This window comes from Vibrio sp. Vb0349, from assembly GCF_033338975.1.
This window is the reverse complement of record NZ_JAWOTS010000020.1, coordinates 1-57,671: the sequence shown is the minus strand read 5'-3', so window position 1 is coordinate 57,671 and position 57,671 is coordinate 1. Positions and strand designations below refer to the sequence as shown.

General features: G+C 45.6%; 42 protein-coding genes and 1 other RNA gene (1 of these 43 running past the window's edge). 17 read left to right on the top strand and 26 right to left on the bottom strand.

The window, feature by feature from the left end; genetic code table 11:
- From R7Q47_RS18125 to R7Q47_RS18110, 4 genes are all read right to left on the bottom strand, one after another.
- Positions 1 to 52, bottom strand: the 5' end (the start) of a protein-coding gene (locus tag R7Q47_RS18125; RefSeq protein ID WP_193837552.1) for a hypothetical protein. The gene continues 398 nt to the left of window position 1, outside the view; 52 of the gene's 450 nt are visible here — the first part of the coding sequence; its start codon is at positions 50 to 52; its stop codon lies beyond the left edge, outside the window.
- Position 53: 1 nt separating this feature from the next.
- Complete coding sequence (gene arcB / locus R7Q47_RS18120) at positions 54 to 2,408, bottom strand: aerobic respiration two-component sensor histidine kinase ArcB (RefSeq protein WP_005381826.1); 2,355 nt, start codon at positions 2,406 to 2,408, stop codon at positions 54 to 56.
- A gap of 237 nt (positions 2,409 to 2,645) precedes the next feature.
- Positions 2,646 to 4,391: a GGDEF domain-containing protein gene (locus tag R7Q47_RS18115; RefSeq protein WP_005381828.1), complete on the bottom strand. Its 1,746-nt coding sequence runs from the start codon at positions 4,389 to 4,391 to the stop codon at positions 2,646 to 2,648.
- A gap of 35 nt (positions 4,392 to 4,426) precedes the next feature.
- Positions 4,427 to 5,386 carry a TIGR01212 family radical SAM protein gene (locus R7Q47_RS18110; RefSeq protein WP_213963282.1) on the bottom strand — a complete coding sequence of 320 codons (960 nt, stop codon included), beginning with the start codon at positions 5,384 to 5,386 and terminating at the stop codon, positions 4,427 to 4,429.
- Between the two features lie 551 nt (positions 5,387 to 5,937).
- Between R7Q47_RS18110 and gltB (R7Q47_RS18105) the strand changes: the two genes are divergently transcribed.
- The 10 genes from gltB (R7Q47_RS18105) (at position 5,938) to R7Q47_RS18060 (ending at position 23,040) form a co-directional block, all read left to right on the top strand.
- Positions 5,938 to 10,488: a glutamate synthase large subunit gene (gene gltB, locus R7Q47_RS18105; RefSeq protein ID WP_248487355.1), complete on the top strand. Its 4,551-nt coding sequence runs from the start codon at positions 5,938 to 5,940 to the stop codon at positions 10,486 to 10,488.
- Entirely contained in the window at positions 10,488 to 11,957 is a 1,470-nt protein-coding gene (locus R7Q47_RS18100; RefSeq protein WP_064353628.1) for a glutamate synthase subunit beta, read from the top strand. The genes gltB (R7Q47_RS18105) and R7Q47_RS18100 overlap by 1 nt, the downstream gene beginning before the upstream one ends.
- A 448-nt stretch (positions 11,958 to 12,405) precedes the next feature.
- Positions 12,406 to 16,869 (top strand): glutamate synthase large subunit, encoded by a 4,464-nt coding sequence (gene gltB, locus R7Q47_RS18095; protein ID WP_248487353.1) that lies wholly within the window; start codon positions 12,406 to 12,408, stop codon positions 16,867 to 16,869.
- Between the two features lie 20 nt (positions 16,870 to 16,889).
- Complete coding sequence (locus R7Q47_RS18090) at positions 16,890 to 18,302, top strand: FAD-dependent oxidoreductase (RefSeq protein ID WP_005381833.1); 1,413 nt, start codon at positions 16,890 to 16,892, stop codon at positions 18,300 to 18,302.
- Between the two features lie 91 nt (positions 18,303 to 18,393).
- Positions 18,394 to 18,822, top strand: coding sequence for a DUF1499 domain-containing protein (locus tag R7Q47_RS18085; protein WP_025768418.1), 429 nt, complete (start codon positions 18,394 to 18,396; stop codon positions 18,820 to 18,822).
- A 63-nt stretch (positions 18,823 to 18,885) separates the two neighbouring features.
- The gene (mtnN, locus tag R7Q47_RS18080) at positions 18,886 to 19,581 is read left to right on the top strand and encodes a 5'-methylthioadenosine/S-adenosylhomocysteine nucleosidase (RefSeq protein WP_005381837.1); all 696 of its coding nucleotides are present in this window, start codon (positions 18,886 to 18,888) and stop codon (positions 19,579 to 19,581) included.
- An 11-nt stretch (positions 19,582 to 19,592) separates the two neighbouring features.
- On the top strand, positions 19,593 to 20,546 hold the full coding sequence (locus R7Q47_RS18075; protein ID WP_167415015.1) for a cobalamin biosynthesis family protein: 954 nt from the start codon (positions 19,593 to 19,595) through the stop codon (positions 20,544 to 20,546).
- Complete coding sequence (gene btuF / locus R7Q47_RS18070) at positions 20,546 to 21,367, top strand: vitamin B12 ABC transporter substrate-binding protein BtuF (RefSeq protein WP_017633625.1); 822 nt, start codon at positions 20,546 to 20,548, stop codon at positions 21,365 to 21,367. The genes R7Q47_RS18075 and btuF overlap by 1 nt, the downstream gene beginning before the upstream one ends.
- 69 nt (positions 21,368 to 21,436) lie before the next feature.
- Complete coding sequence (locus R7Q47_RS18065; RefSeq protein WP_005387377.1) at positions 21,437 to 22,057, top strand: TRIC cation channel family protein; 621 nt, start codon at positions 21,437 to 21,439, stop codon at positions 22,055 to 22,057.
- A gap of 128 nt (positions 22,058 to 22,185) precedes the next feature.
- Complete coding sequence (locus R7Q47_RS18060; protein ID WP_064353625.1) at positions 22,186 to 23,040, top strand: LysR family transcriptional regulator; 855 nt, start codon at positions 22,186 to 22,188, stop codon at positions 23,038 to 23,040.
- Here R7Q47_RS18060 and R7Q47_RS18055 read toward each other — a convergent pair.
- Positions 22,982 to 23,761 carry a TSUP family transporter gene (locus R7Q47_RS18055; protein ID WP_017821480.1) on the bottom strand — a complete coding sequence of 260 codons (780 nt, stop codon included), beginning with the start codon at positions 23,759 to 23,761 and terminating at the stop codon, positions 22,982 to 22,984. The genes R7Q47_RS18060 and R7Q47_RS18055 overlap by 59 nt on opposite strands.
- 304 nt (positions 23,762 to 24,065) lie before the next feature.
- Here R7Q47_RS18055 and R7Q47_RS18050 point away from each other — a divergent pair, with 304 nt between their 5' ends.
- Both R7Q47_RS18050 and R7Q47_RS18045 read left to right on the top strand, forming a co-directional pair.
- Positions 24,066 to 24,935, top strand: coding sequence for a hypothetical protein (locus tag R7Q47_RS18050; protein ID WP_017633622.1), 870 nt, complete (start codon positions 24,066 to 24,068; stop codon positions 24,933 to 24,935).
- Positions 24,932 to 25,357: a hypothetical protein gene (locus tag R7Q47_RS18045; protein ID WP_017633621.1), complete on the top strand. Its 426-nt coding sequence runs from the start codon at positions 24,932 to 24,934 to the stop codon at positions 25,355 to 25,357. Before R7Q47_RS18050 ends, R7Q47_RS18045 begins: the two co-directional genes overlap by 4 nt.
- A gap of 323 nt (positions 25,358 to 25,680) precedes the next feature.
- Here the strand turns inward: R7Q47_RS18045 and carB are convergent, their stop codons facing one another.
- The 5 genes from carB to secA form a co-directional block, all read right to left on the bottom strand.
- On the bottom strand, positions 25,681 to 28,914 hold the full coding sequence (gene carB, locus R7Q47_RS18040; protein ID WP_005381854.1) for a carbamoyl-phosphate synthase large subunit: 3,234 nt from the start codon (positions 28,912 to 28,914) through the stop codon (positions 25,681 to 25,683).
- Between the two features lie 16 nt (positions 28,915 to 28,930).
- On the bottom strand, positions 28,931 to 30,070 hold the full coding sequence (gene carA / locus R7Q47_RS18035; protein WP_017821483.1) for a glutamine-hydrolyzing carbamoyl-phosphate synthase small subunit: 1,140 nt from the start codon (positions 30,068 to 30,070) through the stop codon (positions 28,931 to 28,933).
- A gap of 481 nt (positions 30,071 to 30,551) precedes the next feature.
- Positions 30,552 to 31,361, bottom strand: a complete 810-nt coding sequence (dapB, locus tag R7Q47_RS18030; RefSeq protein WP_170890660.1) for a 4-hydroxy-tetrahydrodipicolinate reductase — start codon at positions 31,359 to 31,361, stop codon at positions 30,552 to 30,554.
- 110 nt (positions 31,362 to 31,471) lie between these two features.
- On the bottom strand, positions 31,472 to 31,870 hold the full coding sequence (mutT, locus tag R7Q47_RS18025; RefSeq protein WP_005387387.1) for an 8-oxo-dGTP diphosphatase MutT: 399 nt from the start codon (positions 31,868 to 31,870) through the stop codon (positions 31,472 to 31,474).
- Positions 31,871 to 32,025: 155 nt separating this feature from the next.
- On the bottom strand, positions 32,026 to 34,755 hold the full coding sequence (secA, locus tag R7Q47_RS18020; RefSeq protein ID WP_005387389.1) for a preprotein translocase subunit SecA: 2,730 nt from the start codon (positions 34,753 to 34,755) through the stop codon (positions 32,026 to 32,028).
- Between the two features lie 407 nt (positions 34,756 to 35,162).
- Between secA and R7Q47_RS18015 the strand changes: the two genes are divergently transcribed.
- The gene (locus R7Q47_RS18015; protein WP_137281709.1) at positions 35,163 to 35,621 is read left to right on the top strand and encodes a DUF721 domain-containing protein; all 459 of its coding nucleotides are present in this window, start codon (positions 35,163 to 35,165) and stop codon (positions 35,619 to 35,621) included.
- Positions 35,622 to 35,734: 113 nt separating this feature from the next.
- Here the strand turns inward: R7Q47_RS18015 and lpxC are convergent, their stop codons facing one another.
- The 16 genes from lpxC to rsmI all read right to left on the bottom strand — a co-directional run bounded on the left by lpxC (position 35,735) and on the right by rsmI (position 54,043).
- A complete protein-coding gene (gene lpxC / locus R7Q47_RS18010) occupies positions 35,735 to 36,652 on the bottom strand; it encodes a UDP-3-O-acyl-N-acetylglucosamine deacetylase (protein ID WP_005381871.1) in 918 nt (305 codons plus the stop codon).
- A 101-nt stretch (positions 36,653 to 36,753) separates the two neighbouring features.
- Positions 36,754 to 37,992 carry a cell division protein FtsZ gene (ftsZ, locus tag R7Q47_RS18005; protein WP_017633617.1) on the bottom strand — a complete coding sequence of 413 codons (1,239 nt, stop codon included), beginning with the start codon at positions 37,990 to 37,992 and terminating at the stop codon, positions 36,754 to 36,756.
- A gap of 30 nt (positions 37,993 to 38,022) precedes the next feature.
- Complete coding sequence (gene ftsA, locus R7Q47_RS18000; RefSeq protein WP_005372946.1) at positions 38,023 to 39,285, bottom strand: cell division protein FtsA; 1,263 nt, start codon at positions 39,283 to 39,285, stop codon at positions 38,023 to 38,025.
- Entirely contained in the window at positions 39,278 to 40,060 is a 783-nt protein-coding gene (locus R7Q47_RS17995) for a cell division protein FtsQ/DivIB (protein WP_318089297.1), read from the bottom strand. Before R7Q47_RS17995 ends, ftsA begins: the two co-directional genes overlap by 8 nt.
- A 192-nt stretch (positions 40,061 to 40,252) precedes the next feature.
- Entirely contained in the window at positions 40,253 to 41,710 is a 1,458-nt protein-coding gene (gene murC / locus R7Q47_RS17990; RefSeq protein ID WP_318089295.1) for a UDP-N-acetylmuramate--L-alanine ligase, read from the bottom strand.
- A 23-nt stretch (positions 41,711 to 41,733) separates the two neighbouring features.
- The gene (gene murG / locus R7Q47_RS17985; protein ID WP_248487351.1) at positions 41,734 to 42,801 is read right to left on the bottom strand and encodes an undecaprenyldiphospho-muramoylpentapeptide beta-N-acetylglucosaminyltransferase; all 1,068 of its coding nucleotides are present in this window, start codon (positions 42,799 to 42,801) and stop codon (positions 41,734 to 41,736) included.
- Positions 42,788 to 43,984, bottom strand: coding sequence for a cell division protein FtsW (ftsW, locus tag R7Q47_RS17980; protein ID WP_005372933.1), 1,197 nt, complete (start codon positions 43,982 to 43,984; stop codon positions 42,788 to 42,790). Before ftsW ends, murG begins: the two co-directional genes overlap by 14 nt.
- A gap of 18 nt (positions 43,985 to 44,002) precedes the next feature.
- Complete coding sequence (gene murD / locus R7Q47_RS17975) at positions 44,003 to 45,316, bottom strand: UDP-N-acetylmuramoyl-L-alanine--D-glutamate ligase (protein ID WP_248487349.1); 1,314 nt, start codon at positions 45,314 to 45,316, stop codon at positions 44,003 to 44,005.
- A gap of 39 nt (positions 45,317 to 45,355) precedes the next feature.
- On the bottom strand, positions 45,356 to 46,438 hold the full coding sequence (mraY, locus tag R7Q47_RS17970) for a phospho-N-acetylmuramoyl-pentapeptide-transferase (RefSeq protein ID WP_005372931.1): 1,083 nt from the start codon (positions 46,436 to 46,438) through the stop codon (positions 45,356 to 45,358).
- On the bottom strand, positions 46,438 to 47,802 hold the full coding sequence (locus tag R7Q47_RS17965; RefSeq protein WP_213867228.1) for a UDP-N-acetylmuramoyl-tripeptide--D-alanyl-D-alanine ligase: 1,365 nt from the start codon (positions 47,800 to 47,802) through the stop codon (positions 46,438 to 46,440). The genes mraY and R7Q47_RS17965 overlap by 1 nt, the downstream gene beginning before the upstream one ends.
- Positions 47,799 to 49,280: a UDP-N-acetylmuramoyl-L-alanyl-D-glutamate--2,6-diaminopimelate ligase gene (murE, locus tag R7Q47_RS17960; protein ID WP_213917034.1), complete on the bottom strand. Its 1,482-nt coding sequence runs from the start codon at positions 49,278 to 49,280 to the stop codon at positions 47,799 to 47,801. Before murE ends, R7Q47_RS17965 begins: the two co-directional genes overlap by 4 nt.
- A gap of 62 nt (positions 49,281 to 49,342) precedes the next feature.
- Entirely contained in the window at positions 49,343 to 51,136 is a 1,794-nt protein-coding gene (locus R7Q47_RS17955) for a penicillin-binding transpeptidase domain-containing protein (RefSeq protein WP_086046525.1), read from the bottom strand.
- Positions 51,133 to 51,450, bottom strand: a complete 318-nt coding sequence (gene ftsL / locus R7Q47_RS17950) for a cell division protein FtsL (RefSeq protein WP_005372920.1) — start codon at positions 51,448 to 51,450, stop codon at positions 51,133 to 51,135. The genes R7Q47_RS17955 and ftsL overlap by 4 nt, the downstream gene beginning before the upstream one ends.
- 5 nt (positions 51,451 to 51,455) lie before the next feature.
- Positions 51,456 to 52,406: a 16S rRNA (cytosine(1402)-N(4))-methyltransferase RsmH gene (gene rsmH / locus R7Q47_RS17945; protein WP_005372918.1), complete on the bottom strand. Its 951-nt coding sequence runs from the start codon at positions 52,404 to 52,406 to the stop codon at positions 51,456 to 51,458.
- A gap of 175 nt (positions 52,407 to 52,581) precedes the next feature.
- Positions 52,582 to 53,012, bottom strand: an RNA gene (rnpB, locus tag R7Q47_RS17940) — RNase P RNA component class A.
- Between the two features lie 167 nt (positions 53,013 to 53,179).
- On the bottom strand, positions 53,180 to 54,043 hold the full coding sequence (gene rsmI / locus R7Q47_RS17935; protein WP_005372907.1) for a 16S rRNA (cytidine(1402)-2'-O)-methyltransferase: 864 nt from the start codon (positions 54,041 to 54,043) through the stop codon (positions 53,180 to 53,182).
- A gap of 68 nt (positions 54,044 to 54,111) precedes the next feature.
- Here rsmI and R7Q47_RS17930 point away from each other — a divergent pair, with 68 nt between their 5' ends.
- From R7Q47_RS17930 to R7Q47_RS17915, 4 genes are read left to right on the top strand one after another with little or no spacing between them, the layout of a single operon-like run.
- Positions 54,112 to 55,923, top strand: coding sequence for a penicillin-binding protein activator (locus R7Q47_RS17930; protein ID WP_005372905.1), 1,812 nt, complete (start codon positions 54,112 to 54,114; stop codon positions 55,921 to 55,923).
- Positions 55,910 to 56,278, top strand: coding sequence for a YraN family protein (locus R7Q47_RS17925; RefSeq protein WP_005372903.1), 369 nt, complete (start codon positions 55,910 to 55,912; stop codon positions 56,276 to 56,278). The genes R7Q47_RS17930 and R7Q47_RS17925 overlap by 14 nt, the downstream gene beginning before the upstream one ends.
- A gap of 3 nt (positions 56,279 to 56,281) precedes the next feature.
- A complete protein-coding gene (locus R7Q47_RS17920) occupies positions 56,282 to 56,872 on the top strand; it encodes a phosphoheptose isomerase (protein WP_005372901.1) in 591 nt (196 codons plus the stop codon).
- A gap of 21 nt (positions 56,873 to 56,893) precedes the next feature.
- Positions 56,894 to 57,562, top strand: coding sequence for a BON domain-containing protein (locus R7Q47_RS17915; RefSeq protein ID WP_025768401.1), 669 nt, complete (start codon positions 56,894 to 56,896; stop codon positions 57,560 to 57,562).
- Positions 57,563 to 57,671 lie beyond the last annotated feature (109 nt).

Below are 57,671 nucleotides of genomic sequence, written 5' to 3'. Positions count from 1 at the left end.
TACAGCCTGCCATCAATGCCATGGCTAATGCCAATGGTGCGATTCTTTTCATGTTATTTCCTTTGTTCCAACCAACTTTTGAGGACTTGAATATCGTTTTGGTATTCATTTTTGATCTCTTCAACCCAGTCTGAAATGTTTTCCCACCATGCTGGCATATCAGGCGATTGCGCTTTTTGCGCCACACTTTGGATACGTTTCAGGCCAATTGAACCTGCAGCACCTTTGATTTTATGCGCTTCAGAAACAATCCCATCTTGATCTTTCGCTGTCATGTTCGAATCTAAGACATCAATATAGTCTGGCATCATATCTTCAAACATTTTTATGCTGTCGTAGACAGGTTTTGCACCAACAATGTCGACGTAAGACTCTAACATATCCATATCGAGCAAATGTGTCTCAATCACAGGAGAAGGGACTGGCTCTTCCACTGTTTCGGGACCGCTCACTACTTCCTTAGGTTGTTCTAACTGGTGAGCGAAGAATTTATCAATCACTGACTGAATGGCATTCACTGCCAGCGGCTTACTGATCGCATCATCCATGCCGTTATCTAAGTATTCACGACGATCTTTCATTACATTAGCAGTTAAGGCGACCAATGGAGGAAGATTGTTATAATGCTTGCGGTAATAATTGGCGACATCAAAGCCCGTCATATCAGGCAGTTGGATATCCAACAACGCTAAGTCGTATTTTTCTGGCACAAAGTTCACTAACGCTTCTTGGCCCGTCATTGCCACGGTGACAGAGTGCCCTAGGCTCTCAAGTAACGATTTAGCCACAGTTACGTTAAGCTCGATGTCTTCGACCATAAATATGTTGAGGCGCACATTGTCGCGTTTCGCATCAATGACTGGCTCAGCTAGTTCAACAATCGGAACGTGGATCGATACAGTAAAAGTGCTACCAAAGCCTTCCTCACTGGTAACCGTAATGTCACCATCCATCATATTGATCAGTTGCTTAGATACCGCCAAACCAATACCTGTACCGACCGCATGCAAGTTGTCCTTGCCTGATTTCACTTGGTAATACATCGCAAAGATCTTATCTAGCTCTTCGTCTGGGATACCAATACCTGTGTCTTCCACTTCCATAATAATGGTCGCAAAATCGTCTTCGACATCCGCGCTCACTGTCATCACAACGCCACCTTCTTTGGTGAACTTCATTGCGTTGCTGACCAAGTTCCAAATCACCTGACGTAGACGGGTTGCATCCACTTCAATTGCTTTTGGCAAATCGCTTAAACGTTCTAAGTCAAAGCGTAACCCTTTTTGTTCTGCCATCAGAGCTGAGATACTCTCAATCTCTGCGACGAAGTCTTCGAAGTTAAGTGGCGCAGGTAATAGTTCTAACTTACGGCGATCAAATTTATCCATATCGATAATATCGTTGAAGATGTTACCTAGCGTAATCGCACTCACATTGATGGTCTGCATGTGTTTACGCTGCTCTTCTGTCAACGGACTATCTAGAAGCATACGACTTAAGCCTACAATGCCATTCAGCGGCGTTCGCAGCTCATGACTGATGGTTGAGATGAAGGTAGTTTTGTCGCGGCTTGCTTTCTCTAACGACTCTTCATGGCGCTTACGTTCAGTGATATCACGACCGAACCCAACGAGACCAAGGTGGCGGCCATCTTTGCTGTAAAATGGCACTTTACGCAGCTCAAAGTAATGCTTGCGACCATCTGGGTATTCGAGCCATTGCTCGTAAGTAATTGCTTGATTATCGGCAAAAACCTTTTGGTCAGTATCAACGATATGCTCGGCGATTTCTTTGCTATACACATCCCAAGGGCTTAATCCGACTAACTGGTGCTCTTTCTTGCCCGTTAGCTCTTCCATCGCGCGGTTACAGCCAGAGAAAACACCATCCGCATTGCGGTAGTAAATTAAGTCTGGTGAGGCATCAATAAATGAACGCAGTAATGCGGTACGTTCTGCCAACTCTAATTGAGTACGTTCGCGTTGGAACACCTCATTTTCGAGGTCTTGCATCGCCTCTTCACGTGCTTCTTCCGCTTTAATACGCTCTTCAATTTCTTGGTTAAGCTTTTCAATGTTTTGTTGAAGTTGGTAATTCAGCTCTTGATCTCGCGAACGCATGTCCTTCAGTTTGGACACCAGCTTAGTTAAACGCTGGCGAGACTCTTCTAGTTGATCGACAACCACAGAGAGGAAGTAAACCGCCCAAGGGGTGATCAATAGACCAAAAAACACCGAACGGACAATATCGATATCATCTACTCGCCCTTTGAGAGCTAAAGTAATCCCTACCTGCACCACAACAGCTAATGCCACCAGCGCAAGGGCTAGCAAAATAGAGAAGCGAACAATCCCCAGTTTGACTAGCAAGTCGACATAATACTGGGCGAGGTTTTTCATGGGTTTCATTAACTACTCCATGGTGGTGGCTAGATAGCGCCATTCGATGATGAAAAACAGGTAAATGCACTCGACCTAACGCAATTTAGGTCTGTTTGATTAGTGAAAAACACACGGTGCGATCTGCGCTTGTGACACGAGATAGAAAGATAAACCAACGAGCACACAGGCTTCTGTAATTTTAACGTGTTTAATACGGTGATTTAAACAATCAGCTATCAACTTAGAGCAAGCGGTCACAAAGCGTTAGCAAGAACTGGGGTGAATACAGGTGCGATTACGTCCATCAGCTTTAGCTTGATATAACGCACTGTCAGCCATAGCGATGCCCATTTCGGGTTCATCACCATGCTGAGGAATGTAAGAGACCAGACCGATACTGACGGTAAGGCGTTCAGATGCTTCTGAACTGTCGTGTTCCATATCAAGCTGTAGAATTTTCTCATGAATACGCTGCGCTACGTTGCGCGCACCTTCCGTGGTGGTATTCGGCAATATAAAACCAAACTCCTCGCCACCATAACGCGCAACACAATCCGAAGAACGATTGATGACTTGTGTAAACACGGTAGCGACACTGACTAACGCTTCATCACCTTGTTGGTGACCGTAACAGTCGTTGTAATCTTTGAAAAAGTCGATGTCACATAACATGATGGTGAGCGGCAGCTTTTCTCGAGCGTGGTGGTACCACAATACCTGCAGTTGTTCGTCGAAACGGCGTCGGTTCGATACTTGAGTTAAGCTATCCATAAAGCTCAATTTTTCTAACTCTAGGTTGGCTTTTTCCAACTTTTGTTCTGCAAGATAACGCTCAGAAATATCACGCGCCATGATCAGCACACCATTCGTTCCTGATGCTTTATCTTTAAAAGGCGATTTCACCACATCAAACCACGTACTTTTACCATCACTACTCACGACTTTATCTATGTATCGAACTGGCTCTAACTGGCGTAATGCTTCTAAGTCACTGTCTGCTAAGCGCGCGTACATCTCTTTAGGAATCACGTCTTGGAGGCGCTTACCTATCAAATCAGAAATTTTTGAAATGCCTAACGCCTTAACAAAAGGCTGATTACACGCTTGATAGACCATGTTCTCATTGAAAATACCAATAGAGTCCGGACTGGCATCCAGAATCGTTTGTAAGATAGTATCTCTTTGCGCTAGCGCCACCTCTGTATCTTTGCGACGCTCCATTTCATCTCGCAGATTCTGTTGCATCTTGTGCCATTCAGTCACGTCATGACTAATAGACAGCGTACCGATAAGCTCACCACTCGGCGAAACAAGAGAGTTTTGATTGACTTCCAATAAGCAACTTCGACCTTGTGGATCCGTTGTCCATTTACGTTCGCTTTTTCTAGTCATCTCACCCAAGGCCTTGGATGCGCAAGCTTCTTCCCTTCGCCCTTGCCAGAATTGATCAAATGCTCGATTGGTCGTTAATAGATTGCCTTGGCGGTCTTGGGTACAAATCAGCTCTGAAAGTGAGTCTAATGCCGAACGTGCGATGATTAATTGGGCAAGTTCTTGTTGCTGCTCTTGGTGAGTGGCTTGATATGGCTGAGCATAAAGAATCCAAACTCGATGATTGCGCAATAAACTCTTTCTGCCTGACAGCTCCACTTTAATAGATTCACTATCAGATAGTCGCCAGTCAAAAGCCTGCTGACGAAAATGACGACTAGAGAAGCGATCGAGAAACTGCTCAAGCTCATGAATATCGAATAAAGCAGGATACAAATACCCCGTTCCCAAAGAGCGAATGCCTAACAACTGCATCGCAGCCTGGTTAGATAGCAAGAGCTGAGCATGGCTAGTGTCCACCACTATGACTGGATAGGGAGAATCCGTTACTAGTTGCTTAAGTGATGTCTGAAAGTGCAAATAGATCAGTGCTAACGCGCACACGCCTGCGATTAACAACAAGACGACATAGCCATAACCGCCTTGACCACCCCAAAGCCAATTGAGTAACTGATCCATCGTTTAAACCTTCAAAGAACACTGGTTAAAATATATCAGTTATTTATTGAGCGATCTGCTATTAATTCCGGTTTAGTATAGATAAAGGCATTCCCCGTAAGGCTCCCTTGAGCACCATGAGCACTGAGATCTCGACCAATTTCCGTCATCGCTAGCCAACGGTTTTCACACCACAGAGGCGATAATAACGTGGGCCTCCTGGCTGCTGATGAAACGCGATGATAAATCACATCTGGTGGTGTCATACGAATCATTTCACTGGCGACCGCAACATATTCTTCTAATTCAGGGGCTTCTAGCTTTCCAGCACGCCAAGCTTTCGCCATGGTGCTACCTTCGACAATATGCAAGCCATGTAACTTGATACCATCCGTTCCCACGGCCAACACTTTTTGCAGCGTTTCAATATTTTCGGCGCGGGTTTCTTTGGGTAAACCCACAATTAAGTGAGTACAAACCTTGATTCCGAGTGTTCGCGCACGCTTAGTGATTTCGGCATAACACTCAAAGTCATGACCACGATTGATACGTTTTAGGGTGTCATTGTTGGCGGTTTGAAGGCCTAGTTCTAGCCAAATTTCATAACCTTGCTGTACATAGCCCGACAGTAAATCCAATACCGCATCAGGGACGCAATCAGGACGCGTCCCCACACAAAGACCAACCATGTCTGCAGCCTTTAGTGCTTCCTCATACATGTTTTTGAGAACTTGTACTTCGGCATAGGTACTGGTGTAGGCCTGAAAATAAGCGAGATACTTCTTCGCTCTGTGAATTTCACCTGCGCGATCTTTTAACTGTTCGTGAATGCTTTTTATCTGGACTTCTTCATCTGCAAACGAAGCCACATTGCAAAATGTACATCCTCCCCGCCCAATCGTGCCATCGCGGTTAGGGCAACTAAATCCACCGTGCAATGTTAACTTATGAACCTTTTCACCGTATCGACGCTGAAGATCTTGGCCGATTGTATTGACCAACTCATGTAACTGCATAAATTCTCACCAACAATAAATCGTAATCAATCTCACTACGATCTGTGTAAATAAATTACATCCCTGCAAGAAAAAACACACAATATTAATCAATTCAAACACCCATCATGCGGGTCAAAATCAATAAACTTGCATAATTAAAGACAAAAATCGTTCATGTTGCGTAAATGTTAAACTAAAAATGCATAACTAAACGAAAAAATTGGGTCACAACGCCGACTTTTTCATTGCATTCTGAAGTGACAAAATTGTAGGATACTTACACAACCCCGTTATTTTTGTGACTTTTATTACAAAGCACACTGCGGGATTTGTCGGTGTTATCCCACTCCTACCTATATAAATCACTAGATAGTGATAATAAATAAAGGGATACCACCAAGGATTGTTTTTCTCGCAAAACTTTTCCTGCGAGATACGGAAAGGAATCAAGACCGGTCAACCTAGATCGGTGGCGATAATAAATATAAAGGACAAGACGTAATCAATAGTCTAGGTAGTATTTGCTGCCCGGTACTTTTGCGTCGACATTGAACTGGAAGGATGTATCTATGGTAGATAGAGAGCAAAATCCACAGGGTCTGTACACTCCGGAACTGGAGCATGACGCTTGCGGTATCGGTTTTGTTGCTCACCTTAAAAACCGTAAATCTCATGAAGTAGTGACTCAAGCATTGGATATGCTGGCTCGCATGGAACACCGTGGTGGTCAAGGTTGTGACCCATGCAGCGGTGACGGTGCGGGTATCTTGCTACAAAAACCTCATGAATTCCTATTAGAAGAAGCCGTTAAGCAAGGCATTAAACTGCCTTCGTTTGAAAAGTATGGTGTTGGTGTCGTTCTTTTCCCGAAAGACGAATACAAACGCGAGCAATGCCGTGACATTCTAGAACGTAATGCACAGCGTCTAGATCTTGAAGTTATCGGCTACCGCGTTTTACCAACCGATAACTCAATGATCGGTGCAGACCCACTAAGCACAGAGCCTCAGTTTGAGCATGTGTTTATCTCTGGTGGCCCTGGCATCACACCTGAAGAACTAGAACGCAAACTGTACGTTCTTCGTAACTACACTGTACGTGTTTGCCTAGAAAGCGTTTCGAACATTGGTGACGACTTCTACATTAACTCCATGTCTTACAAGACATTGGTATACAAAGGTCAGTTAACGACCGAGCAAGTACCTCAGTACTTCCTTGATCTGCAAAACCCGACCATGGTGACTGCACTAGCACTGGTACACTCTCGTTTCTCTACCAACACCTTCCCGAAATGGCGTCTTGCACAACCTTTCCGTTACATTGCCCACAACGGTGAAATCAATACAGTTCGCGGTAACTTGAACTGGATGAAAGCCCGTGAAGCAATTCTAGAATCAGACCTGTTCACTCAGGCTGAAATCGACATGCTTCTTCCAATCTGTCAGGAAGGCAGCTCGGATTCATCTAACTTTGACATGGCACTTGAGCTCCTAGTTCTTTCTGGTCGCAGCCTGCCACACGCATTAATGATGATGATCCCGGAAGCATGGCAAGAAAACAAAAACATGGATCCTAAGCGTCGCGCGTTCTATCAGTACCATGCGAACATCATGGAACCATGGGATGGCCCGGCTTCCGTATGTTTTACTGATGGTGTTCAAGTTGGTGCGACACTAGACCGTAACGGTTTGCGCCCTTCTCGCTACACAGTGACCAAAGATAACTTCCTAGTGATGGCATCTGAATCTGGTGTTGTGGATATAGAACCAGAAAACGTTGAGTTCCGTGGTCGCCTACAGCCAGGTCGTATCTTCGTTGCAGACCTAGAACAAGGTCGAATCATCTCTGATGAAGAAGTGAAAGACACCATCGCAACGGCACAGCCTTACGAGAAGTGGGTAGAAGAAAACCTACTGAGCTTGAAGAAGCTGCCAGATGCGAGCAACCAGTTCAGCCAACCTAAGCCAGAACACCTTCTACACCGCCAACAAGCGTTTGGCGTAAGCACTGAAGAAGTGAACGAAATCATCGTTCCAATGGCGAATGACGCGAAAGAACCATTATCAGCAATGGGTGCCGACTGGCCTCTTGCGGTTCTCTCTCATCAATCTCAGCACCTTTCAAACTACTTCAAGCAGCTGTTTGCACAGGTAACTAACCCACCGATCGACCCGATCCGTGAGCGCATGGTTATGTCGCTGAACACTTACTTGGGTAAAGACCAAAACCTTCTGACTGAAACACCACTTCACTGTCAGAAAGTAGAATTGGAATCGCCTGTTCTAGCCAACTCTGAGCTTGAAAAATTGCGTGCGATCGATAACGAGCACCTACAAGCGAAAACGTTGGATATCGTATTCCAAGCTAGTGAAGATCAAGGCAAACTTGAGCGTGCATTAAAACGTATCTGCCAATACGCAGAAGACGCGGTTATCGATGGTTATTCAATCATCCTACTCACTGACCGCGCAGTGAATTCAAACCACGCGGCGATCCCAGCAATGCTGGCAGTTGGCGCAGTACACCACCACTTGATCCGTAAAGGTCTACGTGCGAAGTGTGACATCGTGGTTGAAACTGGTGACGCGCGTGAAACGCACCACTTTGCAACGCTACTTGGTTACGGTGCGAATGCGGTTAACCCTTACCTAGTGATTGAAACCATCATTGAACTTCAACGTACGAAGAAGTTGGATCCAGAAGCGAACCCTCGCGATCTGTTCAACAACTACCGTAAAGCGATCAATGGCGGTCTTCTGAAGATCTTCTCGAAGATGGGCATCTCTACGCTACAGTCGTACCATGGTGCGCAAATCTTCGAAGCATTGGGTATCCACAAATCCGTGGTCGACAAATACTTCACAGGGACGGTTTCTCGTATCCAAGGTCTAACCCTTGATGATATCGCCAAAGAAGTACTTATCCGTCACCGCATCGGTTACCCACAACGCGAAATCCCAATTCAAATGCTGGATGTTGGTGGTGTTTACCAATGGAAACAGCGTGGTGAGAAGCACCTATTCAACCCAGAAACCATTTCTCTACTGCAAGAGTCTACGCGCAACAAGAACTACGATCAGTTCAAGCAATACGCGACTGCTGTAGATAAGCAAGGTGACAACGCGGTAACCCTGCGTAGCCAACTTGAGTTCATTAAGAACCCCGCTGGTTCTATCTCTATCGACGACGTCGAGCCAATTGAAAGCATCGTGAAACGCTTCGCGACAGGTGCAATGTCATTCGGTTCTATTTCTTACGAAGCACACTCCACACTGGCTGTTGCGATGAACCGTCTTGGCGCGAAATCGAACTCTGGTGAAGGTGGTGAAGACCCAATGCGTTTCGAGCGCAAAGAGAACGGCGATTGGGAACGCTCTGCAATCAAACAGGTGGCTTCAGGTCGTTTCGGCGTAACCTCTTACTACCTAACTAACGCTGAAGAGCTACAAATCAAGATGGCTCAAGGCGCGAAGCCAGGTGAAGGTGGTCAGCTACCAGGCGATAAAGTAGATGACTGGATCGGTGCTACACGTCACTCAACTCCAGGCGTTGGCCTTATCTCGCCACCGCCACACCACGATATCTACTCAATCGAGGATTTGGCTCAGCTTATCTATGACTTGAAGAACGCGAACCGCGCGGGCCGTGTAAACGTGAAGCTGGTATCGGAAGCTGGCGTAGGTACGATCGCTTCTGGTGTAGCGAAAGCGAAAGCGGACGTTGTACTTATCGCTGGTTTCGACGGTGGTACAGGTGCATCACCAATGTCTTCAATCCGTCATACCGGTCTTCCTTGGGAACTTGGCTTGGCAGAAACGCACCAAACGCTACTAAAGAACGGTCTACGTAACCGTATCGTGGTTCAAGCGGATGGTCAGATGAAGACACCTCGCGACCTTGCAGTGGCAACACTACTTGGTGCAGAAGAATGGGGCGTGGCAACCGCAGCATTGGTGGTTGAAGGTTGTATCATGATGCGTAAGTGTCATAAGAACACCTGTCCTGTTGGTATCGCGACTCAAAACAAAACACTTCGCGAGCGCTTTGATGGTCGCGTAGAAGACGTCGTAACCTTCTTCCAATACATGGCACAAGGTCTACGTGAAATCATGGCTGAACTTGGCTTCCGCACTATCGATGAAATGGTCGGTCAAGGTCAGAAGCTGAAGATTCGCCAAGACATTTCTCACTGGAAATACAAGAACCTAGATCTGTCTCCTGTTCTCCACGTTGAGCAACCACGTGAAGCTGATGGTGTATTCAACCAAGCTCAACAGAACCACAACCTAGAAGAAGTGCTAGACCGTAAGCTGATTCAAGCAGCGATTCCTGCACTAGAGAAAGGCGAAGCGGTGAATGCCGAGTTCCCTATCGTCAACACGGACCGCTCTGCAGGTACCATGTTGTCGAACGAAATCTCGAAAGTGTACAAAGATGCAGGTCTACCTCAGCCAATGAACGTGAAGTTCAAAGGTTCTGCAGGTCAGTCATTCGGCGCATTCCTAGCTAAGGGCGTGAAGTTCGAAGTGGAAGGCGACGCGAACGACTACTGGGGTAAAGGCTTATCTGGCGGTACCTTAGTACTTTACCCAGATGCGAAATCAAGCATTGTCGCGGAAGACAACATCGTGGTTGGTAACGTGTGTTTCTACGGTGCAACTTCGGGTGAGTCTTTCATTCGCGGTATGGCTGGTGAACGTTTCTGTGTTCGTAACTCAGGCGCGAAAGTAGTAGTAGAAGGCGTCGGCGACCACGGTTGTGAATACATGACTGGCGGTGCAGCCATCATCCTTGGTTCAACAGGTCGTAACTTTGCCGCTGGTATGAGTGGCGGCGTGGCTTACGTATGGGATAAATCAGGTGACTTTGAGTCAAAACTGAACCCAGAGCTAGTAGACCTAGATCCAATCGAGCAAGAAGACAGAGATCTATTACTCGACATGCTAACTAAGCATGTTCAATTCACAGGAAGTGAAGTCGCTCAGTCTTTCCTAGACAACTTTGAAGCAAGCCTAGCCTCTATGGTTAAGGTAATGCCGCGTGACTACAAAGCGGTTCTTCAAAAGCGTAAAGCTGAAGCACAGTCTCAAGGAAACGAAACTCAAGTGGAGGCCGTATAATGGGTAAGCCTACTGGATTTTTAGAGCATGGTCGTGAACTACCACAGAAGATCGACCCAGCTGAACGCATCAAGAACAACAAAGAGTTCGTCCTGAACGAGGAGTTTGGTGACAAAATCAATACTCAAGCTTCTCGTTGTATGGATTGTGGTGTGCCGTTTTGTCATAACGGCTGCCCTATCGGTAACATCATCCCAGAGTTTAACGATGCAGTTTATCGTGATAGCTGGGAAGAAGCATGGAACATTCTAAGCTCAACCAATAACTTCCCAGAGTTCACTGGTCGTGTTTGCCCTGCTCCATGTGAAAGTGCTTGTGTACTTGGTATCAACCAAGATCCAATTACTATCTGTAATATCGAGAAAACCATCGTGGAAACGGCGTATCGTGAAGGGTACGCCAAACCAAAAACACCACGCTCTCGAACTGGCAAAACCGTTGCGATCATCGGTTCGGGCCCTGCTGGCCTTGCGGCTGCTGAGCAGTTAAACAGCGCTGGTCATACTGTGACGGTATTCGAGCGAGACGAGAAAGTGGGCGGTCTGCTACGTTTTGGTATCCCAGACTTTAAACTGAGCATGGAAGTCATTGATCGCAAGATCAATCTAATGGCAGAAGCTGGCATTGAGTTTAAAGTAAACCAACACGTCGGTGTTGATGTAAATGCTCAACAATTGCGTCAAGAGTTCGATGTGGTTCTACTAACCGGTGGCTCAACGGTTCCACGTGATTTGCCCGTTCCGGGTCGTGAACTAAAAGGCGTTCACTTCGCGATGGAATTCCTAGGTCAAAACAACCGTCGCGCCAATAACATGGACCTGAAAACGGAAGAAATTCACGCTGCGGGTAAACATGTTGTGGTTATCGGTGGTGGTGATACGGGTTCAGACTGTGTGGGAACATCAAACCGTCACGGCGCAGCAAGTGTAACTCAAGTGGAAATCATGCCGATTCCACCAGAAAAGCGTCCTGCCAATATGCCTTGGCCACAGTACCCGATGATCCTACGTACTTCGACATCTCATGAAGAAGGCGTTGATCGTCACTGGAACATCCTGACCAAAGAGTTCATCGGAAATGACAAAGGTGAAGTCACAGGTCTTCGTCTTGCTGATATCGTTTGGGAAGAGGCGAAACCTGGCGAGCGTCCAGGCTTTAAAGAAGTTGAAGGCAGCGAGCGGGTGATTCCATGTGATATGGCATTCCTAGCGATGGGCTTCCTTCATCCTGAACCAACGGGCGTACTTGCTCAACTGGATATCGCGCTAGATGATCGTGGTAACGTAGCAACTCAAGGTTTTGCTACAAACCAAGAAGGTGTATTTGCTGCTGGTGATATGCGAACAGGCCAATCTTTGGTGGTTCGTTGTATCAACGAAGGCCGTGAGTGTGCCCGTGCTATCGATGATTACTTAATGGGTGGCACAAACCTAGAAGCAAAAGCAGATTCACTGATGCTTTCTGCTTAACGAAGCAGTCATGCTTCTCTCTTTCAATTGCCTAATAGCCATCAGCAATATCGATGGCTATCGGTGAAGAAAGAAAACAATTCCTTCCAATCTTTCTATTTTGACCAGCATTTTATGCTGGTCTTTTTTATCTCCCACAGAATCAAATGTTACTTTTTTGTAACAATCAATTTTCTATCTATTTGAAATTATTAAACTATTCTAGCTTATTAAATGGTAAATCGTATATTCACGTGATGATCCACTAATAACTTGACCTTTTTTACAATAAGCTATAGCTTGTGAAGTTGATGAAAATAAAACACTCAAAAAATGTTAAATATTTCACAACTTTTACTGAATAATTATACATAAAGCTATAAAGATGACGCATAGTTAGTCATCGATATCAACGTAAGCAGTGTTGATATATCTGTCGGGATGACGGATAAGCAAAGGGAGAATTGCAATGGCTCTTTATGATCCAAGTCTTGAGAAAGACAACTGTGGATTTGGCTTGATCGCGCATATGGAAGGCGAACAAAGCCACAAGCTGGTACGTACAGCAATTTCTGCACTTGACCGCATGACTCACCGTGGTGGTATCGCCGCCGATGGTAAAACTGGTGATGGTTGTGGTCTTCTATTACAAAAGCCCGATTCCTATTTACGTCTTATTGCCGAAGAAAATGGTTTCAACCTTGGCAAGCAATACGCCGTAGGGATGATTTTCTTCAACCAAGATCCAGTCAAAGCTCAACTCGCTAAAGACATCGTCAACAAAGAACTGGCGCAAGAGACGCTAACTGTGGCTGGTTGGCGTGAAGTACCAACTAATTCAGAAGTACTCGGTCCAATTGCGGCCAACTCGCTTCCAAATATTCAGCAAGTCTTTGTCTCTGCACCGGCAGGTTGGCGCGAACGCGACATTGAACGTCGCCTCTACATCGCACGCCGTCGCATCGAGAAACAAATCACCGAAGATCCGGATTTCTACATCTGTAGCTTGTCGACTCAAGTTTTGGTGTACAAAGGCCTATGCATGCCTGCGGACTTACCGCGCTTTTATCTTGATCTTGCCGATCTACGTATGGAATCTGCTATCTGTCTGTTCCACCAGCGTTTTTCTACCAACACTCAACCGCGTTGGCCATTAGCTCAACCGTTCCGCTACCTTGCTCATAATGGTGAGATCAATACCATTGAAGGTAACCGACAATGGGCACGCGCTCGTGCTTACAAGTTCTCGTCACCACTGCTGCCTGACCTACAAACTGCAGCACCGTTTGTGAACGAGACAGGCTCAGACTCGTCTAGCTTAGATAATATGCTAGATCTCTTTTTAGCTGGCGGCATGGATATCTTCCGTGCCATGCGTATGCTCGTACCGCCAGCATGGCAAAACCACCCGGATATGGATCCGGATTTGCGTGCGTTTTACGATTTCAACTCCAAACACATGGAACCATGGGATGGCCCAGCAGGTATCGTACTGTCCGATGGTCGTTATGCTGCTTGTAACCTAGACCGAAACGGTCTACGTCCTGCGCGTTATGTAATTACCAAAGACAAGCTGATCACTCTGGCATCTGAGGTAGGGATTTGGAATTACGCCCCAGATGAAGTTGCCAAAAAAGGTCGTGTAGGTCCGGGGGAATTACTCGTCATCGACACTCGTACAGGTAAGCTTTGGCAGTCTAGCGAGATCGATAATGACCTGAAATCTCGTCACCCTTATCGCGAATGGATGGAGAACAACGTTCGCAAACTAACACCGTTCTCTCAGCTGCCTGAAGATCAAGTAGGTGAGCGCAGCTTTGATGAAGACTTGCTTAAGACTTATCAAAAGCAGTTTGCCATGAGCAATGAAGAAGTCGATCAAGTATTGCGTGTCCTCGGTGATATGGGGCAAGAAGCCGTCGGTTCGATGGGTGATGACACCCCGATGGCGGTTCTTTCTTCGAAAGAGCGCTTGGTGACTGATTACTTCCGTCAGAAGTTCGCGCAGGTCACCAACCCACCAATCGATCCGCTGCGTGAGAAACACGTCATGTCGCTGGCGACCAGCATCGGCCAGGAGATGAACGTCTTCTGTGAAACCGATGGCCACGCGCATCGTGTAACCTTTGATTCTCCAGTACTGCTCTATTCAGACATGCAGCAACTACTAGAGCTGAGTGACGATCATTACCGTAATACCATTCTCGATATCAACTACGACCCACAACAAAAAGATCTTAAACAAGCCATTAATGATCTGTGTGAGCAAGCAGAGCAAGTCGTTCGTGAAGGCACGGTTTTAGTGGTGCTTTCGGACAGAGCCTTGGTCAAAGGTAAGTTGCCAATTCCGGCAGCAATGGCAGTCGGCGCCGTTCAAACTCGTCTGATTGACGCGAACTTGCGTTGCGATGCCAACATTGTTGTCGAAACCGCAACAGCCCGTGATCCACACCAATTTGCCGTCTTGCTTGGTTTTGGTGCCACTGCGGTTTACCCATACCTTGCTTATGAAGCGTTAGGTAAACTGATTGATGATAAAGCACTAGAGAAAGACTACCGCGATGTGATGCAAAACTACCAATACGGCATCAACAAAGGCCTGTACAAGATCATGTCGAAAATGGGGATCTCAACCATCGCCTCTTACCGCTGCTCACAACTGTTTGAAGCAGTTGGCTTGAGCCAAAATGTGGTCGATCTGTGTTTTAAAGGCGTCACAACTCGAATTGAAGGCGCGAATTTTGACGACTTCCAGCAAGATCTTACAAACTTATCTCGTAAAGCATGGGCGAAGCGCAAATCGATTGATCATGGCGGCTTGTTAAAGTACGTCCATGGAGGTGAGTATCATGCTTACAACCCCGATGTTGTCGGCACGCTGCAACAGGCCGTTAAATCTGGCGAAAGTAACGACTATCAGAGCTTTGCTAAGCAGGTAAACCAACGCCCTGTTGCCATGCTGCGTGACTTAATGTCGCTGAAAAAATCAGACTCACCGCTGCCACTTGAGCAAATAGAACCACGCACTGAACTGTTCAAACGCTTTGACTCAGCGGCAATGTCCATTGGCGCACTTAGCCCAGAAGCGCATGAAGCACTTGCAACGGCGATGAACCGTCTTGGTGGTTACTCTAACTCGGGTGAAGGCGGTGAAGATCCTCGCCGCTTCGGTACTGAGCGTAACTCACGTATCAAACAGATTGCTTCTGGCCGATTTGGTGTAACGCCTCATTACCTGACTAATGCGGATGTACTGCAAATCAAGGTGGCACAAGGTGCGAAACCGGGTGAAGGTGGACAGCTACCAGGACACAAAGTCACCGCAGAAATCGCAAAACTGCGTTATTCGGTACAAGGCGTGACTCTGATCTCCCCTCCTCCGCATCACGATATCTATTCGATTGAAGATTTGGCCCAGCTGATCTTCGACCTTAAACAAGTCAACCCGAATGCGCTGGTTTCGGTAAAACTCGTCTCCGAGCCAGGTGTCGGCACCATCGCAACGGGTGTAGCCAAGGCTTACGCTGATCTTATTACCATTTCGGGTTACGACGGTGGTACCGCAGCAAGCCCATTAACTTCGGTAAAATACGCTGGTAGCCCTTGGGAGTTGGGGTTGGCAGAGACACAACAAGCACTGGTTGCTAATGGTCTGCGTCATAAGATCCGCTTACAGGTAGACGGTGGTCTAAAGACTGGTTTAGACGTAGTTAAAGCCGCAATTTTAGGTGCAGAAAGCTTCGGTTTTGGTACTGCGCCAATGGTCGCTATGGGTTGTAAGTTCCTACGAATTTGTCACCTCAACAACTGTGCAACTGGGGTTGCGACTCAAGACGAGACACTGCGTAAAGAATACTTCAAAGGTCTACCAGAAATGGTGATGAATTACTTCATCGGCTTGGCAGACGAAGTGCGCGGATTACTCGCCGAACTTGGCGTTGAAAAGCTGACGGACTTGATTGGTCGTACCGATTTACTTGAGGCAGTAGAGGGATTTACAGCGAAACAGACCAAGCTGGATCTATCCAATATTCTAGAAGCTCCAGTATCACCTGAGGGCCATCCGCTATTTTGGACAGAGCCAAACAAACCGTTTGATAAAGCTGAGCTCAACCAAAAGATCGTTGATGATGCAATGCATGCGGTCGAAAACAGTCAATCGGCAAGTTTCTTCTACAATGTCATCAACACTGATCGATCTGTTGGTGCACGCTTATCTGGCGAAATAGCAAAACGCTATGGCAACCAAGGGTTAGCGGCTTCCCCTATCAAAATCTATCTTGACGGCACCGCAGGTCAGTCCTTTGGTGTTTGGAACGCAGGTGGTGTAGAGCTTTACCTCACGGGCGATGCGAACGACTACGTGGGCAAAGGCATGGCGGGTGGTAAAGTGGTTATCAAACCTCACCTTGGCACTGCATTTAAGTGTAATGAAGCAACCATCATTGGTAACACCTGTCTGTACGGCGCGACCGGCGGTAAACTATTTGCAGCCGGTAAAGCAGGTGAGCGTTTCGGCGTACGAAACTCAGGTACGATAGCCGTCATTGAAGGTGCTGGCGATAACGCTTGTGAGTACATGACTGGCGGTATTGTTGCCATTCTTGGTGCGACAGGTGTGAACTTTGGCGCGGGTATGACTGGAGGCTTTGCCTATGTTCTGGATGAGAACCAAAGCTTTGAAGGTCGAGTTAATACTGAGTCTGTCGAAGCCATCTCATTGTCCGATCTTTACATCCACCAAGAACATTTGCGTGGCCTAATTGCGGAACACCTTGAAGAAACAGGGTCGAGTCATGCTGAAAATATTTTGGCGAACTTTGATGAATGGATTCCAAAGTTTTATTTGGTGAAACCACAAGCGGCAGATCTTCGCACGCTACTTGGTCACCAGAGCCGCAGTGCCGCAGAGCTGCGTGTTCAAGCACAGTAATCATGGAGGATGTTTGAATCATGAGCCAGAACGTTTATCAATTTATCGATGTGCAGCGTGTAGATCCTGCGAAAAAGCCTATAAAAGTTCGTAAGATCGAGTTCGTTGAAATCTATGAACCGTTCACTAAACAACAGGCGACTGCACAAGCGGATCGCTGCTTAGATTGTGGCAACCCATATTGTGAATGGAAATGCCCAGTCCACAACTACATCCCTCAATGGTTAAAACTTGCCAATGAAGGTCGTATTCTTGAAGCGGTTGAACTATCGCATCAAACCAATAGCCTACCGGAAGTATGTGGGCGCGTTTGTCCTCAAGACCGCCTATGTGAAGGTTCATGCACGCTTAATGATGACTTTGGTGCCGTCACCATCGGTAACATAGAAAAGTACATTACCGACAAAGCGTTTGAAATGGGCTGGAAGCCAGATATGTCCAAGGTGGAGTGGACCGATAAAAAGGTTGCAATCATTGGAGCTGGCCCAGCTGGCTTGGCTGCAGCGGATATCCTAGTGCGCAATGGCGTTAAGCCAGTCGTGTTTGACCGCTACCCTGAAATTGGAGGCCTTCTGACCTTCGGTATTCCTTCCTTCAAGCTTGAAAAAGGCGTGATGGAAAACCGCCGCCGTGTGTTCACTGAAATGGGCGTCGAGTTCCGCATGAACATGGAAGTAGGCAAAGATGTCCAAATGCAAGAGCTGCTTGATGAATACGATGCTGTTTTCTTGGGCGTTGGCACCTATAAATACATGCGTGCAGGTCTAGATAATGAAGATGCGCCGGGTGTGTATGACGCGCTGCCATTTTTAGTTTCGAACACCTACAAAGTCATGGATCTTGAGAGTAACCAACCCTTTATCGATATGGCAGGAAAGAAAGTCGTCGTACTGGGTGGTGGTGATACAGCAATGGACTGCGTTCGTACCTCAATTCGCCAAGGTGCCTCCAACGTAGTTTGTGCTTATCGTCGTGATGAGGCCAACATGCCAGGCTCTCGTCGCGAGGTAAAAAACGCAAAGGAAGAAGGCGTGAAGTTCATGTTCAACCTTCAGCCTTTGGGAGTGGAAGTGGATGCGTCAGGCAAAGTATCGGGGGTCAAAGTGGTGAAAACCGCACTTGGTGAACCTGATGAAGCAGGTCGCCGACGTCCAGAGCCCGTTGAAGGCAGCGAGCACGTTCTACCAGCAGACGTTGTTATCATGGCGTTTGGTTTCCAGCCGCACAAAATGGACTGGTTAGCACCGTTTGATGTCGATTTGGATCAATGGGGTCGTATCAAAGCCCCTGCTAAGCAAGAGTTCCAATTCCAGACCAGCAACGAAAAGATCTTCGCGGGTGGCGATGCGGTACGAGGTTCTGATCTTGTTGTAACCGCTATTGATGAAGGACGAAAAGCGGCAGAAGGCATTCTCGATTACCTCGAAGTTTAATCTCAGCTAACCTCACAAAAAGGGTCCTGTTATTGGATCCTTTTTCTTTTGTATCCATATAATTAGAAACAAAATTATAAGAGTAAATACAATGAAAAAAGCCGCTCTCCTTTCCATTACTTTGCTCGGCTTAACCGCTTGTAGCCAAGGAGTCACAACCATGACGGATCGTTCTCAATCACCTTGTGGTGACAAACCAAACTGCGTCTCCACCCAAGACACGCGAGAAAAATACAACCTAACGCCATTTATCTTAGTTGATTCAGCGAACATCGACGCTATTGAGCAAGTTGCGCTTGAACTGCCAGGCGCGAAAACCGCGGTGAAAGAAAGCAACTACCTTCGTATCGAGTGCACATCTAAAATCATGCGCTTCGTGGATGACCTCGAACTAAAAATAGCAGGAGACCAACTGATTGTGCGCTCGGAATCTCGTGTGGGCTACTCTGACTTTGGCGTAAACAGAAAGCGCGCCGATCAATTACGAGAAAAGCTCACTCAAGCGAAGCTCATCAAATAGAAAACTGCCAACGGGGAGTGCTATACTCTCGGCCAACTAAAATATTTACTTAAAGAGAGTGTTATGAAAGTTGGTATCATCGGTGCGATGGAACAAGAAGTGACCATCCTGAAGCAAGCAATTACAAACTGCAAAACTGTAAATAAAGCAGGTTGTACGTTTTTCTCTGGTCAAATTAACGATGTTGAAGTCGTCGTACTACAATCGGGCATCGGTAAAGTTGCAGCGGCAGTGGGCACGACAATCCTTCTTGATGAATACCAACCAGACGTTGTGATTAACACAGGCTCTGCTGGCGGTTTCGATTCAAGCTTAAACCTTGGCGATGTAGTTATCTCTACAGAAGTTCGTCATCACGATGCAGACGTAACCGCTTTTGGCTATGAAATTGGCCAAATGGCCGGTCAACCAGCTGCATTCAAAGCGGATGACAAGCTAATGGACTTAGCAGAAAAAGCCCTAGCACAAATGGAAAACACTCATGCGGTTCGCGGCCTAATTTGTACTGGCGATGCGTTTGTTTGTACCGCTGAGCGTCAAGAGTTTATTCGTAAACACTTCCCGTCAGTTATCGCTGTAGAAATGGAAGCATCTGCTATCGCTCAAACTTGTCACCAATTCAACACACCGTTTGTTGTTGTGCGTGCAATCTCTGATGTCGCTGATAAAGAATCACCAATGAGCTTTGATGAGTTCCTGCCTCTAGCAGCAAAAAGCTCTTCCGAAATGGTATTCAAAATGCTGGAACTCATTAAGTAAACGACTCATTCATGGAAGAAGTTTTTCAGTCATTTTATGCCAACGGTGCGCTCCTCATTATGTGGGGTGCACTGATCTTGCACCTTTTAGTGCCAATCCCCCATTCAGCGCACCCTATCACTTTATGGCGAAAGCTAGCAGAACAGCTAGCCAACAAAGTGAACAATAATCACAATTACTCACAGAGTGTAATCTCAGGCAGTCTTGCATTAGGCTTGATGCTGTTTCCTTGCTTGATATTACTGATTGCAGTAAAGCCATTTGTTTGGCAAATCCCTTTATATGAACTGGTTCTATTGATCCTTGCGCTAGACTGGCGCAACAGCGAAACGTTAACGAAACAGCTCGTCACAAGTATCTCTTCGGAAGACAAAGCCCAATGTCGAGCATTACTGCAACCATATCTTAATCGCGACACTGGTAACCTCTCGATCGTTGGCATAGGTAAAGCTGGCTCAGAAACCCTGATTATGGGATACAGCCGCAACGTGATCGGCGTGCTATTTTGGTACGCACTAACAGGTAGTATTGGTGCGTTAATGTATCGACTCACAACAGAATTAGCGCGAGTGTGGTCCCCTAGCCGACGCCAATATTTGCCCTTTGGTAAACCTGTGATTCAACTGGTTGCTACTCTGGATATTATTCCACTTCGTCTCTTTGCCATACTTTTAGCTGCCGGAAAGAATACAAGTAATGTGCTCTCTGGAATACAACAGCAAGCGAAGTCTTGGCCCTTACCAGGACCTAGCTGGGTGTTATGTACTATCGGACACAAACTACAACTGTCTTTATGCGGCCCTGCTATCTATCAAGGTGTGCGTGCAGAGCGCGCAAAAATCGGTGGGCGCATTGCGCCATCGGCTATTCACCTTTCACAAATACATACGCTGCTCGTTTGGCGCGTCCTGGCTTGGATCGCAATCCAAAGTTTGCTTTTAGGAATAATTTATCAAGGATTATGATGAATAAATTATGCTTCGCATTAACGCTGTTTGTTTCGACAGCGACCTTCGCTCAACCCGCTCAACGCATTATAAGTTTAGCTCCACATGCCACCGAAATTGCCTTTGCAGCAGGGCTAGGAGAGCAGCTTGTTGCTGTCAGCGAAATGAGCGATTATCCAGAACAGGCAAAGCAGCTAGAAAGAGTCTCAAATTATCAAGGAATTAAATTAGAGCGCATTATTGCTCTTCAGCCGGACTTAGTGATTGCTTGGCCAGCCGGAAACCCCGCTAAAGAGTTGGAGAAAATTAAACAGTTCGGTATTCCTATCTATTACTCCACTACAGGTTCATTAGAAGATATCGCCAATAATATCGAGCAACTCAGCCAATACAGCGAAACTCCACAAGTAGGAAAAAAGGCCGCTGAAGATTTTAGAACGCAGCTGAGTACACTAAAAGAACAGTACAACACGAACGAGAAAGTTAGTTACTTTTATCAGTTGAGTGAAAAGCCTATCATCACTGTCGCCGGAAAGAACTGGCCAAGTGAAGTCTTTACTTTTTGCGGTGGTGAGAACATTTTCGCCGCATCTAGCGCGCCTTATCCTCAAGTTAGCATCGAGCAAGTCATTACTCGCCAGCCAGAGGTTATTTTTACTTCTCGTCACGCAATGAGTAACGATGGTATGTGGGCTGAGTGGAGTAATGAGCTTCTTGCTCTTAAAAACAAACACATCTGGTCCCTAAACTCTGATTGGATTAACCGTCCGACACCACGCACATTGAACGCGATCAAGGAAGTGTGTGAGCACTTTAAAAGCGTTCGTCAAAAACGCTAACGATTTCGTGGCAAATACCGTACAATTTCCGCCCATTTTTTCTCACACTATTTAAAGGTACTAAGTAACATGGACTCCATGCTGCTTTATATGATCGATTTGTTCGGTACCGCTGTTTTCGCTATCTCTGGCGTATTACTGGCGGGCCGTTTAAAAATGGATCCATTCGGCGTTATCGTGCTCGGCAGTGTGACTGCTATAGGTGGCGGAACAATCCGAGACATGGCGCTTGGTGCCACTCCCGTATTTTGGATAACAGATACGACTTACTTATGGGTGATATTTGTTACGTGTCTACTAACCATGCTTGTTATTCGAAGACCCAAGCGACTCTCATGGTGGGTATTACCCGTTTGTGATGCCATCGGTCTCGCTGTATTTGTAGGAATAGGAGTAGAAAAGGCACTCGCCTACAATGCATCTGGGATGGTCGCGGTGATAATGGGGGTTATTACTGGCTGTGGCGGTGGCATTATACGAGACGTGCTGGCTCGCGAAGTTCCTATGGTATTAAGAAGTGAAGTCTATGCTACGGCATGTATTATTGGCGGCATCTTCCATACGATGGCGGTAAACATGGGTTATGACCACTCAACGGCTTTACTCGCTGGTGTAATCTCAACGCTCATTATACGTCTCGGTGCGATTCGTTGGCATCTATCCCTGCCAACTTTCGCCATTAACCGTTAAACACCAACAACATCACTCATTATGGAGTCGACCAAGTGTCGGCTCCTCTCATTTATGCTCATTTGATTCGCCAATTCTTGGGCAATTCGCTAAATTATCTCAACCATTCCTAACTTTCATTAATCATTATGTTGCTTGAAGGTATTGAAACGTTACTTGTCCTCAGTAAAGAAAAAACCATGAGCCGCACAGGCAGTCAACTCTATATTAGTCAATCTGCCGTGAGTAAACGTATTTCAAATCTAGAGAAGAAGTTAGGAAAAAAATTGATAGAGCCAAATGGTCGGCACATAAAGCTGACCTCCGATGGCCTTGCCCTCATAAACACAATAGAACCCACGTTCAATGAGTTAAGAGGAAAAATCCACGATCAACAACAAATAGAAGATACTTCTTTAATCAAAATGGACTGCTCTGAAACCTTAGTGGCGGGATACCTCAGCATGATCATGGCAGAACACTTTGCCCATGATCAGTACATACGAATATCGACCAATCATACGCCACGCATTATTGAGAATGTGAAATCAGGCAAAGCAACATTGGGATTTTGCGCTGGCTATCTACCACCTCATCATGGATTAATGAGCCTTCACCTCGCCGATGAACCTTTCTCAATTGTCAGTCGACATTCACTTTCACAACTACCTAAAGCTATTTTGACCAATGACCTAACTAACCCTGCCAACACATATCAACAAGCTATTTTATCCAAACACGGAATCGAACCTTTGATGGAAATGGATTCGTATACTGCGGCAGCACAACTGGCTTTGGGAGGTATGGCTCCCGCTTTAATCCCTAAATCTATCCTAACGACACTTAACATCACATCTAAGTTCTGCTATGACTTTGAAGAGCTAGATCAGTTAGTTCGACCAATACATATCTGCTTACGTCACAGCACATATCGTAGCGAACGAGTTAAAGCACTGACAGAATCCATTGCTGATGTTGTTGCCAAAGAAGTTTCGTTGCCATAAGCATCGACATCACTATAACTAGAGGACGAATCCATTTTTGTCCTTTACTTACCACGACCTTCGCTCCTAACTGAGCACCAAGAAAACCGCCAACAGCCATGGTTAAGCCAAGCTTCCACACGGGCAACCCAGCTAAGATAAAAAAGAGTAGTGCCGCAATGTTTGACGTGAAATTGAGGATTTTGGTTCTAGCTGTGGCTTCGACCAAAGAAAAGTGACCTAGTGCAACAAAACAAACAGTAAAAATAGATCCAGTCCCAGGGCCAAAAAAGCCATCATAGAAACCGATCCCGCCACCAATGCATAGCGCAAACATCGCTTCAGATAACTTTGGTTCTCCATCGATTTTTCGCGTACTTGGCGCGAGTAAAAAATAGAGGGAAATGGCTATCAAAAGAACAGGGATCAAACTGGTGAGTACGCTAGCATCAATAAACTGCACAGCCTCGGCACCGATTGCAGCGCCTATAAAAGTGCAGAGTATCGCAAAACGCATTTCCTTTAAGCTAACAATACCGTTACGCACGAAATACCAGCTAGCAGAGAAACTGCCAAACGAACTTTGTAACTTATTGGTTGCTAGAGCTTGAGTCGGACTCAACCCCGCAGCCAAAAGCGCAGGGAGCGTAATGAGCCCTCCCCCACCAGCCATCGCATCAATAAAGCCTGCGGCAGTCGCAACCAAAAATAAGGCCAACAAAATCTCAACCGTGATTTCCACTACACTTCCTTTTTGAAGAGGTATCAAAGAGGAAGAAACGGTAGCACTTATTCACAAAACTACCAATGGAAAGTCAAGACACCAATCTATTCCTAATTTTCATAGAATTAATGCTTAAACTTGACTCCAAACTTTTATATAAAATTTAGTTGTCAGAAAGAATTGAATCACTGTCACAAATCTATTCCTGATAATGAGATCAAACGCTTACCTTTAAATATAAAACTAGACGAGTATGAAAGATCTGTTCAGCATGTAGAGTTTACATTGTCAGCGCTCAAGGCCCGATATCTGAGGAAAATACATGACTAGCAACTACCCTTTATCACGACATCAATCCTCAAAAAATAGTGGTAGTATAAGCACCTACCCTCTTTATAAATCAAATCATCAACATCGAAATCAAGAAACCATTATCTTATCTATCGAGAGCTTCGATATCGTTGTCAAGAACAATGTAAAAGATAAAGCGAAATTAGAACGTTGGGAAAAGATAAAGGGAATGTTTGAAAATACAGCAAACTATTATGCTACAGGACAGGACTTAGTTTTTATAACCAACTTATCAAACTATTTGTACGGAAATAATAGCTCTGTTATCGTTAAAAATTATTCTGGAGCTCCACATATCATACTCACAGGCTCCCCTGCTATGCACTCAAAGCTTTCTGGATTAGGAAAATTTCTTCCCACTCCAACTGTGGCAAAGTTCGCTGTTGGACCAGAAGGGGCATTACAATCCATTAGAAGTGGGGGCATAATAACAATTATCTTAATATCCACATACAGAGTGATTGACTTTTTCCTCAATGACCGTCAAACCTTAGCCAAACTATTTGGTACTTTAGCTAGTGATATAATCACTATCGGGTTATCGTCAGCTGCAGCAGCTATATTTGTAAACTTTGCCGCAGCAGTGGGTGGCAGTGTTGTAACTTTAAGTGCTGGCCCATTATTAGGGGCTATTCTGATAAGCTCGGCTGTAGGTCTTTTATTGAATAGAGAAAATGATAAACGAGGTTTAACACAGAAGTTAATAGCCTCTATAGATATTTACTTAAAGCAAAGAGATATAGAAGCAAAGAGAAGAGCAAAAGAAGAATATAATGAGATTCAACGTAAAACTCAAAGTATGATTTTCTCGCAAGAAATACAGCGAGGTTTGTTACGATGAAAAAAGGGAGTTACGACCGAACGCAAGTGTTTTTTTATTTAATAATTTTATTAGCATCAGCAATATCACTGTTAATATATGGTTTTGATGGATTGTCAGACTTTTATCTTAACATCTATAATAATGAAAGTTATTCATCTTTTGATCAGGCTGATATTTTGATTATAGGCTCTAGTTTGATCTTATTTGAATGCTCTAGAATGTCCGTAAAAACATTAAAATCAAATAATTTCCTAACTAAAAGTGAGTTTAAAAGCTCTAGTAAGATATTCCTAACTATATCGGTAACTAGTTTTTTTCTTCTTTATCCCTCGCTACTAGCAGCAGATGTTTTTGCAAAAAGTAACGGATACTCTCTTGATACTGAAGAATCAACTTATAACTTAGTCTTAGAAAAAAGAACCTACCGAAGCACTCCATAGTTAGTATGTTTTTAAGCTCGACACTGCTTATTTTAACTTTTTCTAATTACCTATCTGCTTAAAGAGTTATGGTCGGCTTAATACCTCAGTCCTACAGCATTAATTTTGTTGCAGCAAGTGGTAGTACTATTTATTCATCTTTGGGTACATCGCTTGCCATCATTAGCTTGATGATCTTCAAAAGCGAAGCATACCAATCGTTCCTAGCACACTTTAATGCTCTTCATTTTAGAAAAACCTCGATATAAAAAAGCCCGCTCAAATGAGCGGGCAATGAGGTTGTCATGTAAGCTCTGATTAATGAGCTTACTGATTTTTATCTGTTACGCGTCTAGACTCGCTTTCACTTTAGCGTGTAACTCTTGAACCGAAGTTACTGACGCTTTTGCGTCTGCAGTATGAGACATACATGTAGCGAACGCTGCATTCAGTGTCGTTGTGTAGTTCACTTTTTCTGCCAGTGCACCACGGCGTAGAACTTTCGAATCTTCAATCGCTTGACGACCAGCAGCCGTGTTTACGATGTAGGTGTATTCGTTGTTCTTGATGCGGTCAAGAATGTGTGGACGACCTTCGTGTACTTTGTTTACCAAACGTGGGTTAATACCCGCTTCGCCCAGAATTACAGCAGTACCGTGTGTCGCATCCAACTGGTAACCCAGTTTCACTAACTTAGAAGCTAGGTCAACAACACGCTCTTTATCACCTTCACGTACAGACAGTAGCGCACGACCACCTTCAGGATAAACCGCCCCACAACCTAGCTCTGCTTTCGCGTAAGCTTCTGCGAACGTTGCACCCACACCCATTACTTCACCTGTTGAGCGCATTTCAGGGCCCAATAGAGGGTCAACACCAGGGAATTTGTTGAACGGCAGAACCACTTCTTTCACTGAGTAGTAAGGAGGGATAATCTCTTTAGTAAAGCCTTGTGACTCTAGAGATTGACCCGCCATTACACGTGCAGCGATTTTCGCTAGAGGAGCGCCTGTCGCTTTCGATACGAATGGTACCGTACGAGCAGCACGAGGGTTCACTTCAATTAGATAAACGTCGTTATCTTTCACAGCAAACTGCGTGTTCATCAAACCGCGCACACCGAGTTCGAATGCTAACTTCTCAACTTGCTCACGCATCTTGTCTTGAATTTCCTGACTTAGCGTGTATGCAGGCAGTGAACATGCAGAGTCACCAGAGTGAACACCCGCTTGTTCGATGTGCTCCATGATACCGCCGATAACGACGCGTTCACCGTCACAGATAGCATCAATATCAACTTCGGTTGCATCATCCAAGAAACGGTCTAGCAGAACTGGAGACTCGTTCGATACGCTTACTGCTTCGTTGAAGTAGCGACGCAGGTCTTGCTCGTCGTACACGATTTCCATCGCACGACCACCGAGTACATAAGATGGACGAACAACTAATGGGAAGCCAATTTCTTTCGATTTCTCAACCGCTTGCTCCATCGTTGTTACTGTCGCGTTTTCTGGCTGAAGTAGACCTAAACGGTCAACAGCGGCTTGGAAGCGTTCACGGTCTTCCGCACGGTCGATAGCATCTGGGCTAGTACCAATGATTGGCACACCAGCCGCTTCTAGAGCACGAGCCAGTTTAAGTGGCGTTTGACCACCGTACTGAACAATCACACCTTTTGGTTTTTCAACGCGAGCGATAGACAGTACATCTTCCAGAGTTACTGGCTCGAAGTACAGACGATCAGACGTATCGTAGTCAGTAGATACCGTTTCTGGGTTACAGTTAACCATAATGGTTTCGTAACCGTCTTCACGCAGCGCAAGTGATGCATGGACACAACAGTAATCGAATTCGATACCTTGGCCGATACGGTTTGGACCGCCACCAAGAACCATGATCTTATCTTTGTCTGTTGGGTTTGCTTCACATTCTTCATCGTAAGATGAGTACATGTAAGCCGTGTCAGAAGAAAACTCTGCTGCACATGTATCCACACGTTTGTAAACCGGATGAATATCAAACTGCTCACGAGCACGGCGAATTTCACTTTCAGCGACACCAAGCAACTTAGACAAGCGAGCATCAGAGAAGCCTTTGCGTTTCATCTGACGAAGCACTTCTTTGGTCAAACCTGCGTAGCCGCCCGCCTTGACTTGTTCTTCGAGTTTTACAATTTCTTCGATTTGAACCAGGAACCAGCGGTCGATTTGAGTCAAGTTGAACACACCGTCGACTGACATACCCGCTCGGAATGCATCGGCGATGTACCAGATACGCTCTGCACCTGCTTCTTTAAGTTCGTGACGAATCTTAGTCAGTGCATCTGGCGCTTCCAGATCGACCATCTCATCAAAACCAGTTGCGCCAACTTCTAGGCCACGCAGTGCTTTGTGAAGAGATTCTTGTTGGTTACGACCAATCGCCATTACCTCACCAACCGATTTCATCTGAGTTGTCAGACGATCGTTTGCACCAGCAAATTTCTCGAAGTTAAAGCGAGGGATCTTAGTTACGACGTAGTCGATAGTTGGTTCAAATGACGCAGGTGTTGCACCACCTGTGATGTCGTTTTGTAGTTCGTCTAGCGTAAAGCCAACAGCCAGTTTCGCGGCAATTTTCGCGATTGGGAAGCCTGTTGCTTTTGATGCTAGCGCAGAAGAGCGAGATACACGCGGGTTCATCTCGATGATGACCATACGACCATCTTTCGGGTTGATACCAAACTGTACGTTTGAACCACCTGTTTCAACACCAATCTCACGTAGAACGGCTAGCGATGCATTACGCATAAGCTGGTATTCTTTGTCAGTCAGTGTTTGTGCTGGAGCAACCGTGATTGAGTCACCTGTATGGATGCCCATTGGGTCAAAGTTCTCGATTGAACATACGATGATACAGTTGTCCGCTTTGTCACGAACGACTTCCATTTCGTACTCTTTCCAACCGATGAGTGACTCATCGATAAGAAGTTCGTTGGTCGGAGATAAGTCCAGACCGCGACGACAGATTTCTTCGAACTCTTCTTTGTTGTACGCGATACCACCACCAGTGCCACCCATGGTGAACGATGGACGAATGATACAAGGGAAGCCAACCATATCTAAAACTTTGTAAGCTTCTTCCATGCTCTTCGCTGTATCTGCGCGAGGACACTCAAGGCCGATAGACTTCATCGCTTTATCAAAACGAGAACGGTCTTCCGCTTTGTCGATTGCATCAGCCGTTGCACCAATCATCTCTACGCCAAACTCTGCGAGAACGCCGTGCTTCTCTAAATCTAACGCACAGTTAAGTGCTGTCTGACCACCCATAGTTGGCAGAACTGCATCAGGACGTTCTTTCTCGATGATCTTGCGTACAACTTCCCACTGAATCGGCTCAATGTAAGTCGCATCTGCCATCTCTGGGTCAGTCATGATGGTTGCTGGGTTAGAGTTAACCAGGATAACTCGGTAGCCTTCTTCGCGAAGAGCTTTACACGCTTGTGCGCCAGAGTAGTCAAACTCACATGCCTGACCGATAACAATCGGACCAGCACCAAGAATTAGAATACTTTGAATGTCAGTACGTTTTGGCATTATCTACTACTCCGAATTAAGCGCTGTGTTTTTTGATTAGTTCGATAAAGTGGTCAAATAGCGGTGCCGCGTCATGTGGACCTGGGCTCGCTTCTGGGTGACCTTGGAAGCTAAATGCTGGCTTGTCTGTGCGGTGGATACCTTGCAAAGAGCCATCAAATAGCGATACGTGAGTAGCACGTAAGTTTTCCGGTAATGTTGCTTCATCTGCCGCAAAGCCGTGGTTTTGCGAAGTGATCATCACAACGTTACGCTCTAAATCTTTTACTGGGTGGTTTGCACCGTGGTGACCAAACTTCATTTTCACCGTTTGCGCACCTGATGCTAGCGCCAGAATTTGGTGACCTAGACAAATACCAAAAATTGGCAAGCCTTTTTCTAGGAACACTTTGGTTGCTTCAATCGCGTAAGTACATGGTTCTGGGTCACCAGGGCCGTTCGATAAGAATACGCCATCTGGATTTAGTGCCAGAACTTCTTCCGCTGACGTTTCTGCAGGTACAACCGTTAAGCGGCAGCCGCGGTCAACCAACATTCGTAAGATGTTGCGTTTTGCGCCGAAGTCGTAAGCGACAACGTGGTATGGCAGCTCGCTGTCATCTTTCGCCTCTGGAAGTCCACCTTCAAGCGTCCACGAACCTTGCTTCCATTGATACGCTTCTTTTGTTGTAACTTCTTTCGCAAGGTCCATTCCTTTTAAGCCTGGGAATTCTTTTGCTTTCGCTAGTGCCAAAGCTTCGTCTAGGTTGTTGCCCGCAACAATACAGCCGTTTTGAGCACCTTTTTCACGCAGGATACGAGTGAGCTTACGAGTATCGATATCAGCGATGCCAACGATATTTTGCGACTTAAGATAATCAGAGAGGGATTGTTCGTTACGGAAGTTAGAAGCGATTAGAGGAAGATCGCGAATCACAAGGCCTTGTGCATGAATGGAAGAGGATTCTTCATCTTCGGAAGTGGTTCCGGTATTGCCAATGTGAGGATAAGTGAGAGTGACGATTTGCTGAGAATAGGAAGGATCAGTGAGGATTTCTTGATACCCCGTCATCGAGGTATTAAAAACGACTTCACCAACGGAAAGACCATCTGCCCCTATGGACACTCCGCGGAACACTGTCCCATCTTCTAGGACCAACAGTGCTAATTTACCCAAGACAACCTCCAGAATAAAAATGCAAAAAAAATAAATCAAACTGCAAACATGCCTTCCTTTACCTATAAAATCTACATAAATAGGTATTTCAGACAAATTGGCGGTATTCTAAAGTTGGACTCGAAACCTGTCAACCTACAATCAAAAATAAATGATTAATTTCTAGCGAGTAAGGTCATTTTGAATCAGTAAGGCCCAAAAAGATAACTTTTACATGCTATTACATAGAGAGGCATAGAGGTTTAATGAATTTTACAAATTTGAACTTTTTAGAGATCACAAAAAAGTATGAGTTTTTCACGCAAACGTTCACCCAACAGAAAAGACATTAGTTTTTAGACATCAAAACCCAAAACACCCACAAAACAACCAAAACAACAACAAAAGTAAGCACCAAAATACTTTCTGTTAGAATCATTTCATTTACAAATAATTCTATAGATATAAAAAAGCCGGCTACCGCCGGCGAATAATTATGTATTTAGAGTTCATTCAATCCCAAAACATCTGTCATGGTATAAAAGCCCGCTGGTTTGGCACTCAACCAAACAGCGGCCTTGACGGCGCCATTAGCAAACGTCATACGATCGGTCGCTTTGTGCGTTATCTCCACTCGTTCCCCAATATCAGCAAACATGGCTGTGTGCTCACCGACAATATCGCCAGCGCGAATTGTAGCAAAGCCGATCTCATCTTTAGTACGTTCACCTGTGATACCTTCTCGCGCATAGACAGCTACATCATTCAGCTTGTTGCCCATCGCACCAGCAATGGCTTCGCCCATCCCGATAGCGGTACCAGAAGGAGCATCAACTTTATGACGATGATGTGCTTCGACAATCTCAACATCACAGTAGTCGCCCATCACTTTGGCTGCTTTCTCAAGAAGCTTAAATACTAGGTTCACACCAACAGAGTAGTTAGGAGCCATGACAACAGGCACTTGCTTAGCGGCTTCGTCAATCAGTTCACGCTCTGCATCACTGAAACCAGTCGTCCCAATCACAATACTCTTTCCATGCTTCTTACACAGTTCAAGATTCGCCAACGTACTTACTGGGGCAGTAAAATCGATGATTACATCAAAATTATCAACGTCTTTAGCAAGATCATCCGTTAAGAACACATCGAATTTGCCTTCACCACAAAGTTCACCGATATCGACACCGACAAGTGAGGACTCAGGTCGTTCTGATCCCGCGCTCACTGTCGCCACTGGATTAAGGTGTGAAGCTTTAACCAAATTACGGCCCATTCGGCCTGCTGCTCCTGCGATTGCAATACGAACCATTGCGCTTTCTCTCCTTCTCTGGATAACGAGGTTTGCTCTCGTTCTCTCGTTTCGCTTAATCTGTTTAAACTAACAACATACCGTGGTTACCACAAGCAAGTTCATCAGGCTTAAGCGAACTCTTTTACGACACGCTCCAAGATAGGCACGTTCGCTTCAGGAAAGGCATAGTTACCCAATTCTCTTATCTCAACCCAGCGACCTTCTTGACCTTCTCGGCCGTAAGGCTCATTACTGAACTTAGATACCGTAATAAAATCAAACTTAAGTGATTTGTCTGGATAGTCATATTCCAAATGCTCGAAAAGGGCTTGCTCAGTAACTTCAATTCCTACTTCTTCTTCAAGTTCTCTTGCTAGAGCATGTTCAATACTTTCTCCTGACTCGACTTTCCCGCCGGGAAACTCCCAAAACCCGCCTTTATGCTTGTCGTCTGGACGCTTTGTAATAAAAATTTTTGATTTGTCTTGGTTAAAAATAATAGCCGCGACTATGTGAATTCTTTTCATAGGGGTTCCTAACTCTCAAGCCGTTACACTTCAACGGTCTTTGCATCTCTAAAACTATCCGATGCTATCAAAACTTATGAAATTCGACAGCCACAGAATTTGCTTAAAAAAAGAGCCGCCTAGGCGACTCTTTAAAACATTATCTGACTAATACGTTAGTCGATTTTGCCGTGGCACTGTTTATACTTCTTACCACTACCACAAGGGCAAGGCTCATTGCGACCTACTTTACGTTCATCACGTACCATTGGCTGACTTGAACCTTCTTCAGATTCTTCACCTTCAGAAAGAGGGTTTTGTGCTGCTGCGTGTTGCGCTTGAGCACGACGAGCGGCCTCTTCAGCTTGCGCACGACGTTGCTCTTCCATACGTTCAACTTCTTCTTGTTGCTGAACTCGAACGCGAGATAGAACAGTAATCACATCAGTTTTCAGCGCTTCTAGTAGACCTTCAAACAGTTCAAACGATTCACGCTTGTATTCCTGTTTCGGGTTCTTCTGCGCATAGCCACGTAAGTGAATACCCTGACGCAAGTGATCCATTGCTGCCAAGTGCTCTTTCCAAAGCGTATCCAGAGTTTGAAGCATAACCGATTTCTCGAAGTTACGAAGCACTTGCGCCCCCACCACTTCCTCTTTCTCTTTGTACACTTCAACGGCTAGATTGATAATCTTCTCGCGTAGCGCCTCTTCGTAAAGCTTATCGTCTTCTTCAAGCCATTGCTTCACTGGCGCATCAAGATCGAAGTCTGCTTTCAAGCGCTCTTGCAGACCTTCAACGTCCCACATATCTTCTAGTGATTGTGGTGGGATGTACTCATCAATAACCGCTGTTAGCACATCTTCACGGTTTTGCTCGATCATACCGCTGATGTCTTCAACGTTCATCAATTCGTCGCGCAGCTCGTAGACAACCTTACGCTGATCGTTCGCCACATCATCGTATTCTAGTAGCTGCTTACGGATATCAAAGTTACGACCTTCCACTTTGCGCTGTGCTTTTTCAATTGAGCGAGAAAGCATTTTCGATTCAATTGCTTCACCTTCTTCCATACCACTTTGGATAAGGCTCGCCATACGATCAGAAGTGAAAATACGTAACAAAGAGTCTTCCATAGATAGGTAGAAGCGAGATGAACCTGCATCTCCTTGACGACCAGAACGACCACGTAGCTGGTTATCAATACGGCGAGATTCGTGGCGCTCAGTACCAATGATGTGTAGACCACCAGCATCTAGTACTTGATCATGTACCACTTTCCACTCTGCTTTAATCGCATCGATTTGTTCTTGAGTTGGGTTCTCCAAAGCTTCCACTTTTGATTGCCAACTACCGCCAAGCACAATGTCCGTACCACGACCGGCCATGTTGGTCGCGATAGTTACCGCACCAGGCATACCCGCTTCAGCAACAATTTCCGCTTCCTTTTCATGGAATTTCGCATTCAATACGTTGTGTTTGATCTTCGCTTTCTTCAATGCGTTAGAAAGAAGTTCTGATTTTTCAATCGATACTGTACCAACCAATGTTGGCTGACCTTTCGCAACTCGCTCTTTGATATCTTCAATGATTGCAGCAAACTTCTCAGCTTCGGTACGGTACACCACATCCGGCATATCGTTACGAATCATTGGTTTGTTGGTTGGGATAACCACCGTTTCCAAGCCATAAATAGATTGGAACTCAAACGCTTCAGTATCCGCAGTACCTGTCATACCAGACAGTTTTTCGTATAAGCGGAAGTAGTTCTGGAAGGTAATCGAAGCCAAAGTTTGGTTTTCGTTTTGAATCTTAACGCCTTCTTTCGCTTCTACTGCTTGGTGAAGACCTTCAGACCAACGACGACCTGGCATTGTACGACCAGTATGTTCATCAACAATTACTACTTCACCTTCGTCAGTAACGATGTAATCAACGTTGCGCTCAAACAACACATGAGCACGCAAAGCGGCATTCACGTGATGTAACATGCTGATGTTAGTCGGAGAGTAAAGTGTGTCACCCTCTTCCATAAGACCATTTTTCACCAACAGTTCTTCAACGTACTCTTGGCCCGTTTCTGTGAGGTATACTTGCTTTGATTTCTCATCAACAGTGTAGTGACCATCACCACGATATTCTTCAGAGTCTTCTTTGTCTTGCTTTTTAAGATGCGGGATCAAAAGGTTGATTCGGGTGTATAGCTCAGAGCTATCTTCAGCAGGACCAGAAATGATTAAAGGGGTACGAGCTTCATCAATTAGGATTGAGTCCACCTCATCGACAACTGCAAAGAAGCGTTCACGTTGTACGCGATCTTCGCTACGGAAAGCCATATTGTCACGAAGGTAGTCAAAACCAAATTCATTGTTCGTTCCGTACAAGATGTCAGCTTGGTACGCTTCTTTTTTCTCTTGAGGAGGCATGTTTGGCACGTTTACGCCAACAGTCATACCTAAAAATTCAAATAGAGGGCGGTTTGTCTCTGCATCACGTTTAGCTAGATAATCGTTCACTGTTACAATATGAACGCCTTTACCAGCTAGGGCATTTAGGTAAGCAGGAAGCGTTGCCGTCAGCGTTTTACCTTCACCCGTACGCATTTCAGCGATTTGACCCGCATTTAGAACCATACCACCGATAAGCTGGACGTCGAAGTGGCGCATACCGTAGACACGCTTAGATGCTTCACGAACCGTAGCAAAAGCTTCTGGAAGTAGTTTATCAAGAGTTTCACCCTTCTCTAGGCGCTCACGGAATTCAACCGTCTTTGCTTTTAACTCTTCGTCACTTAGAGCCTCGAATGTTGGCTCATAGTTATTAATTTCTTTTACAATTTTTCTAAGGCGGCGCAGTGTTCGGTCGTTGCGACTGCCAATCACTTTTGTCAGTAGCTTAGTTATCATTTTTCGTGAATCTCTCTTTATTCAGACCGTTCCCGATCTACTCATAATGCCTTCAGTCTCTGCCAGTTTGGAACTAAGAATACTGAGATAAATCATTTATCAAAGATATTGAGTTCAAACATCCATATTTCAAGGCTAAGTTTTGAAACAATGTGGCTTAGTGTAAGGATTTTTAATCGATACAACCATAAATAGACGTATTTGTTTGAAGCACTCTGAAGTTTTTACTTAAAGTGGTGACTGATTAGCCGATATTGCATACCGCAATATGTGTAATCCATCCAGAGCAAACTTTGCTTTTTACCTTGCTACATTGTAAAACTGAAGCTAAAGACGTTAATGTAAACTATACCTTGATAGAAAGCTGCTCTAGAATAGCTATATCTCAACAAAATTAGATTTTACCTATGCGTGATCACCGTCCAACCTCGACTGAAGATGTTATTGCTGAGTCACAGTTCAAGCAGATTCAAGAACATGCTGGAGAAATCTTACAGCTTAACCAAGCTTTGCAAGAGGTCTTACCCACGGGGACGGCCGATCATTGCCGAGTAGCGAATGTTCGTAACGGCCATCTATTGATCGATGTCTCCAGTGCCGCGATCAAAATGAAGATCGATTACGATCGCCTCATGATCCTAAATAAACTTCGTACTCAAGGCTTTGCCAAGCTGATGAGCGTTGAAGTGAGGATCAATCCTTCACTATATCGAAACCGCTTTCAACAAGACGACAGACCTAAGCGTCCACCACTAACCCAATCTGCAGCAAAGTCATTAATGACGATTGCCGACATGGCGCCACCGAAAATTCAAGAGCGTTTAAAACGATTAGCCGATATGGCAGAAAAGGAAGATCGTAAGTGAACGTTATTTCAATATGCTGAAAGCTTGAATGTTATTGATAAATCCAGGATTAAAGCCAAATAGCAAAAAACCAGGCATAAGCCTGGTTTTTTATTAATTCTAATGCCAAGTATTTACGCAAGCACCATATTTGGTTCTGCGAATGCTACTGGTGAGCCGACTTCTTCTTCGAATGTAGTCCACTCCCACGCTTCCTGATCTGCAAGAACAGCACGTAACAGTTGGTTATTTAAACCGTGGCCAGATTTAAAGGCACGGAATTCACCAATGATTGGGTGGCCACACATGTAAAGGTCACCAATCGCATCCAACACTTTGTGAGTCACAAACTCATTTTCAAAGCGTAGACCTTCTTCATTAAGAATACGGTAATCATCCAAAACGATAGCATTGTCAAAACTACCACCCAAAACTAGGTTTTGAGATTGTAGATATTCGATATCACGCATAAAGCCAAACGTACGTGCTCGAGAAATCTCACGAACAAAGCCTTTTGACGAGAAATCAAACAGCAAACGTTGCTCGTCTGATTCAATCGCTGGGTGATTAAACTCAATTTCGAAGTCCATACGGAAGCCGTTAAATGGTACAAATTCTGCCCATTTATCACCATCTTCAAAACGAACTGGCTTTTTGATGCGGATGAAGCGTTTTGGCGCATTTTGCGTTTCGATACCTGCTTGTTGTAGCAAGTATACAAATGGGCTTGCACTACCATCCATGATCGGAATTTCAGGTGCGTCTACTTCGACAACAATGTTATCGATGCCCATACCAGCAAGTGCCGCATTCAAGTGCTCAACAGTTGAAATACGCACACCTTCATCGTTTACCAATGCAGTACAAAGCATGGTGTCACGAACCGAAGCTGGATCAGCTGGAAAATCTACAGGTGGATTTACATCTGTACGACGGTAAATGATACCTGTATTTGCAGCAGCCGGGCGCAGAGTAAGTGTGACTTTACGACCAGAGTGGAGACCCACACCAGTTGTTTTCACTATTTCTTTCAGAGTACGTTGTCTGATCATCTGCTTGCCTCTCAAAAATTTGCTACAAAACACGGCCGTCTGTAACGTCGACCGTGAATGCTACCATAATTTTGAGCCATGTCAAATTTATGGGTTAAAGATTAATCAGCCTGACGACGCAAAAATGCCGGTATATCTAAATAACCACTTTCCTTTTCTTGCTTTGGAGCCGCCGAACTTTGGCTCGACGAAGCTGGAGAAGAAGGAGCAGTGTTTGTCGGCTGAGGAGTTACCTGTGGCTTCTCTTGCACTTGATTATTCTGCAAAGTCTGTGCCGGTTTTTCTTCAGCTTGCGTTGCCGCTGCTTGTTGCTGTGGTTGAGCTTGCGGCGTCGGTGCCACTTTAGCTTTACCACCCGCAACTAGCGTGATATCTGGCTTTTTCTCATTACCAATACCTGTCGCTACAACTGTTACGCGGATTTCGTCAGTCATATCAGGGTCTAGAGAAGTACCGATAACAACAGTCGCATTGTCAGAAGCGAATGCCTTCACTGTATTACCAACCGTCTCAAACTCGTCAAGACGCATATCCAGACCAGCAGTAATATTGACAAGAACACCACGAGCGCCCGCTAGATCGATGTCTTCCAGAAGTGGGCTAGAAATTGCCATTTCAGCCGCTTCTTCAGCACGGTCTTCACCTTTGGCGATGCCGCTACCCATCATTGCGTGACCCATTTCAGACATTACAGTTCTTACGTCCGCAAAGTCGACGTTGATCATGCCAGGGCGAGTAATTAGCTCAGCAATACCTTGAACGGCATTCTTAAGAACATCGTTAGCGCTTGCAAAAGCTTCTAGTAGTGTTACACCACGACCAAGTACTTTAAGTAGCTTTTCGTTTGGAATCGTGATCAAAGAGTCAACATGCTTAGACAGCTCATCGATACCTTGCTCAGCAAATGCCAAACGCTTTTTACCTTCAAAACTAAACGGTTTAGTTACTACCGCTACTGTTAGAATGCCAAGCTCTTTAGCCACTTCAGCAATAACAGGCGCTGCACCAGTACCGGTACCGCCACCCATACCAGCTGCGATAAACACCATATCGGCGCCAGTCAGGGAATCTTTAATTCGATCTCTGTCTTCGAGAGCTGCGTCACGGCCAACCTGTGGATTAGCACCTGCACCCAGACCTTTAGTGATATCACCACCGATCTGAATAACATTGCCAACGCTTGTCTTACGAAGTGCTTGCGCATCAGTGTTGACGCTGATGAATTCCACACCTTCGATGGATTCACGCACCATGTGTTCAACGGCGTTACCACCGCCGCCACCAACCCCAACGACCTTGATTACTGCATCGTCAGACATTTCCATCATCGGTTCAAACATGTGTTGTCTCCGTTTATCCTGCAACTCAGGTTAAAACTCTTTTTGTATCCAGTTACGCAATTTATCGAAAAAGCCAGTTACAGATGAGCGTTTAGGTTCATTATAATCGCTATCGTCGCTAGACTGCATGTCTCTTGCGTAATGAAGTAATCCAACTGCCGTAGAATGGTACGGCTCTTTTACATAGTCAGTTAATCCGCTGACTTCGAGCGGTTTGCCGACCCTTACTTGATTGCGGAATACGCGTTCCGCACATTCTACCACTCCGTCCATTTGCGCAGCACCGCCGGTGAGTACAACTCCCGCAGCCAGATGGTGCTTGATACCCTCTTCGCGCAATTTTGCTTGTACAGAGTCGATAGTTTGGTTAACCAGTCCCATAAGCTCAGAGTAGCGTGGCTCAATCACTTCTGACAACGTTTGACGTTGCAGGCTACGTGATGGTCGTCCACCTACGCTTGGTACATTAACCGTGTCATCCTTACTGACCAGTTCACTCAAAGCACAGCCATATTTGACTTTTATTTCTTCAGCATCGCTCACTGGCGTGCCAAAAGCAAAAGCAATATCACTGGTTACAGCATTTCCTGCGTACGAAAATACTTCTGTGTGACGTAACGCACCGCCAGTCCAGATGGCCACATCCATCGTGCCGGCGCCAATATCAACCACACAAACTCCAAGCTCTCTTTCATCCTCGGTGATTACTGCATTGCTAGCAGCAAGCCCAGAAAATACGAGTTGTTCTACTTTAAGGCCGCAGCGTTCTACCGCCTTAATAATGTTGCGTGCCATGTCATTATGGCATGAGATAAGGTGGACACTCACTTCCATTCTTACCCCAGATAAACCAAGCGGATTTTTGATTCCCTCTTGGTAATCAATGGTGAACTCTTGCGGGATCACATGAAGAATTCGCTGTTCATCACCGATTTTAATCGATTTTGCGGTATGGATAGCGCGATCCATGTCTTCTTGAGACACCTCTTCATCAGAAATCGTGCCCATACCTTTTTCAATTCGGCTTGCGATATGCTTACCAGACAACGAAATGAAGACTCGGCTGATCTGGCACTCTGCCATTAATTCAGCTTGATCAATTGCACGTTGTACTGATTTTACAACCGACTCCAAATCATTCACGCCACCTTTATCCATGCCGCGTGAGGGGCTACTACCTGCGCCAATAATATTAATTTGACCGTCTGGTAAAACCTCACCCACTAGAGCCGATACGGTTGCAGTGCCTATATCAAGACCAACAATAATGTTGTCATCAGCGGCCTTAGTCATCTGTACTCTCTTCTAACTCTTGTTCAGGAAACCAACCAACTGCGGCTCCTGTATCGTACCTAAGATCGATATAACTGATTCTTTGCGTGTCACTGCCAAGCTTGTTATAGAGCTTAAAAAAGCGCTCTATACGCTCAAGAAGAGACTCTTTTCCGAGCTCTAATCGAATACCGTTATCAAGGATGATTTGCCAAGCTCGTCGCTCGTTTAATACCAGAGACGATATCGCTAAACCCAATTGCTGAAACTTAGGACTCAAATCACGGTAAGTCTGTAAGACTTCCGGTCCGCTATCTTTGGGTCCGTACAGCTTCACTTTTTCTTCTTGCAACAGAGCAACATCTCCATCAAAAACGAACCCGTTTTTATCTAACAGTCCGTTGCCATTCCAAATGGCTTCTGGTTGATGCTCCGTCAAAAAAACTTTTACTGTATCCGGCCACTGCTTTCGGATTGCGGCATGCGCTACCCATGGCAGAGCTTCGACACTTTGCTGTAATACATCAATATCCTGAGACATAAATGTACCGATGTGATCAATTCGACTAAATGCAGCCTGCACATCGTCAGCTTGGACATACTCCAGTTTCCCCTGAAGTACTATTTTGGAGAGAGGTAACCTTTGGTCATCCCACATCCAACTGATCGCCGCGTACAAAACAGAACTAATTAAAGTCACAACCACAACGAAAAATAACGCACCCAAGATTTTTTCTTGGCGACCACGGTTGTTGCCCGTGTTTGGTCGCTCGTCATTCAGTGCAATATTCAACAACGTCTTCGTTTCCTGACTTTTGTCGTGTACTTTTTACCCATATAATTACGCAGAGGTAAAAGTCTTGACTTTAACCTTGGGATTATACTGAGCTCTTGTAAACTATCAAACACTGATAGCAATAAATCACAATGATATTGACGCAAAATCGAGATCTGAGTCTTTATCTGTCCTTCGCGTCAACAATATGTGTCAGCCAAGCATCTTGTTTATATTCAATTTAAGACCTGCTAGCTGTTTCGCAACTTTACCAATATCACCCGCACCTTGCGTTAAGATTAGGTCGCCGTCTTGTATAACGTTAGCTAAAACTGAAGGTAATTGCTCGATTTCTGGAACAAAAATCGGATCTACCTTGCCTCGGCTGCGAATTGTGCGACATAAAGCGCGCCCATCAGCACCTGCAATCGGCTTTTCACCCGCTGCGTAAACATCCAGCATGATTAATACATCCACCTGTTCAAGCACATTCGCGAAATCATCGTATAAATCACGAGTACGGCTATAACGGTGCGGTTGGAAAATCATCACCAAACGCTTGTCTTGCCAACCACTGCGTGCTGCATTAATGGTTACATCCACTTCTGTTGGATGATGGCCGTAATCATCAACAAGCATTGCATGGCCGTTGCCAATATCAAACTCGCCAAGGTGATCAAAACGTCTTCCCGTACCTTGCGTACCTGCCATTGCCTTTAGGATCGCATCGTCTTCAATGTCATCTTCAGTAGCAACCGCAATCGCAGCAGACGCATTCAATGCATTGTGACGACCTGGAATATTCAGCGTGATATCTAAGTTAGCTCGCCCTTTACGTACTACCGTAAATTTGCCTTGCTGTCCCTCTTGACGATAATCTTCAATACGTACGTCGGCATCTTCAGAAAAACCGTAAGTTATCACTTGACGACTAATACGTGGGATTAACTCTCGAACCACAGGATCGTCAATGCAAACAATTGCTTGGCCGTAAAACGGTAGATTATGAAGGAAATCGATGAAGGTTTGCTTTAAGGTTTCAAAGTCACCACCATAGGTATCCATATGATCGGCTTCGATATTGGTAACAATGCTCACCATTGGTTGCAAGTGCAGGAATGACGCGTCACTTTCATCTGCCTCTGCAATTAGAATACGACTCGAGCCTAGACGCGCATTTGTACCTGCGCTTTTCACCAAACCGCCATTCACAAACGTTGGATCAAGACCGGCTTCAGAATAGATTTGAGTAACAAGAGCGGTCGTCGTGGTTTTACCGTGTGTACCCGCAACGGCAATACCGTGACGGAATCGCATCAATTCAGCCAACATCTCTGCGCGGCGTACAATAGGGATGCGTAATTCACGTGCCGCCATCACTTCTGGGTTTTCTTCGTTGATCGCCGTTGACACAACAACCACACTGGCTTTTTCTACATTACTGGCTTGATGACCAATAAATACCGTCGCACCTTTTGATACCAAGCGCTCTGTCACAGCGTTCTCTGATAGATCAGAACCTGTGATTTGGTAGCCTTCGTTCAACAGCACTTCTGCAATGCCGCTCATGCCCGCACCACCAATACCGATGAAGTGGATGGATTTCACGCGGCGCATCTCTGGCACCATTGCGCGAATCTGAGCTAAGTCTTGTGTATGTTGGATTGTCATCAATTCTATTCTCAATAATTCGGTTAACGCTTTTCGGTCAAAGCGACAATGGCTTGTGCGACAACTCGGTCAGCATTCAATTTTGCAGCGCCACGCGCTTGCTCAGCCATTGTAAGTAAAGCTTGGCGATCCAATTGTTGGATCTGCTGAGTCAGAAACTCAACGGTTAAATCTGGTTGTTCAATCATTTTCGCCGCGCCGCAATCCACCAAGTGGTCTGCATTAAGTGCTTGCTGGCGGTCTTTGTGCATGAATGGAACAAAAATAGCGCCTACACCTGCCGCCGAGACTTCAGAAACGGTTAACGCTCCAGAGCGACAAACTAAAAGATCAGCCCATGCGTAAGCTTCTGCCACGTCATCAATGAATTCCATTACTTCTGCATTTACCACACCATTAGCTTGGTATGCTGCATTCACTTCTTCGGCGGCACCTTTGCCCGCTTGATGACGAATACAGTAATCTTCGCCCAATTTCGACATCACTTCTGGCAGAGTTTGGTTAAGAATACGTGCGCCTTGGCTGCCACCCATCACCAAAATGCGAATTGGACCTTGGCGCTCTTGCATGCGCTCAGTTGGCGCTGCTAATTGAGTCACGTCTTCACGAACTGGGTTCCCAACCACTTCGGCATTTGGAAAAGCGCCTGGGAAAGCCTGAAAAACCTTCTTAGCGATTTTCGATAACCATTGGTTCGTTAAACCTGCTACTGCATTTTGTTCATGCAGAACAACAGGAATGCCACTCATCCAAGCGGCAATACCGCCCGGGCCGCTAACATAACCGCCCATACCAAGCACTGCGTCTGGCTGCCAGCGTTTCATGTGAGCACGAGCCTGCATAATGGCATTGATAATTTGAAATGGTGCTGCAAGAAGACGTTTAACGCCTTGACCTCGTAACCCTTTCACTTTGATAAAGTCGATTTCAATGCCATGTTTTGGCACCAAATCCGCTTCAATTCGATCCGCCGTACCTAACCAACGGATCTCCCAACCTTGTTCTTGAAGCTGTTTTGCTACCGCCAAACCTGGGAATACGTGACCGCCAGTACCACCAGCCATCACCATCAAACGTTTATTTTGTTTCATTAGCTTGTTGTTCTGATTGTTGTTGCTCGCGTTTCAAGCGGCATTCGTAATCGATACGCAGTAATATGGACACTGCGACGGACATAATTATTAGACTAGAACCACCATAACTGATAAGTGGGAGTGTTAAACCTTTAGTTGGAACAATACCGGCGGCAGCTCCAACATTAACCAAGGTTTGAAACGCAAACCAAATACCAATTCCGAAAGCCAGATAACCTCCGAACATTTCGCCTTCTTCAAATGCACGCTTTCCGATGTAAACCGCTTTTAGCACCAAGCTAAAAATCAGCATTAAGACCAACACTACGCCCACGAAACCAAGCTCTTCAGCAAGTACGGCAAACACAAAGTCGGTATGTGCTTCCGGTAGATATTCCAGTTTTTGAATTGAATTACCGAGACCTTGACCGAACCATTCACCACGACCAAACGCCATCAAAGACTGAGTCAACTGATAGCCACTACCAAACGGGTCTTCCCACGGGTCAAGGAAGGAGGTTACACGTCGCATACGGTATGGCTCTACGAGAATCAAACCTACCACAGCGCCGATACCTGCCACCATCAAGGCGAGAAACTGGGTTAGTTTTGCACCTGCGATAAAAAGCATGCCAAACAGCGTGACCAGCATCACGACGACCGTCCCCAAGTCTGGCTGACCAAGTAGTAATACTGCGAAGAAGGCAAACACCATGATTGGCTTCATAAAGCCACCAAAGAACGTTTGTCGTACTTCGTCTTGCTTTCGAACTAAGTAACCAGACATGAAGATAAACAGCGATAGCTTCGCGACTTCCGCAGGCTGAAGGTTAAACAGCCCAAGGGGAATCCAACGAGACGCACCATTAACCGACTTACCCGCCAAGAGCACGATGATCAACAGTGCGAAAGAAGCCCAAAGTAAGTAATGGCTCTTCTTAAACCACTCTTGCAAAGGCACTTGCAAAATAACAGCGGAGGTCCCTAACGCCAGCACGAGAAACGTCGCATGACGAAACATAAAGTGGAACGGCTGTTCCGTTAATCGAGAGCTGATTGGAAATGATGCAGAGGTTACCATGACCAAACCAGTCAACATCAAACCCAGTGCAATCCACACTAACTGACGATCAAACATCGCCTCTGGGGCTGGATGCTTGAGCCAATTGCCAATACTGCGTTTAACGTTACCTAAACCCACGAAGTGTGTAACCTTTAATTATGCATATTTCTGAGCAAGAGCAGCGAAAGCATCACCTCTTGCCATAAAGTTGTCGAATTGATCAAAGCTAGCACATGCAGGAGACAGCATCACCATATCACCTGGTTTTAACTGCAAAGATACTTGTTGAATCACATCTTCCATAGTGTCGAAACGTATTGCAGATTCATGCAGTGGCATAAATTCATCGCCATCAGCGCCAAAGCAACACAGTTGCAAGTTAAGCGTCGCGAAGATCGGTTTTAATGGCGAGAAGTCAGCACCTTTGCCAACACCACCAACGAGTAAGTAGAGCTTGCCTGTCGATTCCAAACCAGATAGCGCAGCCATAGTGCTGGCAATATTAGTTGCTTTAGAGTCATTCACCCATTTGACGCCTTGATTATCCGCAACCACCTGGCATCGGTGTGTCAGTCCCGTGTAATTTTTAAGTGCATTCAATGCTTTGTGATAGTTTACGTCCGCAGCTTTTAATAGCGCTAAAGCAACCAGAGCGTTAGATAAGTTGTGCTTACCAACCAACTTAAGCTCATCACTTGCGACAACTCGTTGACCGTGATCGAGCAGCCAAGTACGGTTGCCATCCACCTCGAGACCAAAGTCCTGATTGTCGCTGCCAAATGTCACCAATGGCATCTCTGCGTCTGGGAAGGTTTCTTGATCATCACGGTTCACGACTGCAAGAGCAGCATGGTTAAAAATACGCAACTTAGCTTGTCGATAGTCAGACATGCCTTGATAACGATCCATATGATCTTCAGAAAGATTCAGAAACGCAGCGGCTTTGAGCTTTAAGCTTGACGTCGTTTCTAACTGGAAGCTCGAAAGTTCGAGTACATATAGGTCTGCGTCTTGTTCTAACAAATCCAGTGCAGGCACACCGATGTTACCACCAACACCAACATCCAAACCTGCAGCCTTAGCCATCACACCTGTGAGGTCGGTTACTGTGCTCTTACCGTTTGAGCCCGTAATCGCAATCACCGGTTTCTGCACCGCCCAAGCGAATAACTCGATATCACCTACTACTGCCGTACCTTTTGCTAATACGGCTTGGATCTCTGGTGTCGCTAGCGCAATACCAGGGTTGGTCACGATAAGATCCGCGTCAGAAAGCCAGTCTGTATTCCAACCACCACTATGCAGTTGAACACTTTCCGGCAAGCGCTCTGCACCTGGAGGGTTTACACGAGTATCAATGACTTTGACCACAAGTTGTGGCTGATTTTTTCTTAGGTGTTTAACGACAGAGAGCCCGGTAATACCGAGCCCTACGACGACAACACTATGTATGTTTTGCCAACGTTCCATATTTGATCACACTGTAAATCTTGTTCTTGGAAAGCGCGATTAACGCACTTTCAATGTCGCAAGACCAATCAGAACAAGAACCATAGAAATAATCCAGAAGCGCACGATTACGCGAGGTTCTGGCCAACCTTTCAATTCGTAGTGGTGGTGAATTGGTGCCATACGGAAAATGCGCTGACCACGTAATTTGTAAGAACCTACCTGCAGGATGACTGATAGCGTTTCCATTACAAATACGCCACCCATGATCACCAACACCAACTCTTGACGAACTAGAACAGCAATGGTGCCCAATGCACCGCCAAGCGCTAGTGAGCCCACATCGCCCATGAACACTTGTGCTGGGTACGTGTTAAACCACAAGAAACCAAGGCCTGCACCTACGATTGCTGTACATACGACAACTAACTCAGAAGCATGTGGTAAGTATGGTATATGAAGGTATTCAGAGAAGTTAACGTTACCGGTCGCCCATGCAATAACCGCGAAGCCTGCTGCAACAAGAACCGTTGGCATGATTGCCAAACCGTCTAGACCATCAGTCAGGTTGACCGCGTTACTTGTACCTACAATGACAAAGTAAGTCAGAATGATATACATCAAACCAAGCTGCGGCATGATGTCTTTAAAGAATGGCACCACTAGCTGAGTTGCTGCTGTGTCTTTACCGTAAGCATACAATGCGAAAGCGACGACAAACGCGATCAACGACTGCCAGAAGTACTTCCAACGCGCGATCAAGCCATCGGTATTTTTTCGCACCACTTTACGATAATCATCAACAAATCCGACCGCACCGTAGCCAAGTAAGACTGTCAGTACCGCCCATACGTAAGGGTTGGATAAGTCTGTCCATAGCAAAATCGTGATTGAGATGGCCGCTAAGATCATGATACCGCCCATTGTTGGGGTACCACGCTTACTAAAGTGAGATTCAGGACCTTCGTTACGCACTACCTGACCAATTTGCAGCATTTGCAAACGCTTGATCATGATTGGTCCCATCCATAATGACAGACCTAGAGCGGTTAATACGCTTAGGATTGCTCGAAAAGACAAGTATTCAAACAATCGGAAAAAAGACAGGTATGGCTGTAGCAGCTCGGCAAGCCAAATAATCATTAATAATACTCCTTCAAAGCAGCAGCGACTTCAAACATACGTGCACCGTTCGCTCCTTTCACCAATATCGTATGGTTTTCAGGAACGGCTTGGTCTAGATGCTGCTTGATGTATTCAATCATCTCTTGGTGCGTCTCAAAATGAATGCCTTGGCAAAGATCACTGATCACCTTGGCGTCTGCACCATATGTGAGAACATGTTCAAATTTTTGTGGGGCAGCATGTTCCCCGACTTGACGATGAAGTGCAAGACTTTCCTCGCCCAATTCCGCCATATTACCTAAAATCAGCCAGCGTTGACCTGGGAAAGCGGCCAATAAATCAACTGCCGCTTTCATGGCTGGCACGCTCGCGTTGTAGCTGTCGTCAATCAATTTTATCTTTTCGCTCAGCGCTTCAACCTCGACGCGACCTTTCACTTTGTTCAAATGTTTAAGGCCAGCACGAACCTCTTCTAATGTGGCTCCCATTTGTAACGCAATAATAGAAGCAGCGATCGCATTCGCAACGTTGTGTTGACCTATAATACCCAGAGACAGTTCAATTTCTTGTGAGCTTGCTGCGATATGTAAGTCAAAGCTTGCTTCACCTGCGGCGTTCAATACGATGTTAGAAGCGAAGAAGTCTGCATCAGTATTACTTTGTGAAAAAGTAATGACTTTCTTATCTGCTAACACTTCATCCCACTTGGCTTCACCATTGCTGTCTAGGTTAACAATCGCAATACCACCAGCTGAAAGGCCTTGGTAGATTTCACCTTTGGCTTGTTTCACGCCATCGATAGAACCAAAGCCTTCAAGGTGAGCGGCTGCTACATTATTCACTAACGCGATATCTGGTTTTACTAACTGAGTCGTGTAAGCAATTTCACCTATATGGTTAGCACCAAGCTCAATCACGGCATAATCATCATCCTGCTGTGAGCGCAATAATGTCAACGGAACACCAATATCATTATTGAAGTTACCCGCCGTGAATAACACTTTGCCTTTCAATTGCAGGATACTCGCAACCATTTCTTTTACGGTCGTTTTACCGCAACTTCCGGTGATGGCAACGGTAGGTGTTTTGCATGCTTGATGCGCCCAAGAAGCAAACTCACCCAATGCAAGTTTGGTATCCGACACCACAATTTGCGGCACATTCACATCTAAGCGTTTTTCTACGAGTAAAGCACCGGCACCTGCATCTACCGCTTGTTGGCAAAAGTTGTGCGCATCAAAGCGCTCCCCTACTAACGCCACAAATAGAGCACCACGATCAATCGTTCGTGTATCAGTAGAAACCGCGTCGATAAGTAGATCGTCGCCGAATCGCTCACCACGAGTGATGTCTGCAATTTGAGATAACGTTACTTTGATCATGAGGTCAATCCTAAAAGTTGCATTGCGGACTCGCGGTCGGAGTAATGAATCGTTTCGCCATTACGAATCTGATAATCTTCATGGCCCTTCCCTGCTAACAAGATAATGTCGTTTGGCGAAGCATTTTCAATGGCATAAGACAGTGCTTTGAAGCGGTCATGCTGAACAATCGCTTCAGCAGGTTTTGACAGCCCAGCTAACATGTCTTTCACAATCTGAACCGGATCTTCGCTGCGTGGGTTATCGTCAGTCAACACCACTCTATCACCTAGTCGCTCTGCAATTTCCGCCATCATTGGGCGCTTACCTGCATCGCGATCGCCACCGCAGCCAAAAATAGCCCACAGCTGGCCTTCACAATGAACTCGTAAAGCTTGCAGCGCTTTTTCTAAAGCATCAGGAGTGTGGGCATAATCGACCACGACTTTGGCACGATCCTCAGTTTGGAATAACTCCATTCGGCCGAGTACAGGTTGCAGTTGACCTGCAGTTTCGAGTAACGCTTGTTTCTCTTTACCTAAGCTTAATAAGGTCGCAAAAGCGAGCATTAAGTTGGTTGCATTAAACTCACCAATCAATGGCGCGTGCAATTTACCTGAGCCAAATTTACCATCGAACTTAATAGTAATCCCTGACTCTGCGTAACTGACTTCCGTCGCCCAAATTGCGCTTTCAAATTCAGTGTTCGGCTTGAGCGAGACAGCGATCGCATTACTTAACTGCGACGCCCATTGATGACCGACTTCATCATCAACATTGATAATGGCACGTTCACATTGGTGTTGCGTGAACAACCCAAGCTTTGCATTGGCATACTCTTCCATCGTGCCATGATAATCTAAGTGGTCACGACTTAAGTTAGTAAACACGCCCGCCGCAAATGATAATGCTTTGACACGACCTTGCGTCAGGCCATGAGAAGATACTTCTAGCGCGGTGTATGTGGCTTGTTGATTTGCGAGAGAGGAGAGCGTTTTCTGAATTTCAACGGCATTCCCCGTTGTATTCGCAGCTTGTTGCAAGTTATTGAGGAAGCCATTTCCTGTTGTTCCCATTACCGCCGCTTTATGGTCAAGCAGTTCTAGCCATTGCGCTATTAACTGGGTAATGGTGGTTTTGCCGTTGGTGCCGGTGACACCAATCAAATCCATATCAGGGTAAGCATAGATCTTTCCAGCAATTGCGGATAAACGTTGGTCCAACCTATCAATGTAAATGACGGGAACATCATCAATGATTTCCACCGTACCATGTGTTTTGACATCGCAGGCTTGCGCCAGGGCTGCATTTGCACCTTGCTCAATTGCAGAGGCAATGAATTTACGCCCATCCACAACATGGCCAATCACTGCTACAAACGTGGTTCCAGGTTGAACTCTTCGGCTGTCGAGCTCCAATTCAGAAACAAGAACGGACGATAAGCTAGGGCAATCCACCCAAGGGGAAAGCAGCACGTCCATACTGATGGCTTTAGTCATATTTGTTCTCCGAGCTTTGGCTCAGGTTTTCTTAATTTTGTTTGCTCAGTAAACCACAGGGCTTACTGTTGGAATTTGTTTTCGTCAGGTGCAACATTGAGTATTTGTAGCGCGCCTTTCATGATTTCAGAGAAGACAGGAGACGCTACCGAACCACCATAGTAATCATCACCTTGAGGCTCGTTTACGATCACCACCAAAGCAATTCGCGGATCGCTAACCGGAGCAAGCCCAGCCGTGTAGGTGATGTACTCGTCGCTGTACCCACCGGCAGAAGCTTTACGTGATGTACCTGTTTTCGCTCCCACTCGATAACCAGGAACTGCCGCTCTGCGAGCCGAGCCCCCTTTTTGAGTTACGGTTTCCAACATGTCTAATACTTGACGCGCATACTTCGCACTCACCACTTGACGTGACATGTCATGATCATTGCTTTCGATAATATGAATAGGCTCGTATTTGCCAAGGTTTCCAAGCGTCGCATAAGCATGGGCTAGCTGGATTGGTGTAATCGATAGACCATAACCAAACGCAATCGTGGCGCGCTCAATTGGCGACCAACGAGTTCGTGTAGGAAAAATACCCGTCACTTCCCCAACTAGGTTTAGGCCAGAAAGCTCACCAAAACCCACTGAACTGTACAGCCCAAGAAGCGCCTCTACCGGCATTTGCATTGCTAGCTTCGTCACACCGATATTACTCGACTTTTTAAGGATCGTGGTCAAGCTTGCTTTGCCTACGCGAGAGACATCTCTGACTCGACTACCACCTAAACGTAGGACACCATTACCGGTATCTACGATGGTATCTTTATCAGCTATCCCATTTTCTAAGGCGGCTAAAATAACGAAAGGCTTAATGGTCGAACCGGGCTCCATTGAGTCCGTGATCACTCGGTTACGCATTTGATAGCTTTGCCAATCGCTACGATTGTTAGGGTTGTAAGAAGGAGCATTAACCATGGCCAATACGGCGCCCGTTTTTACATCCAACATGACAACAGAACCTGAAGTGGCGCGGTGGTCCGCAACGGCTTGCTTAATCGCACGATACGCAATCGCCTGTAGACGCTGATCGATAGTTAACTGAAGTGATTTACCTTCTTGCTTGTCTTGCCAAGCAATGTTTTCCACAACACGACCATAACGGTCTTTACGAATAGTTTTCTTACCCGCCGCGCCAGTGAGCCACTCGTCGTAGCTACGCTCCACACCTTCTAGGCCATGCCCGTCAATGCCTGTCACACCGACTAAGTGAGCACTAACCTCACCTGCAGGATAATAACGACGAGATTCCGACTTAAGGCCAACACCTGGCAGCTTTAACTCACGAATATAGTTCGCCATGGCCGGACTGACCTGGCGCTGCAAGTAGATAAAGCGGCGTTTTTCATTGCGCTTGATTTTGTCTATTAACCCTTGTCGGTCAATACCAAGAACATCCGCTAATGCATGCCAACTTTTGGTCTGGCTTAACGCGTTTTCTTTAAATATCGTGGCAGGATCTGCCCAAACAGCCTCAACCGGTACACTGACAGCAAGCGGCTCACCATTTCGATCCGAAATAATACCGCGAGCAGAAGGAATGGATTTAACACGAACCGAACGTAGGTCACCTTGTTTAATCAGGTTATCTGGCTCAATGATTTGGATGTAGGCTACGCGTGCCACCAAAAGGGCAAATGCACAAAAAACAAAAAACAGTAATAGATGGAAGCGCCAACGAATCAAGAAAGATTCTTCGACCGCCACTTTCACTGCTTTATTATCGGTTTTCTTATCCCCCGTAGCCGCTTTCTCTTTTGCTACAGGTTTACGCTTATTGGCTTGTTTCGTGTTGGATTTTTTTCTAATCATTTGAGCGTGACAACCACTTCTTTATCGCCATCAGGTCGTTTCATTTCAAGTTCTTTTTTGGCAAGGTCTTGAACACGACTGTGTTCCGCGAGGGCAGTTTCTTCCAACATTAAGTTACGCCATTCGCTATCTAATCGTTCTCGTTCAACCAACGTATGGTCTTTCTCGGTGATCGCTTGACGCGCATGGTGGGTAGCAAATACCACTCCCATTGCCGATGCCACGATCAATAGCAACAACAGTAATGGCCAGCGACCAACAGTGAGGAGATCTGTTGCAATCAACTTAGCAAGATTAGGAGTGGATTTCGTCATAATAATTAAAGCTTTTCCGCAATTCTTAACACAGAGCTGCGCGAGCGAGGGTTCATTTCAATTTCTTGTTTGCTTGGCTTAATCGCTTTGCTCACCGCTTTCATATTCGCACTACCAAGAGCACGAATTTGCTCTTCCGTCATTGGAATACCGTGTGGCACTTCAGGCCCTTTGCTCTCTTTACGGATAAAACGTTTGACCATACGGTCTTCCAGAGAGTGGAAGCTAATCACAGATAAACGGCCTTCAGGAGCCAGAATGCTCGCCGCGCCTTTAAGTGCCGTATCAATTTCTTCTAACTCACTGTTGATGTAAATACGAAAAGCCTGGAAAGCACGAGTCGCAGGGTGTTTTTTCTCTTTAAAACTTTTCGGTGCGGCATCTGAAATCAATTTTGCCAGCTGACCAGTGCGAACCATTGGCTCATTTTCTTCGTCTTCACGGTAGGCAACAATCGCTTTTGCAATACGGCGCGCATGTTTATCTTCCCCAAACTCGCGAATGACCCAAGTGATATCATCGAGGTCTGCTTCCATCAACCATTGAGATACTGGAACACCTGATGTCGGGTCCATACGCATATCTAGCGGACCGTCTTTCATAAAGCTAAAGCCACGCTCTGCGTCGTCTAACTGAGGAGAAGAAACGCCTAAATCCAGCAGAACACCATCCACTTTTCCAACTAGTCCATACTCTTCAGCATACTCAGCAATACCAGAAAATGGACCATGAATAATGGTGAAGCGAGGGTCATTGATTTTGCCTGCCTCAGCGATCGCTTGAGGGTCACGGTCGATACTGTACAGTCGGCCATTTTCACCGAGTTTAGATAGAATTGTCCGGCTGTGACCGCCACGGCCAAATGTTCCATCAATATAGACGCCGTCTGGTTTGATAGCTAAGCCATCAATGGATTCATTTAATAACACGGAAATATGTTGGAAGGTTTCGGTCATAGCTTTCTCGTTGAATGATCTTGAAGCGATTCTTTAGTGTACTGATTTCCTACATCATCGCCACCACAAGTCTAAAGTTAGACGTGATTTACGCCAAGTTTATTGGTAATGACATAGTTTGCGTCAATTAAATGCAAAAAACCCATCACTACCGAAGTAGAGATGGGTCTCGAATAGGTGGAGCCGACACATAAGCCGGGTTCTGTTCCGCTTGCGCGGCGGTAGCCATTCGTCTAGGCCAGCAATCACTCACTGGCTCGAGCAACCTACCCGCCTCCTTACGCGAGCAACGCAATGTGGAGGCCTATTTGGTCTTGCTTCAGGTGGAGTTTACCCTGCTACGAACTATTGCTAGTCGTCCGGTGCGCTCTTACCGCACCCTTTCACCCTTACCTGTACCCTTACGGGCCATCGGCGGTCTTCTCTCTGCTGCACTTGTCGTAGGCTTGCGCCCCCCAGGCGTTACCTGGCACCTTGCTCTATGAAGCCCGGACTTTCCTCCCCTTTGTCAGTCTCCCGAAGGACGTCAACGTCAGTCTCCCAAAGGGACTTCGACGTCAGTCTCCCGAAGGACATCAACAAAGCAGCGACTACCCAGTCAGCTCCGAGGGCGGATTGTATAGAGTTCTCACTTCAGAGTCTAGTTAGATCACAGATATGATGAAATGAATGCACTAAGTGATGACTTTTTAGTCAGCGCGCCAAAAATAGATAATAAAAAGGCCGATTCCTAAACATCAGCCCTCATTGACCATTTATCTCGCTAGCGGCACTTAGTCTAAGTTTTCTAAGCCCCATTTATATAGCGCATTCTTCTTCAAGTTATGTATTTCTGCCACCAAAGCAGCTGCTTTTTTCAAAGGCAGCTCTTTGGTCAAAATCCCTAACGTGCGTAAAGCATCTTCAGGTAGTGAGTCGTCTGTTGTTTCACGATGGCCATGTACCAACAATACCATTTCACCACGCTGTTGGTTATCGTCACTTTTCACCCATTCAATCAGCTCACCTAACGGCATGCCTTGAATGGTTTCAAAGGTTTTTGTTAGCTCTCTTGCCAACACAACTTCTCTATCTGGGCCAAGAACGTCTAACATGTCTTGTAGAGAGTCTAAAATACGGTGCGGTGACTCGTAAAAAATACACGTACGCTCTACCGAAGCAATCTCTAGGAATTTATCCTTACGACCTTTGCTTTTCGGTGGTAAAAAACCTTCGAAGCTAAAGCGATCAGATGGCAAGCCAGAGGCACTTAACGCCGTAATGACCGCACAGGCACCTGGAAGAGGCACAACTCTAACGCCCGCTTGACGACATTTTGTCACCAAATGGTATCCTGGGTCGCTGATAAGTGGCGTACCAGCGTCAGAAACTAATGCGATAGACTGACCGGAAAGCAGCTTTTCTACCAAAACTTGTGCTTTTTGCTGCTCATTGTGGTCATGTAGAGCAAAAGTTTTGGTTTGAATATTGAAGTGAGACAGTAATTTGCCCGTATGTCGAGTATCCTCAGCGGCAATGATGTCCACAGTCGACAGAATTTCGATAGCACGTTGGGTGATATCCGCTAAATTTCCGATTGGAGTCGGTACGATATAGAGAGTTGGCCCCTCATTCGGCAACTTATTTTTATCTGTCATTTGTTTACCATCACTTCAACGATTAATATAGAGACAATTTTGTACAAAATTATAGAGAACTCACGGCAATGATTAACCATAAGAGACTCAGTGTACCACGCATACTTACTCCTGTTGCACTAGCAATTACGCTCGCCGCCTGTTCTTCAGGTCCAAGACAGCCTGATGGCGTTGATGTAACACTTGAGCCTACTCAGTCTGTTCAGAACTATATGATCCAAGCTGATAGCACGGAAGGCAGTTTACAAAATGACTGGTTGATCATGGCAACCAAAGCCGCGATTCAAGCAAACCAGTTTGATCAAGCAGAAATGTTGATCAAGCGCCTGGCTCGTCAACAGTTAACCGAAGTTCAGCAAGCAGAGTGGCAACTAGCGCGTGCGACCATACAGCAAAAACAGGGTAATTACTCTCAGTTGCTGCAATTGTTGAATTTTAAACCTTGGTGGAAGTTGCCAAATGAGCAATGGAAAGACTATTACTTAATGCGTGCCGACGCTTATCAAGGTCTTAACCAAGCGTTTGAGGCAAACCGCCAACTGGTTGCATTTGGCCAATATGCATCGTCCGCGGAGCAGAGAGAGATTTCTAGCCGTATTTGGATGAACTTTGGCAGCTACTCCGAGTACGAACTGACCTCATTAGAAACAGAGCCAAATGAAGATGTTTTGGATGGTTGGCTACAACTCGCTATTTATGCGAAAACGCTGTCGGGCAACTTATCCCAACTAAAAAATACCCTCGAACGCTGGTTAAACGAGAACCCATCGCATCCAGCCGCTATCTACACACCAGAAGAGATTCAAAACATTCTCTCTCTAGACATCGTTAAACCAAACAACACCGCTTTGTTACTGCCGCTTACTGGTAAATTCTCGCCACAAGCGCAATTAATTCGTGATGGTTTTGTGTTTGCGATGATGAATGATCGTAACCGTGATCCAAGCGCTACCCTCACGGTAATCGACACTAATGCGTATAACGCCGACCAAATTAAACAACGTTTGATCAATGAAAACATCGACTTTGTTGTTGGTCCGCTAGAAAAAGAAAACGTTGAGCTATTGCACACAACCATGGATGGCTCAGAAAATGGTCCTACGATTCCAGCCCTTGCGCTAAATATTCCCGAAGATGTGCAACCAGATAGCAATATTTGCTACTTGGCACTATCACCAGAACAAGAAGCCGCACAAGCAGCGAAACACTTGTTCAGCGAAGGCTATAACTTCCCTCTGATTCTGGCACCAAAGGGCAGCTTTGGTGAACGTGTAACTGAAGCGTTCAACAAAGAGTGGCGCAAGTACAGCTCTAATAAAGTCGCAGCAAGTTATTTTGGTGACAAGCGCCAACTTCAAAAAGACATCAATGAAGTATTTGGTCTGCAAGAAAGCAAACAACGTATTGCTCAGATGCAATCACTAATGCGTATCAAGCTTGAAACACAGCCACGTAGCCGTCGTGATGTCGATGCGGTTTATATTGTTGCTAGAAGCACGGAACTGACTTTGATCAAGCCGTTTATTGAGGTAGCGATTAACCCAGACGCCAAAGCGCCACAAATTTTCTCTAGCTCGCGTAGCAACAGTGGCGGCGCGACTTACGAAGATCTAACAGGCATCATCTACAGCGATATTCCATTACTGATTGACCCAGACCCTAGCGTGACCGCTGAAATGAACGAGCTGTGGTCAGAGCAATCTAACATGGAAAAACGTTTGAAAGCACTGGGTATGGATGCGTATAAATTGATTGGGGAGCTGCCACAAATGAAGGTCGTTCCGGGCTACTCAGTTGGCGGCCAAACCGGTATTTTAAGTATCGACAATAATTGTGTTGTACAGCGTGAGCTAAGCTGGGCTGAGCGTGGGGCTCTTTAGCAAGCGCCAAATCGGAAATCAATATGAAGCTCTGGCGAAGCAATATTTACAACGCCAGGGCTTAAACTTTATTGAACAAAATTTTCTGACTAAGGTCGGTGAGATTGATTTAATCTTCCAACAAGGTGAAACTATTGTGTTTGTTGAAGTCAAATACCGTAAGAACAATCACTTTGGCTCGGCAGCAGAAATGGTGACGCACGCTAAAATGCGCAAGCTAGTCAAAACAGCACAAGTTTGGCTTAGCCAACAAAAGCGCTTAAAACACAATATCGATTATCGATTTGATGTCATCGCCATTCATGATAATGGGCGAGATATCAACTGGATAGAAAACGCAATCTCTGAAGGATAAGCGATGCTAGACAGCATTAAAGACAGCTTTACAGAAAGTATTCAAATTCAAATCGCAGCAGCAGAGGCGCTGCCTGATGCCATTACTCATGCAGCTCAAGCGATGGTGTCGAGCCTGCTTAATGGCAATAAAATTTTATGTTGTGGTAATGGCGGCAGTGCTTCAAACGCTCAACAATTTGTTTCTTGTCTTTTAAACCGTTTTGAAACTGAGCGCCCTAGCCTACCAGCAATGGCCTTAACCGCCGATAATACTACCCTAACCGCAGTGGCCAACGATTACCACTACCAGGAAATCTTCTCAAAACAGGTACGAGCGTTTGGTCAACCAGGCGACATTTTGCTTGCCATGTCGACTAGCGGTAACAGTAAAAATATTATCAAAGCGATGGAAGCAGCCGTAACTCGAGACATGACGATTATCGCGCTAACAGGAAAAGATGGCGGAGAGATGGCAGGACTGCTCGGTGAGAACGACGTCGAAATTCGTATTCCATCACACCGCACTGCACGTATTCACGAAGTACATATGGTAACACTCCATTGTCTTTGTGATCTTATTGACCAGGTGCTTTTCCCTGCTCACGAAGAGTAACCAAGACTGAGAGTCAGAATTATGATACGTAGCCTTGTTATCTTATTAACAGCATTGAGTTTAAGTGGTTGCGCAGGTTTGTTTATCGCAGGTGCAGCAACCACAGCGAATATTGTCACGGACACACGCACGACAAAACAAATCTGGCAGGACAATAACATCGAATTCGAAGTTGCGGCGATCGGCAATAAAGCACCGTTTAAAGGTGAAGTTCGTGTCGTTGCCAGTTCATATAATGGGACTGTAGTCCTTATGGGACAAGCTCCGACACAAGACCTTATCCTTGCTTTAGAGCGAAGGGCTCGAGAAGTTAGTGGTGTAAAAGTCATACACAATCAAATCAAACAAAAAGAGCCACTCACTGTTACCCAGATTAGCAATGACAGCTGGATCACAACCAAAGTAAAGTCAGCTTTGCTTACTGATTCTGAGCTTAATGGTGTTAAGGTTAAAGTGATCACCGAAGATGGCGACGTTTTTCTGTTTGGTTATGTCACGCCAGAGCAAGGCGATCGAGCGACAGAAATCGCACGTAATATCTCAGGCGTAAAACAAGTCATTAAAGGGTTCCAATACGGCGAAATGGAGCCTGTTGAAGTGGACTTACCGAGTGACGGTGTACAAACAATAGAAAGTGAGGCAAGCACAGAAAATGAAGAGAACGTCGAAGTCTTTACGATTAGTGAGTAATTTCCAAAGCTTGGCTTGAAATCACCTTCAACAATGACCCGTCCTGATATGGGTTGACACTTTTTAACTAAAACGCTCGATGTACTTCATCGGGCGTTTTGTATTTTAA

Excerpts from the sequence above, each read along its gene's own strand:
- arcB (WP_005381826.1), bottom strand. The coding sequence starts at position 2,408 with ATGAAACCCATGAAAAACCTCGCCCAGTATTATGTCGACTTGCTAGTC.
- R7Q47_RS18115 (WP_005381828.1), bottom strand. The coding sequence starts at position 4,391 with ATGGATCAGTTACTCAATTGGCTTTGGGGTGGTCAAGGCGGTTATGGC.
- R7Q47_RS18110 (WP_213963282.1), bottom strand. The coding sequence starts at position 5,386 with ATGCAGTTACATGAGTTGGTCAATACAATCGGCCAAGATCTTCAGCGT.
- gltB (WP_248487355.1), top strand. The coding sequence starts at position 5,938 with ATGGTAGATAGAGAGCAAAATCCACAGGGTCTGTACACTCCGGAACTG.
- R7Q47_RS18100 (WP_064353628.1), top strand. The coding sequence starts at position 10,488 with ATGGGTAAGCCTACTGGATTTTTAGAGCATGGTCGTGAACTACCACAG.
- gltB (WP_248487353.1), top strand. The coding sequence starts at position 12,406 with ATGGCTCTTTATGATCCAAGTCTTGAGAAAGACAACTGTGGATTTGGC.
- R7Q47_RS18090 (WP_005381833.1), top strand. The coding sequence starts at position 16,890 with ATGAGCCAGAACGTTTATCAATTTATCGATGTGCAGCGTGTAGATCCT.
- R7Q47_RS18085 (WP_025768418.1), top strand. The coding sequence starts at position 18,394 with ATGAAAAAAGCCGCTCTCCTTTCCATTACTTTGCTCGGCTTAACCGCT.
- mtnN (WP_005381837.1), top strand. The coding sequence starts at position 18,886 with ATGAAAGTTGGTATCATCGGTGCGATGGAACAAGAAGTGACCATCCTG.
- R7Q47_RS18075 (WP_167415015.1), top strand. The coding sequence starts at position 19,593 with ATGGAAGAAGTTTTTCAGTCATTTTATGCCAACGGTGCGCTCCTCATT.
- btuF (WP_017633625.1), top strand. The coding sequence starts at position 20,546 with ATGAATAAATTATGCTTCGCATTAACGCTGTTTGTTTCGACAGCGACC.
- R7Q47_RS18065 (WP_005387377.1), top strand. The coding sequence starts at position 21,437 with ATGGACTCCATGCTGCTTTATATGATCGATTTGTTCGGTACCGCTGTT.
- R7Q47_RS18060 (WP_064353625.1), top strand. The coding sequence starts at position 22,186 with ATGTTGCTTGAAGGTATTGAAACGTTACTTGTCCTCAGTAAAGAAAAA.
- R7Q47_RS18050 (WP_017633622.1), top strand. The coding sequence starts at position 24,066 with ATGACTAGCAACTACCCTTTATCACGACATCAATCCTCAAAAAATAGT.
- R7Q47_RS18045 (WP_017633621.1), top strand. The coding sequence starts at position 24,932 with ATGAAAAAAGGGAGTTACGACCGAACGCAAGTGTTTTTTTATTTAATA.
- carB (WP_005381854.1), bottom strand. The coding sequence starts at position 28,914 with ATGCCAAAACGTACTGACATTCAAAGTATTCTAATTCTTGGTGCTGGT.
- dapB (WP_170890660.1), bottom strand. The coding sequence starts at position 31,361 with ATGGTTCGTATTGCAATCGCAGGAGCAGCAGGCCGAATGGGCCGTAAT.
- mutT (WP_005387387.1), bottom strand. The coding sequence starts at position 31,870 with ATGAAAAGAATTCACATAGTCGCGGCTATTATTTTTAACCAAGACAAA.
- secA (WP_005387389.1), bottom strand. The coding sequence starts at position 34,755 with ATGATAACTAAGCTACTGACAAAAGTGATTGGCAGTCGCAACGACCGA.
- R7Q47_RS18015 (WP_137281709.1), top strand. The coding sequence starts at position 35,163 with ATGCGTGATCACCGTCCAACCTCGACTGAAGATGTTATTGCTGAGTCA.
- lpxC (WP_005381871.1), bottom strand. The coding sequence starts at position 36,652 with ATGATCAGACAACGTACTCTGAAAGAAATAGTGAAAACAACTGGTGTG.
- ftsZ (WP_017633617.1), bottom strand. The coding sequence starts at position 37,992 with ATGTTTGAACCGATGATGGAAATGTCTGACGATGCAGTAATCAAGGTC.
- ftsA (WP_005372946.1), bottom strand. The coding sequence starts at position 39,285 with ATGACTAAGGCCGCTGATGACAACATTATTGTTGGTCTTGATATAGGC.
- murC (WP_318089295.1), bottom strand. The coding sequence starts at position 41,710 with ATGACAATCCAACATACACAAGACTTAGCTCAGATTCGCGCAATGGTG.
- murG (WP_248487351.1), bottom strand. The coding sequence starts at position 42,801 with ATGAAACAAAATAAACGTTTGATGGTGATGGCTGGTGGTACTGGCGGT.
- murD (WP_248487349.1), bottom strand. The coding sequence starts at position 45,316 with ATGGAACGTTGGCAAAACATACATAGTGTTGTCGTCGTAGGGCTCGGT.
- mraY (WP_005372931.1), bottom strand. The coding sequence starts at position 46,438 with ATGATTATTTGGCTTGCCGAGCTGCTACAGCCATACCTGTCTTTTTTC.
- R7Q47_RS17965 (WP_213867228.1), bottom strand. The coding sequence starts at position 47,802 with ATGATCAAAGTAACGTTATCTCAAATTGCAGACATCACTCGTGGTGAG.
- murE (WP_213917034.1), bottom strand. The coding sequence starts at position 49,280 with ATGACTAAAGCCATCAGTATGGACGTGCTGCTTTCCCCTTGGGTGGAT.
- R7Q47_RS17955 (WP_086046525.1), bottom strand. The coding sequence starts at position 51,136 with ATGATTAGAAAAAAATCCAACACGAAACAAGCCAATAAGCGTAAACCT.
- ftsL (WP_005372920.1), bottom strand. The coding sequence starts at position 51,450 with ATGACGAAATCCACTCCTAATCTTGCTAAGTTGATTGCAACAGATCTC.
- rsmH (WP_005372918.1), bottom strand. The coding sequence starts at position 52,406 with ATGACCGAAACCTTCCAACATATTTCCGTGTTATTAAATGAATCCATT.
- rsmI (WP_005372907.1), bottom strand. The coding sequence starts at position 54,043 with ATGACAGATAAAAATAAGTTGCCGAATGAGGGGCCAACTCTCTATATC.
- R7Q47_RS17930 (WP_005372905.1), top strand. The coding sequence starts at position 54,112 with ATGATTAACCATAAGAGACTCAGTGTACCACGCATACTTACTCCTGTT.
- R7Q47_RS17920 (WP_005372901.1), top strand. The coding sequence starts at position 56,282 with ATGCTAGACAGCATTAAAGACAGCTTTACAGAAAGTATTCAAATTCAA.
- R7Q47_RS17915 (WP_025768401.1), top strand. The coding sequence starts at position 56,894 with ATGATACGTAGCCTTGTTATCTTATTAACAGCATTGAGTTTAAGTGGT.